Raw genomic sequence first — 57,671 nt, forward strand, 5'->3', positions numbered from 1 at the left:
GCAATATTAGAGGCCTCATCGAAACGCGCACGCAGCTCGATAACAGCGGTGACTTCTTTACCATTACGAGCAGCAGCGGCAAGTGCTTTGACGATTTCTGAATTGGTGCCTGAACGATATAGCGTTTGCTTAATTGCTAGCACTTTTGGATCGCTGGCTGCTTGCCACAATAAATTGATAATTGGCGAAAACGCATGAAAAGGGTGATGTACGAGCACATCCTTTTTGCGCATAGCGGCAAACATACTGGTCGCTTTGTCCAGTTTGTCCATCTCACGGCGGAATTCTTTTGGTATCACATGGGTGAACGGCTCATAGCGCAGCGCTGGAATATTAAAATCAAACAGCAACCGTGTTAAGTTAACCGGACCATTGACACGGTATAGCTGATTGTCATGCAGCTCAAACTCATTGAGTAGATAGTCACTGATATGCGTCGGACAATCCATGGTGACTTCTAAGCGAACCTTGTCACCAAAGCGGCGGTTTTCTAACTCACCCTCTAGCGCTTTGGCAATATCTTCGACATCATCAGCCAGATCTAAATCGGCATTACGGGTCAGCCGGAACTGATGACACCCTGTCACATTCATACCAGGGAATAGCTCACCGATATGCTCATGAATGATGGCAGATAGCATGACGTGATGCTCTTTGCCACCTGTCAATTCATCAGGTAGACGAATCACACGTGGCAGACTGCGCGGCGCTGGCACAATCGCAAGATTGATATCACGACCAAATGCATCTTTGCCTTCTAAGGTAGCGATGAAGTTCAAGCTTTTATTGACCAAACGCGGGAACGGATGCGCAGGATCAATACTAATCGGCGTCAACACTGGCGATACTTGCTCAGTGAAATAGCGCTTCATCCAAGCCGACTGCTCAGCATTCAACTCATCGCGTTTTAGATAACGGATGTCTTCCTTAGCAAGCGCTGGCAAGACATCTTCGTTCAGAATACGATACTGCTCATCGATAGCATCATGCATGACCGTGGATATCTCATTCAACACCTCACTAGGGCGCATACCGTGGACACTGGTCGAGACATCACCGATATTAAGCTTTTGCATCAGGCCTGCGACCCGAATCTCAAAAAACTCATCGATGTTTGATGAGAAGATAATCAAGAAAAACAGGCGCTCAAGTAGCGGATGGCGAGGACTGGCCGCCTGCGCTAGCACACGTAAATGAAACTGCAATAAAGACAGGTCACGATTGATATAGCTGCTCGGTGAATAGCTGCCGTCTTCTGAGCGCTGCCATGCCACTGTAGTCAAATTCTCATGGTTGCCCTCTGTATGAGCTTTATGGTCAACAGCCACAACGTCATTCACATTACTATCACTACTTTGCTCTTTATTCACATCTAACACGTCATTAGTCCTTTTACTGTATCGATACGCCATCATCTGTTATAGGTTCATTAAACTAGGGTGACTATGGCAACACTGCGTTTTTCATACGCTTTTTAACGATGCTCTGTTTGTTACGTAATCGTCTATCGCCCTGATTGTCTTCGTAATATTTTGGGTTGGTCAACATAGAAATAAGCAAAGCTGACTCATCACGGTTGAGGTTTGCAGCCGACTTATCAAAATAATGATGCGCCGCCGCGTCGATACCATAAATACCATTGCCAAACTCTGCCACATTGAGATACGCAGCCAAGATACGCTGCTTGTCCCATAGCGTCTCAATCATCACGGTAATTATGGCTTCTTCGCCTTTACGCGCGTACGATCGATGTGAGGTCAAAAATAAGTTTTTTGCGAGCTGCTGAGTAATCGTTGAGCCGCCAGCAGACGCCTTACCTGTCTCTTCGTTTTTCTTACGTGCGGCTTTAATACCTTTAAAGTCAAAACCACTATGTTGGCTGAATGTCGAATCCTCACTCACTATCGCCGCTTGTTTGGCAGATTTTGCAATGGCATCATAATCGGCCCACGTCTGCGTGACCGTTCCACCCGTTAGGCGATGCGACAACATAAACATGCTGTTATTAATCGGCTGCGTTTTCCAAATTAACAGCAGTCCAGCGACTAGCACGTGAAATGCCACGACTAACAGTATCAATACCAATAATAGTCGTTTGAGAAATTTGCCAAAACTTGCCATGCGCGATATCCAAATGTTAAAAAAGGTAATAAGATGAAGTAATAAGTCAGTAATGAAAAGCAGCAGGTCATCTTACCTAATCTCACAATCGCTGTCATTATTTACCCTACTTCTTTATCATGTCATAACGGTGAAATAGGGTGTTAATTTTTTATTAAAATTCTAAGACAAGCTTTTTGCGACAAGTATCAAAACAAGAGAACAACTATGTACGATGATAATAATATAAAAGAGCTACGAGCACGGATCATTGAAAAATCCCCTAGCCTTAATGCCTATCAGGATAAATGGTGGTTGCTAGGCACGTCTGGCTGTCATCTATGTGATATCGCCGCGCAACTGCTGACACAGTTTCAAGCAGTACAGCCCGTTACCTATCACGATGTCGATATCGCTGATTTTGATGAATCTCTGATGATGGAATTTGCCACCACGATTCCTGTTATCTTGACACCGTCAAAGCGATTAAATTATCCGTTTTCGGTACTGGACTTACAGCAACTGCTCAGTCAATAATATTAAAACAGTCATAAAAACCAGATAGTGGGAACGCCATGAAAGATCTAAAGCCTATTTTAAAAAAGATTACTGAAATCGAAGACTTGCGCCGAATCGCCGAACGCAAAGTACCACGTATGTTTTATGATTATGTCGATTCAGGCTCATGGACTGAAACCACCTATCGCAGTAATGAAACTGACTTTGACCGTATCAAGTTGCGTCAACGGGTCTTGGTCGATATGGACAACCGCAGCCTGGCCACACAAATGATTGGCGAGTCCGTCAAGATGCCAGTCGCCATCGCTCCGACAGGGTTTACCGGTATGATGTGGGCGGATGGCGAAATTAAAGCTGCTCAGGCGGCTGAAAAATTCGGTGTGCCCTTCTCACTCTCGACCATGAGCATCTGCTCTATCGAGGATGTCGCTGAAAACACCAGTGCGCCATTTTGGTTTCAGCTGTACGTCATGCGTGATCAGGGTTTTATGGCCAATCTGATTCAACGGGCAAAAGATGCCAATTGCTCGGCACTGATATTAACTGCCGACTTGCAAGTCATGGGACAACGCCATAAAGACATAAAAAATGGCTTATCTGCACCGCCAAAACCCACGCTCGCCAATATCATTAACCTAATGACCAAGCCGCAATGGTGCATGAACATGCTGGGCACCAAACGCCACAATTTTGGTAATATCGTTGGTCATGCAAAAGGCGTTGAGGATCTGTCCTCATTAAGCTCATGGACCGCAGAGCAGTTTGATCCGCGGCTGAGCTGGGACGATGTCGCCCGTATCAAAGATGCATGGGGTGGCAAGCTGATTATAAAAGGAATCATGGAACCTGAAGATGCCATCATGGCAGCACGTAGTGGCGCTGATGCACTGGTCGTCTCCAATCACGGTGGTCGTCAATTGGATGGTGCACTCTCTTCTATCTCTGCGCTTTCTGATATCGTGCAAGCTGTCCATGCTGAAAACAGTGATATCGAAGTCTGGTTAGACAGTGGTATTCGCTCTGGTCAAGATGTATTAAAGGCTATATCGCTGGGCGCAAAAGGCACGATGATTGGCCGAGCATTCTTATACGGGCTTGGCGCTTATGGTGAAGATGGCGTACGCCGCGCACTTGAGCTCATCTATAACGAATGTGATATTAGTATGGCGTTCTGTGGTCATACCGATATCAATAACGTCACAGATGATATCTTGGTAAAAGGTACTTATGAAAACCTCAAAATTCCTAATTATTAGAAACACCATCTTTATCACTAGAGCTGTCAGTCATTCACTTGCCAAGCTTTAAAACGCGCTGGCAGGTTGATGCATAACATTATCTGACCATACCCTTTATACTCTACTCATAACCTTTCATTAATAGTTAGCTTTTATGACCATTCAACAATTATTCAAAACAGCGCCCGTCACCACATTATTGTTAGTCAGCTTTATTGGCCTATTCATTATGCAGGTGCTGACAGGCGTCGATGCCAACAATCCATCGACGGAGGCCTTGCTCAAATGGGGCGCGAATGCGTTGCCTTACACCATGCAAGAACAACCATGGCGGCTGGTGAGCAGTGCATTTTTGCATATTGGTTTGATGCATTTGTTGTTTAATGGCTTTGCTATGTATTTCTTTGGACAAGTTGCCGAGCCGATGTTTGGCTCAGCCAAGTTTTTGGCATTGTTTTTATTGTCCGCAATCGGTGGTAACTTACTCAATAGTTATGTGACATGGCAGAGTCTTTTGGATGGTACGGGACAGCCTGGCCTGTCGGCTGGTGCCTCTGGTGGTATTATGGGTATTGGTGCAGCATTGTTAATCGCTGCCCTGTTTAAAATATCAGTAAATGGCATGGTACTTAACCTCAAAAGCTTGATATTTATCATGGGCATTAACTTGGTTTATGGTTTTGCTGTACCGGGTATAGATAACGCGGGTCATATCGGTGGTGCTATTACCGGACTAATCATCGCACTGGCTTTCGCGATTGCTTACCGTCAGCGTTTGGCTGTCGCGCTACAAAATGCAGCTGTCTATCAAAACCAAAATCTACACAGCTATCAAACGACCTACATCTATCAACCGCCTAGCGTTGATAGTTACTCAACTCATCAGGCTACTGATTTAGATATAACCGATTCACGTAGCGATGATGCTTATACTCAAAGTAATACTGGAACGGATGCAGGGTCAGATATCAACACTGTTCATGCCAACAGCATCCCACCAAAAACACCTATCAAACCCTCGTTTATCTGGCAGTTATTGCCATGGCTAGCGATGTTATTGATCAGTATTGGCTTTGTCTGGTGGTGGCAAGATATTCACTATCAGATACTACAAGTATTAAAAGCTATTGAGTAAACGTCCATACTTATCTATCATGGCTCAACGGCTTCTTAGTTTGGTTTTCCCTACTCGCTTATTGCTATCTAACTGTTTTACCTTATGACGACCACTCCTTTACGAGATTCTCTTATGTTTACACTTGCAGCGCTACCTCATATCTCTACGCGTACTATGTTCAATGCGTTAACTACTACTGCGCTACTCAGTGTGGCTAGCCTGTCTAACGCTGCGATTTTTAATGACAACTTACCGACTGACAAAGATGCCGTACTCAGCGTTGGCGTCAACGTCATGGCGGTCAAATCAGCTTATGATCTGGAAGATGATACCGAGGTAAATGTGTTACCAGGTGCATTTTATGACAATAACAGATTTTATATACGCGGCGCGCAAGCGGGTGTCTACGCGATCAATGATGGTGTCAATCAGTTGTCTGCCTATGCCAAACTCGCTGGTTCTGAATTTGATCCTGATGATGCCAATGGTGCGCTTCAAGGTCTTGACGAACGCAAATCATCAGCAGAAGCAGGTCTGAGCTATCAGCGTCGTACATCTGTTGGCGGCATCCGTGCTCAGATAGGGACTGATGTGTTAGATCGTAGTGGCGGTAACACGGCTCGCTTAACGTATCTTGCTAGAATCACTAAAGGCAAGCTGACGGTCTATCCAAGCATTGGCTTTGAATATCATGATGCTGATTACAATGAATACTACTACGGCGTCAGTGATGAAGAATCAGCAGAAACAGGCGTTGACGCTTATAAATCTAATTCGAGTGTGAACCCATATATTAATATTAGTGCCAACTATGACTTCAATGATCGTTGGGCAGGATTTGCCAATCAAAGCGTGAGCTATGTCCCAAATGAGCAATACGATAGTCCAATGGTCGACTCACGTACTGAAGCAGCGACGACGCTTGGTTTGCTTTATAAGTTCTAAGTGAGATTAGATTTTTGATTTGATGTGAAAAAGCTGAGCATTTTGCTCGGCTTTTTTTGGTTTAAGTCGAGCTGTTATAAATTCAAACGCTCTGCTGGCTTTTTTATCGTACTTTATTTAAGTTTCGCTCTAAATAGAAGCGCCAAACCGTACTTATGAATAATAATATGTATGAGCCAATCCAACACCCGAATCCCCAAACTTTCAGTTCGATTTCTGAATCATGAATTCCTTTATCGCCTGTTGCTACTATGGTTGTGATAAAAAAAGTAGATAACCCAAGCATAAAAGTAAAAGCGGCAAGGTTAATCGGGTTTTTATGGCGAAACGTCAGGTATATAGCTAGCAAAAAAGTGAGGTTACTATAAGCTTGGAATACTAAACCGACCCAACCAAATAGAATACCCATTACTAAAGTCTCATAACCAAAATAGGTTTCACCATCGTAATGTAGCGCAGGTAAACATAGAGATAGTAGCCACACGTACAGAGCTATTTTAGACAGTGTTGGAGGGTTGGGACAAGTATGATCAAGGCTCATGAGTTATCCTTACCTATTCTACTGGAGCAATGGTTGTTTGATCTAATAGCTCCTAATATACCTATCTAACACTCCTTACTTTGCGTAAAAGCTATGTTTTTGTCGCATCCTCTTCATCAAAATTCATAAGCATAAAAAAACCTTGTCGCGTAATGTGGCAAGGTCTTTTTTTTAATACTCTATTTTTAACAATCGTCATAGTATCAGTCCTTGATGGTATTGGAGGGACTCATAGTGTTGCCAAAATTACCTAAATAATTGTAGATAAAAATCTTACGTCCTATTAATAAAGGAATCTCTATATATTCTATAGGATGGCACTTGTTCTTTTCAGTCTCTAAAAAACTGTCGAAAGCCTTGTAATCTTTACCTTTCCAGTTTTTATTACGAGGAAAGCTACTCGCAAAAATATGAATATCTTTACCTTTATAGCCATCTATAGATACAGTCAAAATCTTCATATTTATTTTTTTATCAATAAATGTATTTTCATAATACATACATCCTTGTTTGAAATTACTTGAATCTTCGGCTAACTTATCAGTTATCATATTAAAGCCCCAAATTTTCATAAACAAACCCAGATAAATTAAAAAAAATATTATATAAATTCCAAATTGTTGAGTCTTGGTGAATTGCTTTATATAGTCACGCAGATTTACTATCATTTTATATTCGCTTAAAAATAAAGGGGTCTAATATAGCTCTAACTGCTATAGCATCCTACTGGTTTGGATGAATAAAAAAACCTAGCCAAATCAGAAAGCAAAAAAAAGACCTTGCCACATTCTAATATAAGAAGTGACAAGGTCTTTTTTATTTCTAACTTCTCAACGGAATCTAAGCATTACTTTTTAAATACGCTAACATAGTGTCTGCATCTGATACTTCAAATGGGTCTATTGGACAGTTGTCGCCAAAATCGGCTTCCTTAAACACTTTCTTAACTTCTTTATTGTCGACAACCATCGAATAACGCCATGAGCGCATACCAAAGCCAACATTACTCTTATCAACAAGCATGCCCATTTTACGAGTGAACTCACCATTACCATCAGGAAGTAAGAAAACGTTTTCACGGTTTTGCTTTAGACCCCATTGGTACATGACGAACGCATCATTGACAGAAATGCAAACTACTTCATCTATGCCTAATGCCTTAAACTCATTATAAAGTGCTTCGTAACGAGGGAGATGGCTGGTCGAACAAGTTGGCGTAAAGGCGCCTGGTAGAGAAAACACAACCACTTTTTTATTGGCAAATAACTCATCTGTGGTTAGGTCATACCATGTGAACGGGTTGTCTCCTCCAATAGAGTCATCACGAACACGAGTTTTAAAAGTCATATCAGGTACATGGGTAATCATTGTTTACTCCGAGTTAGGTTATTGTCTTTTTTATTTATAAATTCTCAGTGTCACAAATATGACGCTGCTACCAGAAAGACAAGTGCAAATGGTACTTAGCGTACATTAAGCAAGTCTGACGCCGTAGCAGGTCACTACTTGATCTACTGCTTGGTCTACTGCTTACTTAGGATTGACCATATCAGCAGGAATAACCCACTCATCAAACTGCGCTTCAGTTAGCAGCTCTAACTCAACCGCAACTTGCTTTAAGGTTTTGTTTTCTTTATAAGCAGTTTTAGCGATTTTCGCAGCATTTTCATAACCAACATGACGGTTCAATGCAGTCACTAGCATCAATGAGTTGTGCAAGAAGTCATCAATTTTGTCTTTTACTGGCTCGATACCAACGGCACAGTTTTCGTTGAAGCTGTTGCAGCCATCACCCAATAGTTTGATAGATTGCAACAAGTTAAACGCGATCACTGGCTTATAGACGTTTAGCTCAAAGTTACCTGATGCACCAGCCATGCTGATCGTCACATCGTTACCCATGACTTGAGCGACAACCATCGTCAATGCTTCTGACTGAGTTGGGTTCACTTTACCCGGCATGATAGAAGAGCCTGGCTCGTTCTCAGGAATCGTCAATTCGCCCAGACCACAACGAGGACCAGATGCCAACCAACGTACATCGTTAGCGATTTTGTTTAAGCTGGCTGCTAGCGTTTTCAATGCGCCTGATGCAAATACTTCAGCATCACGAGCTGCTAGTGCTTCAAATTTGTTAGGTGAGGTGACAAATGGCAAGCCAGTCAAAGTCGCTAACTGCTCAGCAGCGGTTACGGCATAATCAGGATGCGCGTTTAGACCAGTACCAACCGCAGTACCGCCTAGTGGTAATTCATATAGACCTTGTAGCGCGTTATCAATACGTACCAATGAGTGATCCAGTTGGCTAACATAGCCGCTGAACTCTTGGCCTAGCGTTAATGGAGTAGCGTCTTGTAAATGCGTACGACCGATTTTTACGATGCTATCAAATTCTTTGGCTTTAGCAGCTAGCGTATCACGCAGTGCTTTTACCGCTGGAATCAATAAGCTATTGATTTGACGAGCAGCAGCCACACGAATCGCTGTTGGGAAGCTATCGTTGGTAGACTGTGCATGATTTACATGGTCATTTGGATGAATTGGCGTGTAGCTGCCGCGCTCAGAACCAGCGATTTCGTTGGCACGGTTGGCTAGTACTTCATTCATGTTCATGTTTGACTGTGTGCCAGAACCTGTCTGCCATACGACCAATGGGAACTGATCCGTTAGACCACCGTTGATGATTTCGTCAGCGGCTTGTACGATTAGGTCGCGCTTGTCAGCGTCGATACGCTCTAGGCTAGCGTTGGTGATTGCAGCGGCTTTTTTGACCAATGCCATTGCTTCAATCATCGGACGTGGCAAAGTCTCGCCACCGATTTTGAAGTTTTCGCGGCTACGCTGAGTTTGCGCACCCCAATAAGCGTCAGCTGGGACTTCCACGTTGCCCATGGTATCTTTTTCGGTACGAGTTGCCTGATTCTGTGTCGACATAACTACCCTCTTTGATGGTTTGTTGTTGTGTGGCTGAGCCATAAAAAATGCAACACCTGCTGCACTTAAAGGAAAATACGATATAAAGTGGCGTTATGATAGCATGACTACGACCCGTTGAATATTGACAAATAGCCATTGCTAACGTCTAAAAACAGCTGTCATCATCAAACTCATAAACTAGTGGATAGTATAGATATGCATCCTGAACCAAAAAACGTAGCGTCAAAGGAATCAGCCGTTAGCAACCCACCCAGACGACACTTTACTCGCCATCGCCGTCAATTAACTGAAAGTGCGCGTAGAAATTTAGGGCAAGCAGCGAGTCTGCATCTGCCGAAGTTACAACAGCGATTGCCAACGAATGCGCGCATTGGCTTATATTACGATGGCTTTGGCGAGCTACCCACTCAGCCACTGCTAGACTGGTGTCAACGCTTAGGCTATTTTCCTTACTTACCAGTCGTTGGCTCGCTTGGTCGTGCCAGCAATGGCAGCGATGATAAACATTTACGCTTCGTACCTGTTTATCATTCAAAGCTACTTAACATACCGACACGTATCCATCGGTTAGGTATGAAGCAAAACCATCATCGTCGGCTACTTTGGGCGCGAGAATTGGACGTCATTATCTGTCCATTAGTGGCAGTCGATTTACACGGCAACCGTATGGGCATGGGCGGCGGATTCTATGATACGACGCTTGGTAACAGCTATCGGTCGGGTGCTAAAAAGCCATTAAAAATTGGCTGGTGTTATGACTTTCAGGTAGTTGAACAATTACAGCGACAACCGTGGGATGTGCCATTAGATGGCTTAATTACGCCAAGCGGCATAAGGTGGTTTTGATGAAAGACGATAAGCAAACGATGGACGCTAACTCTAGCGCTGAACATGTAGATGAGTATTTGCAAACGTTAGGCAATGAGGACGCTAGAGAGCTACGTTACTACAGTCAAGAACAGCCTTTTAGCTCTGAGGAGATGACACGGCTAATAAATGAAGATCGTCTCAATAAACTGCTAGCCCAAAGCGATGAGTTTTTGAGTAGCTTAAGCGGTGAGTTGAGAGATTTTGATGAAGATTTTTAAAAATTACATTGATTGAGTAATAAAGAAAAACGAAAAAAAGGCGGGCATAGAAAATATTATAGATAGTAATTACATTCGCCTTTTGTTATTACTAGATTATTTAAGAGGATGCTCTACTAACACTGTTTTTGCTATTTCTGTCCCGATTTTTGCAATCATAGCGTCTCTATCTTCAAACGAGGCATCAGTCTCTGTAATGTATAGAGCCGCGATAACAGGTTTGCGACCGGGAGGCCACATGACCGCCGTAATCGCACGTGATCCATAACCGCCAGCCCCTGTCCTGTCTGCTACGATCCAATCACTAGGAACGCCTTTACGAAAAAGCGCATCACCAACTTCATTACCTTTGAGCCAAGATTGCAGTTGTTGACGAGACTCTGTAGACAATGTATCTCCAAGCATTAATTTCTCAAGTGTCGTGATCATTGCCATTGGTGTGGTGGTATCTCTTTTATCTTTCGGTATTGCCTCATTCAGTTCGGTTTCCCAGCGGTCAAGTCGTGTTGTATCATCCCCAATAGAACGCAAAAACTGAGTGAGATATTTAGGTCCACCGATGGCTTGCAGAATAAAGTTAGCCGCTGAGTTATCACTGGTTGATAGTGTTGCCTGACACAACTCGCCAAGAGACATGCCTTTTTTGCCGACATGTTTTTCTGTCACAGGAGAATAGGTGACAAGGTTGCTTTTCGAGAACCTAACGACTCTATCGATTTTTTCTTGACCTACATCAACATTATGTAGCACGTTGGCACAAGCAAGGGTTTTAAAGGTACTACTTAAAGGAAAGCGTTCATCCGATCTGTATTCCCAGCGTTGTTCAGTCTCTAAATCATGCACAGCTAGACCGATTCGAGCACCCAATTCATTTTCAGCACTTTTGACAGCGTCAACCAATGAATCTTCGGCATTAGCATGTAATGGTAAAGTGAGACAAAAAACAGTAATGAGTGTGCTAAAAATCTTAGTTTTGCGTTGTAGTAAATACATGATGAATAGAGTTCCTTTTGGGCTAATGATTTGGCAACTGTGATTAACGAGAAATACTTAAACGAGCTATTGGCACATTAGCGCAAAGCGATGAGTTTTTGAATGGTTTAAACAGTGAGATAAAAGATTTTGATGAAGATGGTCTCTGATTTGAGTAGGGTGCACCAATAACTATCATCAATTTATTTTTGGTTCACTATACTTTAATTACACTCAAAATGAGATACTGACATTGTCAATATTCATGTTATACCCCTACAAATTCAAGAGTTGTGTTGTCTCTAGTCATACATTCAAGTAAAAAAACATCTGCATTTTCGACAATGTCAAATAACTGGTTAACGACTTCCTTTTTATCTTTATCGGTTGGTTCATTAATATTACCTCTAAAGTCTAATTCAAGATGATAGTAGCCAACCCCTACACCTACGATAAATTTGTCATTTAAAAACGCGAAACGATGATAAGGGTCAGGACGACCATAAGCAATCGCATAAAAGATGGCGTCATCGGTATGATATATGTAGCGTGATTTTTCAAAGGTTTCGGGTGGCGTAATGTTTTCTAAGTACTTCTCGAGGAAAATGAATAAATATCTTACTTTTTTCTCATTCAGATGCTTTCTGTCATTAATTATATTTTTCAGCTGAGTTGCACTCATGTGTTCTTTAACTTTCATAAATCCATCCTTTTTTATGCACTATTTTCTATTCCCACCTTAAAACAAAAAAGCCATCTATACGATAGCTTTTTATAGAATTGCGTTTTAGCTAAAGCAACCTACAATACCATCGCCGCAATCCAACCAAACGCCAGTAGCGGAATGTTGTAATGCAAGAATGTCGGTATCACGCTGTCTTTGATATGGTCATGCTGACCGTCGATATTTAGACCAGAGGTTGGCCCTAATGTCGAGTCTGACGCAGGCGAACCCGCATCACCCAGCGCGCCAGCCGTACCGATAATCGCTACAGTAGCCAATGGCGAAAACCCTAACGAGATACACAGCGGCACATAAATCGCGGCCAAAATAGGAATGGTCGAGAATGACGAACCGATACCCATGGTCACAATGAGACCAACCAATAGCATAATAAATGCAGCAATCGCTTTATTACCCGCAAACAATGACGCCGCACCATCGACCAATGGCTGAATCTGCTCAGTTACTTTCATGACTTCCGCAAACCCTTGCGCAGTAATCATAATAAAGCCAATCATCGCCATCAGTTTGATACCGTCATTAAAGACCGAATCGGCTTCACGCCACTTGACCACGCCGGTAGCCATAAAGACACCGAAACCAAACATCGAACCTAGTAATAGCGAATCGGTATAAAGTTGTACGACAAAGGCAGTCACAATCGCTACCAGTGCAACCAGCGTCTTTAGCTTGCTTTGGGACTGTGCATCAGCCGCCGTTTTGCTCAATGCATCACCCTCTACGACCGCATCATGTGCCTCTTTATCTATCGCAACTTGTTGATACGCGCGTGGCTTACGGTAACTGATAAAGACAGCAATCAGCAAACCAATAAACATGCCTAAGGCTGGTATCGCCATCGCTTTAGTGACAGAGATGCCACTAACATCAATGCCCGCCTCGCCCACGTTTTTGAGCATGATTTGATTGAGATAGATATCACCAAAGCCATATGGAATAAACATATAGGTAGTGACCAGACCAAAGGTAATCAAACAAGCAATCAGACGTCTATCAATGTGCATGCGATTGAATGCGAGTAACAGTGGCGGTACTAACAGAGGAATGAAGGCGATATGAATAGGAATTAGGTTTTGGCTAAAGCAGCTCATGGTAATCAAGCCTGCAAACAGCATGTATTTAATCATGCCACTGGTGCCGCCCGCATCAATACGTTTGATGACGGATCCTGCCAGTGACTGTGGCAATCCTGAATGAGCAATTGCGACCGCAAACGCCCCAAGTAACGCATACGACAGTGCAATCTCTGCACCATTGCGGATGCCTTCTTGAAACGCTTCTAAAGTCTCAGTGATACCAAGACCCGCTATCAGTCCGCCAGCCAGCGCACCAATTAATAAACTGAGCACCACGTGCACTCGCGCAAGTGACAGCCCTAACATGATGATGACTGCCAGCAGTACCGCATTGATTGCCATGTGTTGCCTCGTATTGTATTTGCTTTGGTTCAATTTAAACGTATAGATATCTCATGATTTATGGATATCACCATCGTCTCAAAAACGATTTTTTCTAATGGGTTTCTAGAGCATTCTATGCTAAAACACACCGTTTAAGACGCGCGATAGTTTACCTTATTTTGCCTATAAAACCTATGCGTAGAACCCAATAGATATTTGATGGATGCTATTTATAAGTACTCTATAAAAGTTCGTTATACCTGCTTTCTATGACTCCTGTATGGCTACTTCCGATATACTGATTATCACCAGTGACGCATTAAGCTCATAACCACATGACCCTTTATGCTCAGCCAGATATGAGTGTTTTGCACCGTTAAGCAGGTGAGTTTGAGGATAAGCCTTGCAATTTTATCTGCGAGCACCATTTATCTAAACATGAACCACGAACTTGACTTTACAAGTCTGGTGAACGAGGAAAAAAATATGAGTGAACATAAAATAGCCCAAGACAATATCGACATAGATGTCGACGTTTCATCTACTGTTGCTGATGATAACCAGCCAGACACCTTGTCTAGTCATGCGTCAGAAAGCGAGTTAGAGACAGCGTCTGACAGTATCGAAGATATTACACAAGACGAAGATACTGCCAAAGACGACGATAGCGAAGACAGTACTAGTGAAGACGACAATGCTAAAGACAGCGTTGAAGACGATACATACTTACCTTTATTGGCATTGAGAGATGTGGTCGTCTATCCACATATGCAAATTGCCTTGTTCGTAGGCCGTGCGCCATCGGTCAAAGCCGTTGAGCTGGCACAGGCTGAGTACGGTAATAAAGTACTGGTCGTGGCGCAAAAAGACTCGCTGACCGAAGACATTGATCAAGACAACTTATATCAATACGGTACGGTATGCCGCATCGTCAGCACCATGCCGCATGACAGCGATGAAAATTGCATCAAGGTATTAATCGAAGGTCAGTATCGTGCGCGCGTTGACAACATAGAAGACCACGACACGTTATTGATGGCGAGATTTGAGCGTGCTGACCTCGATGTCAGTATGGATGAGAGTCAGCAAAAGAACACCATTCAAGCGCTGACTACATTGTTTGAAAGCTATGCTGATGCACGTCTGCGTAATGCCCGTGAGCTAACGCGCGTGGCCAAACGCATCGATGACCTACTTGAGTTGGTCTACTTCATCTCAACTCGTGTGTCGATGGATCTTGATATCAAACAGTCGTTCTTAGAAAAAGACGATATCAAAACGCATATAAATACCTTAACTGAATACTTGGTCAAACAAAGTGCTGAGCAAAATATCGAGCAAGATATCCAAGAAGCTGTCCGTCAGCAAATGGAAGAGAATCAGCGCGAGTACTTCTTAAACGAAAAAATGAAAGCCATCAAAAATGAGCTGTCAGATATGAATGACGGCGCATTCGATGGTGATGATGATGTCGCTGAGCTTGAGCAGCGCTTAGAAGATGCTGACTTGCCAGAAGATGTCCGCAAAAAAGCGGAGCAAGAGTTTAAGAAGCTCAAGATGATGCCACCTGCATCGAGTGAATCGTCAGTCGTACGCAACTATATTGAATGGATTTTGGACACGCCGTGGAATGCGACGACCAAAGTATCTATCAATTTAGACAAAGCCAAAACCGTATTAGACGAAGATCATTATGGCCTGCAAGATGTAAAAGACCGCATCTTAGAATATCTCGCCGTGCAATCACGTGTGAAAAAACTTCGTGGCCCGATTCTATGTCTCGTCGGTCCTCCTGGTGTTGGTAAAACCTCATTGGGTGAGTCGATTGCACGTGCCACGGGTCGTAAGTTTGTGCGTATGGCGCTTGGCGGCGTGCGTGATGAAGCGGAAATTCGTGGTCATCGCCGTACCTATATCGGTGCGATGCCAGGTAAAATCGTTCAGTCACTGGCCAAAGTCGAAGTCAAAAACCCGCTATTCTTATTGGATGAAATCGATAAGATGGCGCAAGATTTCCGCGGTGATCCAGCATCAGCATTGCTTGAAGTGTTAGATCCCTCACAGAACGATACGTTTAACGACCATTATTTGGATATGGACTTAGACTTGTCGCAAGTGATGTTTATCTGTACGGCAAACAGCATGGATATTCCAGCGGCACTTCTTGATCGGATGGAAGTTATTCGTCTGCCAGGTTATACCGAAGAAGAAAAAGTAAATATCGCACAGAAGTATCTGGTGCCAAAAGCGATTAAGAATAATGGTCTCAAAGAGGGTGAGATTGAGATTGTCGAAGCGGCGCTGCACAGCATCGTTCGCAGTTACACGCGTGAAGCAGGTGTGCGTAACCTTGAGCGCGAAGTGAATAAAATCTGTCGCAAAGTCGTTCGCGGTTCAGTTGAGACACATGGCGCTCGTGCTCCTAAAAAAGCAGAACGTCAGCTAATCGTGGTCGATGACAAAAACATCGATGATTATCTTGGTGTCCATCAATATGACTATGGTCTGGCTGAAGAAGAGCCTGAGATTGGTCGTATTACTGGTTTGGCATGGACGCAAGTCGGTGGTGAGCTACTCACTATCGAAGCAGTCGCCATGAAAGGTAAAGGCGAGCTTAGCTTTACGGGTTCGCTCGGCGATGTCATGAAAGAGTCGATTCGCGCGGCTATGAGTGTGGTTCGTGCTCGCGGTGAAAGCTTAGGCATTGACTATGAGACATTTAAAACAACAGACGTCCATGTGCATATGCCTGAAGGCGCCACGCCGAAAGATGGCCCATCAGCTGGTGGTGCACTGACGACAGCACTAGTATCTGCCTTGACAGGCATCGCCATTCGTCCAGATATTGCAATGACAGGTGAGATTACCTTACGTGGTAAAATCCTACGTATCGGCGGTCTGAAAGAAAAACTACTTGCAGCACATCGCGGTGGTATCAAGCACGTATTGATTCCAGCGACCAATGAGCGTGATTTGGCGGATATCCCTGATAACGTGAAAGAAGGCTTAACCATTCAGCCAGTCGCAACGATTGAAGAAATCTTAAAGGTTGCTTTGGTGAGCATGCCAGTTCCAATCAAGCCTGCTAAAGTAACGGTCGATAAAACTAAAGGTAAAGCATTGCACAGTTAATAAGTGTTCTGTTATTAGCTCAATCTGACAGATTCTAAAAAGCCGCTCATCATATGATGGGCGGCTTTTTTATGTATGTTCATTATTTATTCTTGGAACATTCAATTATTATTCAATAATGTACTGCTTATATATCTAAATTCGTTTAATCTCAAAAAATATTTAGCTAAGTCTGTTTTTCAAACCCATACGATACTTACATTTATTAACTGATTGTTGCGCATTTGATGAATAACTATAGGGTTACCTTGGCTATACTAACTCCGATGTTAACGAATATTGATACGAGTCTTAATAGAACAATAACCATAGATATTCGAAATTTAATGACGACTAAAAATAATGACTAAAACAATTGGAGAAAATAATGAATAAAATGATGCTTGCAAGTACTCTATTATGTGGTTCAGCTTTAGCGATGACTGGTTGCCAAACAGTAGAGGGCCAAATGCAAACAGGTAACCCTTTGAGCCAACCTACTTTAAAATCAACCATACACACTGTAAGTGGTGATAAAAAAGAAGTTGGTCAAGTATTCTTACGCCCAGTTGATGACGGCGTACAAGTATACGGTAAGCTGATGAACCTAAAGCCAGGTCAGACAGTGGCGCTACATATCCATGAAACAGGCAGCTGTGCCGATATGGGTAAAGCGGCAGGTGGTCATTTCAATCCGGACAACAAGCCACACTCTAACCCAGACGATATGAATGGTCATGCTGGCGACCTACCTAACCTAACCGCCAATGAAAATGGCGTTGCGACCATCAACTATATAAATAAGAAAATATCTGCTAATGAAGCGGGTAAATATAGTGTTAATCGTCTAGCCTTTATCGTTCATGGTGGCACCGATGACTATACCAGTCAGCCAGCGGGTAACGCAGGTGACCGCGTCGCTTGCGGTATCATCGAAAAGAATTAATAGTGTCTGAGCTTGGCTATTATTGATATCAAAAAAACCCTCTTAGAATCTAAGAGGGTTTTTTTATTATCGATAGAAAAACATTTATTCTTCTACCCACTCGCCTTTACGCCAGTACACACCCCAACGGGTGGCTTTGCCGTTTTTCTCAGAGCCGATATACTGCTCTTTTTTCTTACGTGACCAACGTAGAATCGTTGCGTTACCCTCAGGATCTTCGTCTGGGCCTTCGAATAGATACTGGAACTTATCTTCCATCTTATCTTTGATTTCTCTTAGTTCAGCGAGCTTAGGTGCACGTGTCTCCCTTACTTTCGGGAACTTAGACGCTGCTAAGAACATTCCAGCCGCGCCTTCACGCAAGATGAAATAGTCTTCATGCTTGACCGATTTCAGCTCTGGTAAGTGAATCGGATCCATACGCGGTGGTGCTGCTTCACCTGTTTTTAGTACTTTACGCGTATTGTCACATTTCTGACAAGCGAAGTAAGGACCAAAACGTCCCGTCTTCAGCTCCATCTGTCCATCACATTTATTACAATCGATGGTAGGGGCATCTGAACCCGGTACTTCGAACTTGCCTTCTTCTAGAATATAGCCGTCGCAATCAGGGTTGTTACCGCAGATGTGCAGCTTGAGACCACCATCCACGATATAGCCGTTCATCGCTGTGCCACATTTCGGACAGCGTTTTTTCTCCATCAAATCTTTGACTTCGGCCGCTTCGTCTTCTTCACCTTCGGCATCATCGAGATTGGCGAAAGCTTCGACTGGCATTAAGTTTTTAGTGCCTTTACAGCGCTCTTTCGGTGGTAAATTATAACCAGTACAGCCTAAAAATACACCTGTAGAGCCAGTACGCAGCTGCATTGGACGGTCACAAATATCGCAATGGACGTCTGGTACGTCGGTCGGATCATTTGGACGCATGCCGTCTTTTTCTTTAGCACGATCCAGAGTCGTTTTGAACTCGCCGTAGAAATTATCAAGTACGTCTTTCCAGTCTTGCTCACCTTCTGCCACGTGATCAAGCTTGTCTTCTAATGCGGCCGTAAACGTATAATCCATCAAATCTGGAAAACTTGCTGTCAGTCTGTCAGTAACGATATCGCCCATTTTTTCGGCGAATAAACGCTTATTCTCAAGCTTCACATAACCGCGATCTTGAATGGTCGAGATGATAGAAGCATACGTCGATGGACGACCGATACCTTTTTTCTCAAGCTCTTTGACGAGACTGGCTTCGGTGAAACGAGGTGCAGGCTTGGTAAAGTGCTGACTCGGATCTAGCTTATCTAGCGTTAGCTTATCGCCTTTTTTGACATCAGGTAATAGCGTGTCATCGGTCTTGGCTGGTGGCAATACTTTGGTATAGCCGTCAAACACCATGGTACGACCACGGGCTTTTAGCTCAACATCATCAGCACCAACAAACAAGTTCACTGACAGGTATTTTGCTGGTAGCATCTGGCAAGCCACAAACTGACGCCAAATCAGCTCATATAGGCGTATTGCATCACGCTCAACCCCTTTAAGCTGAATAGACTTCATATTGACGTTAGAAGGTCGAACGGCCTCATGCGCCTCTTGTGCGCCTTGTTTATTACCATAAAAGTTTGGCTTTTCTGGCACATACTTTGCGCCATAGCTGTCTTCGATATAACCACGTACCGCCGCTAGTGCATCACCAGACAAAAAGGTCGAATCGGTACGCATATAGGTGATATGACCAGCTTCATATAAGCGCTGCGCCAAAATCATGGTTTTCTTAACTGAAAATCCTAATCGCGTACTGGCGGCTTGTTGCAATGTTGAGGTGATAAATGGTGCACTAGGACGTGACTGTGTTGGTTTTTCTTCACGTTCTTTAACGATAAAGTCATTTGCATTAAGGATAGCTAATACTTTATCAGTCTGCTCTTTATTCACCAGCTTAAGCGTCTTGCCACCTTGCTTGGTCGCTTCTAGGCGTATACCAATTTGCTCAGCGTCTTTTTTACTATTGGCAATATGCGTGTCTGCATGAATCTGCCAGTACTCTTCTGGAATAAAAGCGCGAATCTCATGCTCACGCTCAACCACCAAACGCATGGCGACTGACTGTACACGACCTGCTGACAGACCGCGCGCAATTTTTTGCCACAATAGTGGCGATACCATAAAACCAACCACACGATCCAGAAAGCGCCGTGCCTGTTGAGCATTGACGCGGTCAATATCAAGCTTGGATGGTTGTTTGAAGGCATTTTGGATAGCAGATTTGGTAATCTCGTTAAAGACCACACGCTCATACTTACTATCAGCACCGCCAATGACTTCTTTTAGATGCCAAGCGATTGCTTCCCCTTCTCTATCCATATCCGTTGCGAGATAGATTTTGTCAGCGTCTTTGGCTAGCGCTTTTAGCTCTTTGATGACTTTGGTTTTGTTTGGCAATACTTCATAGACTGCTGCCCAATCGTGCTCTGGGTCTACGCCCATGCGCCTTACTAGGGCTTGCTGGGTTTTTTCTTCTTTGCTTAGGCTCTCATCTTTTTTGGTCGTTGCTGCTTTTTTGGCGCTCTTGCTCGCACCAACTGGTAAATCACGAACGTGACCAATACTTGAGCGTACAATAAAGTCATCACCAAGGTATTTATTAATAGTTTTCGCCTTGGCTGGTGATTCTACGATCACCAAAGACTTACCCTTTGGGCTGTCAGCAGTAGTTGCTGTACTTTTTTTGGCTGCGGTTTTTGCCATATTTTACGACACCATAATATAAGTAAATTAAAAGTAAGAATAAATTCAGCGGCATGGCAATTTATAATAATTGGTTATAATAGCTCAGCGAATTATTGTATTGAGGCGCATTAAACATTCGACCATGGCGCTGATAGTTACTCATAAAAACAGTTATAAAACAAACAATAACCATAATATAAAGATATAGTTATAAAGACGTTACACTGCTAAGCGCTAAACTGTCAACTGAAAATGACTGGGAGTCTATCAAAAGCGCTTGCATATTGGTTATTAATGGAGATTAAAAAATCATTTACTACCCTGCTTAAGTTTTCTGTACTTCTATAGCCCATTTTTCCAAATTTTCTTTTAACGCTAGCAGGTCTTTTTCAATCAATGAGTGATGATAAGCAGGATTGCTTAATGGACGTACATAAGCGATATCTTCCCAATAAATAATAATGCTATTGGCTTTGGTCCATAAGCCTTTTATAAACGGCTCAATACTGACTGGCAAATCGAGTGGTACTTTATCCAAGCTAAAATTGGTTTTTTTGACCGTGGTATCCGCATGACCATAATTGGAACGAATGGCACTTGGAATAGTGAGTTTGGTCGTATCTCTCGTCGTATCGACAAAACTACTATCTGGACGCCACTGACCATCAATCACTTGATAACGTGTATGCGGCAATTGCGTGTCATCTAGCACCAAGCAATATTGACCCATCATGCCACGGCCATACTCGTTGTCTTTGCCTTTAATCCAATCAGGACAAGCAACCAGTTTTGGATTGAGCTGTAACCGACGCGCCGTCATGCGCAGTCTATCCAAGCGCTGATCGATACCGTTCGGTTTGAGCGCCATCATACTCCCTAATACAAATAGTACAATGAGAACGCCAATAAATATGCCCATGATGGTCTGACCTTTTGACTGAATTAAAGTAATACTATATAGATGCTTATAATGAGCACGAACCACGAAAAATCAAGCATGATGAGCTAGCAGCCATTCAACGGTGACTCATTTAAGCCACAGTATCACCACTATATATATTGATATATCAACTACTTAGTAGCACTGAGAGCCAGCCTAATAATAAGATAGAAAAAGTGGTCAGCCGCAAAAAGTGCTATGATAAACCATAATTTTAAATGCGCGCAGGTTTATTATGAATTATCTTATTAAGCGAAACGCATCGACTACCGATATTTCTCACAATTTGATCAATAAAGTCATGAGTAAATCCGGTATCTCTATATCACTGGTCGGTGCTGCATTACTGACCTTATCAGGTTGTGCAACCACTCAAAGCCTCACACCGCAGCAATGCCAAGCCAGTAACTGGCAAGAAGTCGGCTATACAGATGGCAGCCGTGGCCGTTCAGGCGCTTATTTCGGCCACTATGCAGGTAGCTGTGCAAGTATAGGCGGTGCGACACCCAATCGGATACAGTGGGAACAGGGGCGCCAGCAAGGGCTCAAAAATTACTGCACCGAGCTCACGGCTTACAAACTCGGCCGCGAAGGTTATGAGTGGCAAGCGGTCTGTCCACTTGAAGGTATCGAGAAGTTAGAAGAAGCCTACTCACAAGGACGCTACTACTATATCCGCCAGCAAGATTTGGACTATTTACGCTCACCTTATCCTTTCGGATATGGTCACTTTGATCGCAGATATCGCCCACTGGGGCATCGCTGGTAAAAAAGAAAACCTCACTGAGTACTTAATTTGAGGTTTAAGTACTCAGTGAGGTTGGAGAAAAGTTTATTATTTTTATTTTATTATTATACTAGCTACCTATCTTTCTACCTATCTAATGGTTGGCTATCTAACAATCGTCATATGACGATCCCACCATTTATACACTCACCTTATTCATTGACAAAGGCTATCTTGGTCAGCCCTGCTTCGCTGGCAGATGCCAGTACTTGTGCAACCGTATCATATTTGCTTTCTTTATCCGCACGCAGCTGAATAGAAGGGTTTTTGCCTTGCGCACTTTCTTGTTGCAAGCGCTTATCTAGCTCTTCTATCGTGATAGGATCACTGTCCCAAAACACGCCTGCATCCTGATCGATACTGATCTGAATCGCTTCTGGTGGTGGTTCATTGACTTGTGCACTCGTCTCCGGCAGGTTAAGCGGAACAGTCGGATTAAGAACGGTCGCAGTCAACAAAAAGATAATCATCAAAACCAGCATGACATCGATAAGCGGAATGAGGTTCATCTCATTCATGCCTTGGACGTCATCATCACCTAACTGAAATGCCATAATTACTCTCAATATATGCTTACTATGTGTGCTTAGTCAGTAATTGTCTTCACTGTTTATCTCATCGTTACTTATACGATGATAGGAAGCACTGTTACCCGCTAAAGGTAACCGTCGCTATCCCATGATACCGTCTATAACTGCGAAGTAGACACATTACGATACTGTTTAGTGGTATTGCTCGTTTGGGTGTCAGCTGAGCTTTTCAATGAAGTTACTTGCTCGGTAGGCTGCGTGCTCGCTACTGCTTTTATATTCGCAGAATCCGCCAGCAAGTCATGCGCTCTATCATTTGCATGATACATTACACGGCGATTGATACGCACAGCGAGGTTATAAAAGACCACTGCTGGAATAGCCACCGCAATACCCAAGCCTGTCATGATAAGAGCCTCACCGACTGGCCCTGCTACTTGACCCAATCCTGCTTGTCCGCTCGTACCGATATTATGCAGCGCATGAAAAATACCCCATACGGTACCAAACAAACCAATAAACGGTGCAATCGCTGCCGTCGTACCAAGGATAGGCAGACCACGCTCACTAGAAAAGCGATAGCGCCCGATATGTTTGAGCAACGCCTGCTCTATCACCAAGCGACGAGTGGGCGCATCTACTTCTCTCAACCCAGTCTGTTTGGCTTGGACTTGATGAGTTAAATCATCGGCAACCGTCGCCGCCAACTTACGGCTTTGTAGTACACGAATGATACCCGTCACCCAAGAGATAAGGGATAAAGCGAATAGTACAAAGAACAAGGTTTTGGTCACCATGTCACTATATTGCCAGTATTGCATAAAGTCCATGTCAGACTCCTTCGTCTTTTGTGTTATGGCTTAGTATTGATACGTTTTGTCGTGTTATACATCTATTAATTAAAATCATGATAAGAGTTAAAACAGATAGTTATAGATTTTGAAGCTGCTTGTCAGAAAATTACTTTTACTGAGGTTACTTTTATAAATAAATAATACTAACTATCAGGTAGTAGACTTCATATAAACCTTTATTGGACAACAACTGACATAGTAACGTTACCCACGACAGCTACCCCGCCTCTTATAAAAGGCTTTATTTTACTATTACCCATTCTCCTTTTAACTTCCCGAACTGCATCTCGATCCTTACCACTAACATTTATACTTTGAATCACACCTTGTTTTGTCACAGTAAACCGTATCGTCAAGGTTTGGGATTTACTAGAAATACCTGTAAAATCTGGCGCTACTATCCATGATGCGTCGCTACCACTAAAACTCTGTGGCGTATTGCTTGCAGCAGCTGCGGCTTCTGCATCAGCCTTTGCCCGTGCATCCGCTTTTGCCTGCGCATCGGCGGCAGCCTTAGCAGCAGCGGCATCTTTTATTGCTTGTGCAGCAGCGGCATCTTTTATTGCTTGTGCATTGGCATTGGCTCGTTCTTTCTGTTGAGCTAATAACTCATCTCTTCTCGCTTGCGCTGCTTTCGCTGCCAATATTTCAAGCTGCTTATCAGCCGCTTGCGTATCAGGGCTCTTTTTGGGTGTAGTGTCTTGTTTAGCAGGTGGCGGCGTCAATTTGGCAGGTTTAGGCTTCTCTACTGGTTGCTTTTTCTCAACAACTTTAGGCTTGGGTGCAGCAACTGGCTTCGCTTTTGGCTTAGGTTTAACCTCTCTGACTGGCTCTGGATCTTCTTTCAGATTTATCTCTTCAACCTCCACAGGTGGCGGAGGTGGTGGAGGCGTAATCAGCTCTATCTCAATAGGTGGTGTTACCTTTTCTGGTTCTACTTTCATCTCAGGCGTTTTGACCGCCGCTAATGCTACTGCCGTCAGCACATGCAATCCCACAACTACCGCAATAGTCGCAAGCGTCAACTTAGGTGATGGCGCGTCTAAATTCGTTGAACTCATAACACCCTAATATTAATTAACTGAGATAGAATGGCGTAGATAATAATGCAAACGATAATTATTATCAATAATAAATTGAGATAATTGCTCTTTTATTAATACAATTATAACAAACCGAGTCTACCTTGTTAATAAAAATCATTATCATTTATATTGATAATGAATCTCAATTGCCTTATCATTGCGGTTCTTGAGTTGTTTATCGAAGATTACTTATTGAATACTATCTCTTATTTTACACCGTAAGATAATTAAACAATTTAAGTTATAAGTGCACAACCACCTCATAAAAACTATAACAGTTAAATAAATACCGCCGAGCATTGTCTGGTATATACATCACATTGGACAAACTCATTTCATTTTTATATGGGTAATCATTTTTTTAACAATCTGCCCAAACTGCTAATATACCGAGTTATTTATGTCTATCGCTTTATTGTCTAACCGCTCTCCTAGCACCTTTTTTAAACGCCCATTACTGACTGCTATGACGACCGTACTCGTTGCTAGTATCAGTGTGGCAGGCTGTAGCTCACCAGAATCAACGGACTCTGAGCCAACAGATACCACGACTGAAAATCAAACTGCCGACAACAGCGCTGCTAGCACTATCACAGTGGATACCGTAAAAGGAGACGTCGAGTTAGCGGTAAACCCATCGCCAATCGTGGTGTATGACATGACATTGATGCAGGATTTGGCAGCGCTTGATGTGGCTATTGATGGCGCGCCAGCCACAACACCTCTAGATAACTTACAAGCCAAAAATCAACCAGCACCTGCAGGCGTCGGTACGGTATTTGAGCCAGATCTTGAGGCATTGAATGCTATGCAGCCGAAAGCTATCTTAGTTGGCTCACGTATGGCTGAAAAATATGACGAGCTCTCTAGCATTGCCCCAACGCTAGACATGTCTATCGATACGGCCAATATTTATGAATCAAGCAAACACCGCTTGGCCGATTTAGGCGCATTGTTTGGCAAAAGTGAACAAGCCGTTAAATTACAACAAGACATTGACGGTTTGATTGAAGAAACCAAAGCCGTCACCAAAGATAGCGGTACTGGCCTAGTGGTCATGGTTAATGGCAATAAAATGTCTGTCTATGGTGCTGAATCACGCTACGGCTTTATTCATAATGTCGTAAACGTACCCATCGCTGATGATCAAATCAAAGAAGGTCGTCATGGTCAGCCAATATCTTTTGAATATTTACAAAAGACAAATCCAGACTGGTTATTTGTGGTGGATCGTAGTGCGGCTATCGGCGAAGACAGTGTCGGTGCAAAAGCGGTATTAGACAATCCACTAGTGGCACAAACCACTGCATGGAAAAAAGACCAAGTGGTTTATCTAAGCCCAGATTCTTACCTTGCATTTGGTGGCTATTATCAGTGGATGCAAGATTTGACGACCATCAAAGATGCCTTTACTAACGCTAAGTAAACGCCATCATTGCTTAATTAACTGTTGTTGATGGCCGTTTTTAATGACCGTTTTTATACCTCATCTGTATGCCAGTAGCCGTTATGTCGTTATTTTCACATCGTGCACAGCCCAGCGTTAAAACCAGTACTTCTTCGCCAGCCGCATCAACGGGTTGGAAAAGAAGTACTAGTAACAGTCTAAATGCTAAACATCGCCGTGCCACCATGCCACCATGGTTAATCAACACGGGAAGCCTCATTATTATGGGGCTTTTGGTGTTATTGAGCTTATCTATTGGTGTCGCAGATTTTTCGTGGTCCGGTTTTCTACGCAGCCTTATCAATCATAGCGCCAACTCTGATAGCTCGCTATTTTTAGTCAGCCGACTACCTCGCACTATTGCGATTATCTTGACCGGTATCTCGATGGCAGTTGCAGGGATGATTATCCAAGTAGTGCTAAAAAACCGCTTTGTTGAACCCTCAATGGTTGGTGCCACTCAGAGTGCAGCGCTTGGATTATTGGTAGTCAGTCTACTGTTTCCAGCCAGCGCACTCATTATCAAAATGGGTGTGGCGACCGTCGCAGCAGTATTTGGCATGATGCTGTTTATGCTGCTTATTCATCGGATTCCACCGACAGATTTTTTGATGATTCCACTGATTGGTATTGTCTTTGGTGGCATTCTCGAAGCAGTAACGACCTTTATCGCTTATCAGACTGAGTCATTGCAGATGCTCAGTGTTTGGCAGTTTGGTGATTTTTCTGGTGTACTAGCCGGACGCTATGAGTTGCTATGGCTGACCGGAGGTCTGTGTATATTGGCCTACATCATTGCTGATAAGCTCACCATCGTAGGATTGGGCGATAATATCGCACTGAACTTGGGTATTAGTAAACGGCAGGTCACTTGGCTTGGCGTCGGCATGGTCGCGATGATGAGTGCTGTCGTCGTGGTCACGGTTGGGATGATTCCTTTTATCGGCTTAGTCGTGCCCAACATTGTCAGCCGATTGATGGGAGATAAGTTACGTCGTAGCCTGCCAGCAGTCGCATTACTCGGTGCATCCGCTGTCCTACTCTGCGATATCATTGGTCGCTCTATCCGCTATCCATTTGAAGTGCCCGTTGCGACGGTATTTGGCGTGGTTGGTACCGTGCTATTTTTGTGGCTACTATTGCGCGCTCCGGCTGATCGATAAGCTTGATATTTATGCTTGATACTACAGGATTCGCGTATGTTTTCACCGTCTACGCCTCGCTCTGAAAAAACGACCATGGCTAAAACTAATACGATAAGAGACAGCTCTATAGAAAGCAGTGCCTTGGAAGATAGCACTTTGAAAAACAGTGCTTTGGAAAACAGTACCTTAGAAAATACGGCTACTGCCACAGCTTGGCAGAGTCGTCTGGCACAACTTTGGGCATGGATCGTCAATCATCCAAAGTCGATTGCCGCCGCTATCTTGGTCATCTCGATGCTGCTATTTTTGACACTCAACGTCAACGGACATTGGGACTTTGCCCTACCGCTACGTGGCAAAAAACTGCTGGCATTAATGGTGGTCGGCTATGCTATCGGGGTGTCGACACTACTGTTTCAAACCTTAACACACAACCCTATCCTAACGCCCTCCCTGTTAGGCTTTGATTCACTATATATCTTACTGCAAAGCCTACTGGTGTTCTTTTTGGGTGCGATTAGTTTTACCAGTATCGACCCCCTCGCCAAATTCACACTTGAAATTGTCTTGATGTTTGGTGCGTCATTATTGTTATTTAAGCTGCTATTTTCAAAAAGCAGTCAGGATTTGACGCGGCTAATATTAGTCGGTGTTATCTTTGGCGTGCTATTTCGCAGTTTATCAACCTTGATTGCTAGGCTAATTAATCCTGATGATTTTGTCATCGTACAATCTAGCAGTTATGCGCAGTTCAATACGGTCAATCCACAATTGCTTGGTATCAGCCTAGTTATTTGCCTTATGAGTGCCGTGTTTATCTGGCGATGGCGCTATCAATGTGATGTATTGATGCTCGGTAAATCACAAGCCATCAATCTTGGTATCCATTATCAACGTCTCGCATTTGGCCTGTTGACCGTCATCGCCATATTGGTCGCCACTGCTACGGCTTTGGTCGGCCCTGTGACGTTCTTTGGCTTATTGGTATGTGCATTGACCAATCGTATCGCCCGTCACATGTACCACAGCGAGCGGCTGATATTGGTCAGTCTGGTTGCTATGATTTGCTTGGTACTCGGTCAGACCATCTTTGAACAAGTACTGGGTATGGCAGGTGTGTTATCAGTTGTGATTGAACTGGCGGGCGGCTTGGTATTCTTATTATTAATCTTTACGACACAACGTAGATAAAGACAAGAAGCACTATGATTAAACTAAATAATATCTCATACCACATTGGCAAACAGCAAATCCTACATGACATTACGCTGTCTCTGCCAAGCGAACAAGTCATTGCTTTGATAGGTCCTAATGGTGCTGGTAAATCCACCTTGTTTTCCGTTATGGCACGCCTGCAACCGCTGCAGTCAGGGCAAGTGTGCTTTGGTGAGCATGATATTGTCAGTTGTCATGCTCGGACGTTGTCCAAAACGGTGGCGATGCTCGGCCAAGACAATCAAGTGCAAGGTCGATTGCGTGTACATGAGCTGCTGATGTTTGGGCGCTATCCTTATCATCAAGGGCAGCCAACCGCTGACGATCAGCAGAAGGTGCTAGAAATTATTGAGCGATTTGAGCTGGAGCTGTTGGCCGACCGCTTCTTATCGACATTGTCCGGTGGTCAACGCCAGCGCGTACTGATTGCCATGATTGTTTGCCAAGATACGCCGTATCTATTGCTAGATGAGCCGCTGAATAATTTGGACATGTATCACGCTGGTCGCCTAATGCGTGAACTACGAGAACTGAGCCACAGTCAGCAGAAAACCGTCGTGATTGTCTTACATGATATCAATCAAGCCGCACAATTCGCTGATACCGTGGTCACGATGAAAGAAGGCCAAGTGATGGCTGTTGGTCAGCCAGTCGATGTGATCACACAAGAAACGATGAAACAGTTATACAACGTCGATGTGACCGTGCTAAACCATCAGGGTCGTCCAGTGATTGTTGATTCGGTTTAAGTACAGCACTTTGCAAACGAAAAAAGGAATTATCGATGCATAAAGCTCTATTGAATAATCGATGGATAAACTATAAAAATCTATCTATATTAATTTTAGTAATTAGCTTTTGCTTATTCATTTTTAATGCTTTAAATAAAGAGGTATCAAATACCTTTTTTTGGCTAGGAATCACTTTATATGCTCTAAGATTGGTGGTTATTCCTATGGATTTTACTCAAAACATCTCTTCAGTAGATTACACAAAGAACTACGATGAAAATAATACATGGCATAAATGGGTGATGCTAGGTGAGAGATTTTCTTCCTTTATTTTTACTGTCTTGATAGCATACACAATATTTTTGCAATTCAAGTGATAACTAGGACATGCCTTTAATTCAGTACGTAGCTATTTACTGAATTAAAAGCCTACCTTAGGAATCTGGCAATATTACCTACCCTTTTGCAGCGCCTTTAAACGCTGTTGACGCCCTTTCCACCACAGATAAACACCAGTAACTGACAACACTGTCACAGCCAAACCTATCAATGCTAAAAATATTTGATAAAGTATATGGCCAATACCCTGGCTAATATGCCCCATATGTAGCGTCGATAGCCATTGATCCGTTTTGCTACCGAATGACGAACTCTGATAGCCAAAGTTGACGCGCTCGATGCTACCTGTCTTTGCATCGACAGTAATAGACGAAGCGCCGCCTTTTTTACCGATATCTTTATCTGTTTTAAAACGCAGCTGCCATTGACCTTCATCCTCTACCCAGCGTATGCCCAATAGCTGCTGTACGCTCATGTCCTGACTTTTAGCTGCGATATACGCCTGCTCGCTCAGATAATCAATACTATTGGCTTTATTGACCACATCAACCGTATTCAGAGCATTGATGTCAACATCAATACTAGCACCCGTTCCTACACTAGAAGTCTGACCAACTTTCTCACGTGATTTTTTCGACTTTTCTTGTTTTTCACCTCTGCCTTCGAGTCCTACGACTGCCTGCATGACAGGTCGATAGACTTGCTGTAAATTGAAGCCAACACTTGACCAAGCGATGACAAATAACATTCCCCAAAGCCACAATCCAAAGGCATGGTGCAAGTCATAATTCAGTTTAAACAGGTTGCTCTTGGTACGAATTTTCCATGCTGGTAACCAACGCTTGAGAAAGGATGCACGTTTTTTAGAAGGTTTTTTCTGTGTGTTTTTCTTTTTAAGTGCTCTCGGAAACGTTAAATAAAAACCGATAAAACAATTAATGGTCCAAACGACAGACACGATACCTAATACCCATTTGCCGATATCACCAAGCAATAAATCGCGGTGCAACCAAAAAACTTTCCACATGGTATTGTGCAATGCCCACTGGTCTTTATCACGGGTTCCGATGATATTACCATCATAGGGGTTCACATACACTTCTTGAAACGGTGCTTTTGGTTGATTTTGGGCAGCCTTACCTCGGGCTCTATCTACCGAAAATACTGCCGACCTGTCTGCCGCTATCGACGTTGGCATGCTAGAAAAATTATGTTTTGGATAGGCACTAAGAACCCTATCATGCAGCACCGCAATAGGAAGATGCGGCGTGTCTTGGACATCTACCTGAGCCAGTTCATGATTGAACACATCGTCCAATTCCTCATGAAATGCCAACAATGTGCCAGTAATACCAGCGATAATTAAAAAAGCTGCCATGGCAAGCCCCGTATAACGGTGAATCCAAAGACAGCTGAAGCGAAGATTGAATGACATAAATAAATCTGCTGTTATATTGTGATGGTTATTGATTAAAGAGGCTTGTTTAAACAAGCTCATTTAAAGAGGCCTAATTCAAGAAAGGCATTTAAAAAAAGTTACTGACAGCACAAAAGGCCTGAACCAATAGCTCAGACCTTTTTAATCGAACAAACCCTGTGCTTACCTGTTAAAAGTCAACGCTAACGTCGAACACATAAGTACGACCAGGTTCGTTAAAAGTACGTGCACCAGCATTCGTAGCAGTACCCTCACGATAAACACCCGTATCAAATAAATTTTTGACACCAGCACCAACGGTTATATCCTTAGTCAAATCATAGCGAGTGCTCACATTAGCAATAGCATACGGCTCGCGATCAAGCAACGGGTCATCACTATCATCTCCCGTTGTAGCTGAAATCGTAGGGGCTTCAATCGTGCCATAGTAGCTCACATCAGCGTTAGCATTCCAACGCGGCGTAATGTCCCAATCGACACCCGTGTTCACAGTGAACTTAGGAATGAGTGATAGCGGCTCGCCATTGTCTTTTCGCTCTGAGCGCAAAATACCAGTTATGTTAGAAGACCATGACACCGTATCGGTAACAGGAACTTTTACAAACCCTTCTAAACCTTCGATAACAGCCTCGCCTTGGTTTTCCCATACGAAGATCGAGCGGCCTGTCGCCGTATCTAACGCTACACGGTCGACACCAGCGCCGATTCGGTTGTCATAAGCGTTATGATAGTAAGTCAAGCCAGCATTTAGCCCAGTACCATCATCATAAGTAAAGGTCAGCTCTTTATTCCAAGAGGTTTCATTTTCTAGGTCGGGATTACCCAATACATGACAACCTTGTTCTTCCTCAGGCACCCAAGATGGACAGCCATTACCACCCGTGTAGTAGATGTAATTTGGATCAAGTTGATACAACGAGGGCGCTTTAAATGCACGGCTGACACCGCCTTTCACTGACCAATCAGGACTAAAGTGCCAAGTGCTGTTGATACTAGGCGACCAGTTACTGCCAGCCTCGCTATGGTAGTCAAAGCGTAGACCTGGAGTGATATACCAGTCAGGTGTAATCTCATAATTGTCTTCTAAATAAGCACCGATGAGGTAGGCATCTGAGGTTGGGTCGCGCTTGTCAGGATCAGTCTCTACATCACCAAAATCAAAACCATCTGCAAATGCCAAATCAGATACCACTGGGTTATCCAGCTTTTCACCGCGGAACTCTGCACCAGCAGTCAAGGTATGACGGTCAAAATAAATGTCCCACTCTGATTTAGCATTTAGCGTGTCATAGGTGGCTTCTGTCCACTCAAACTCCTCGCCGTCGTCAGGTATCTGAATTTGACCTTCACCACCGCCAGCACTGCCTTCACCTAGACGCTCATTGACTGTCCGAGTGTACTCTATGAAACTGTTACTACTAGCGTCATCATACTCACCGCGATGTGTGATCGCCGCACCATAACGCTGCATTTTGCTTGTTGTTTCACCTTCTAACTCATCTAATAAATTTTGATTCACGCTTTGGAACAATGAATCACCTGCCCAGCGGTTTTCTTGACGGCTATAGTTCACTTCGAAACCGACGGTATTCATCGCATCCATCGCGTATTCAAACACTTGGCGCGCATCGATATTTTCAACACCCTCAGTACCTGCTGCTACTGAGTCATCTAGCGCTTCGGCTGCATTAATAGAGGGATCATCTGCTTCACTGTCATGATATCCAAGGGTCGTACGCGAGGACAGCTTGTCAGTTAAAGCGCCTGCCATATTGACATTGGTACGCCAGCTACTGCCTTCTAGATCGCTTTCTGGTGCCTCATAATGTCCGCTGACGGAAAACTCTGTTTCGGTTGGGCGCTTAGTAATGATGTTTACCACACCGCCCATACTGCCAGAGCCGTAACGAGCGGCTGCTGGGCCACGCAATACTTCGATGCTCTCGATAGCGCTTGGTGGCACCCATTGTGAGTCACCACGCGTGTCTTGCTCACCACCACGGCTAGGTCGTGAGGAATTACGAGAAGTGACAGGACGACCATCGATTAAGATAAGCGTGTTGTTTGGACCCATGCCACGCAAATCAATTTGACGTTGGTTACCACGCTGACCTGACGTCGATGACCCTGACAAATTCACACCTGGCATTTTACGTACAATCTCTGAGATATCATTAGAAAGTGAGGCTTTTTCGATGGCTTCTTCGCTAATGATAGACAGTCCTGCCGCCTGCTCCAACTCCTCTCTGGCCGCTCGTACCACAATCGTGTCTAGTGTGGCTGTAGGCACTGCTTCCTGCTCAGACGCTGCTTGCGTCACCATCTCATCGCTTTCTGCTGCAACAGCCGTGCTACTAAGAATAGAGGCCACAGCGATACTGAGCAGGACTTTGCCCGTCGCTAAGCGTTGAGAGTTCTTTGGAGAAGTGGGGTATGAATGATCAGAGCGACCTGATTGGTTTAACATAAATAACGTTCCTTGAAGCACTTAGGCTCATTAGTACCTTTCAATTGCACTGACAGCGAACATTTTTAGCCACTTTGTACACAGTGCTTATGATGCATCCACATCGTCAGCATATATAACTAGACACATGACTGCGAAGCGATATAAAGATATAAACATGTCATGAAGTATGCGTATGCAAAGTGTGACTAAAGCATGGCCAAGTGGCTTAAATATCGGTGTAAGACAAATCAGTAAAGGTAGGTACTGAGTAGGGTTAAAAGTTTGGTGACGCGACAACTGGCATAGACCAACTGCTTAAAATATGAATTACGATAAGTTCTCTAGAATAGGTACAGCAAAGAATCTTTAACTATTCTGTAATGAGCGGAACACACTTTAGCAATATAAATAAGATAATGCAAACATTAATGATAATTATTATCATTAATGTTTGCATTATCTTATTTATAAATGAAATTGAGCAAAATTGTGATTATTAGTATGCTACTAAAAATGCTTCAATGCGCTATGCATATAAGGTCAGCGCTTTCAAAGTATAGTAGTACTATAAAACTGGACAACTAAGCAGATTACACTAGTGAAAAGTTATACCAGCCTAAAGAAAATAATATGAGCTCCAAATACAATCCATACACTCGCCCCCCATTTTAGTCATAGAGCACAAACCATACGTATGAGATTTTGGTTGGTATTCACGTCATAGAATAAACTACGTATGAATAATGATAATCTTCTTGCAGAGGTTTTGTTTAAAATCTGCAATTATCGCAACAATATAGGTAATGGCGGAACTACCTCAATACATAAACTAAATCACGCTGCTCAATTAAATTTTATAAGTATTTATGGTGGGGATGATTACCGTTAGTTGACTAAGAGTATCACTACGATTTCTTGATCATAGTCCATATTAGGCTAAACCTATCTTAGAGCTATTTTTTAGAGAGATTACTCTATCCGCTGAATTAATAGTTTCTGGTCTATGTGCTATAAAAACTCTTGTGATATTTAAGCTTTTAATAGTGTTGTTAATTTTTCTTTCAGTCTCAACATCTAGATGACTGGTAGCTTCATCTAAAAATAGAATTTTAGGTCTTTGATAGAGAGCTCTTGCTATAAAAATTCTTTGCTTTTGCCCCCCTGAGAGTATACTTCCCATATCACCTATTAAGGTTTGATATTCCATTGGCATACTCATTATCTCATCGTGAATTGATGCTAACTTTGCACATTTAGTCGCCCAAAGCATATCTACACCTTCATCAAAAAAACTTATATTTTCTAGTAAAGAGCCTGCAAATAATACGTCGTCTTGTGCAACACACGCTATTAGCTTTCTTGAGTTTAATTCCGCTATATTTTTAAAATTTTTCCCTGCAATAAGGATTTCGCCAGAACTGGGTTTTAATTCACCTATCATTAAACTCATCAGAGTACTCTTACCGCAACCAGTCTCTCCAACTATCGCTACAGATTCTTTATCTTTAACGTACAAAGATATATCCTTTAGAATATACTCTTCGTCTTCTGAGTATTTAAAACTAATATTTTTCACTTTGATATCTGAAATATTATCTTCAGATTCTATTGGGTTTAACTTCGGTAGGTATTGTGAACGCTCTTGATCCTGTAGGACGATATCAGCTAACCTTTCTCCATGAATATTTAACATTTTTAATTCAACATATTTATCGATTAGAGAGCTAACACGACTACCAAACTGGGATTTATAGGCTAAAAAAGCAATCAACACACCGACAGTAAACTCTCCTTCAATAACAAAGCTTGCTCCCAAATAAACAACAATTAAGTTTTCTAAGCCAAAAATTATTCCATTTGTGAATTGGAACATCAAATTCAGCTTTTGAGTTTTCAACCTAGCATTTACTTGATTGACAAATAATGCCAACCAACTTGATTGTCTATACTCTTGCTTATCATAACGCTTGATGGCTTTAATACCTCTCATGCTTTCCATGAAGTGTGTGGATTGCTGAGCAGCATGTACAATTTGTTCTTCTGTAGCTCTCCGTAGAGGTATATACCAAATCCACCTCAAAGCTGCATAAATTATCAAAGATAAAATGACTACGATTGATAGCGATGGACTATACATGAACATTAGAGTAAGCGTAAAAATCGTCATTAAACCATCTAAGATAGCAGTCAAAAATGTTGTGGTTAATGTTGATTGAATAGCATCTATGGAACTAAATCGAGAAACAACATCTCCTAAATGACGTTTTTGAAAATATGTAGTCGGTAGGTGTAATAAATGATTGAATATATTTGATTTCCATTGCACTTTTAAAGTCGTAGATAAATACATTCCAATCCACGACTGGAGTAAGCTAATGCTATTATTGAGTAACATTAATAAACCAAAGCCGATAACTAAAGTTGTTAATAAATTAATATCAGCAGACAAAATCACATGATCTATAACCCACTGCATAAAAAGTGGTGTCACTAAAGAAAATAGTTCTAAGACCAATGCTAAAATAAAAACCTGACTTAGTGAACGCCATATTCCTTTGATTCCTCCGAAGAGCCGAAATATATCAATAGTTGTTTTTTCTGTTTTCTGTTCAAAATTTGCATTCGTCCATAACTCTAAAGCGACGCCTGTAAAACTTTTTGAAGCATCTTGCATACTTATAGATCTTTCACCTAGCGCAGGATCTAGAATGGTTATCTTCCTCATTGAAACAGAAGTTAAAACAACAAAATGGTTCATATCCCAATGTAAAATACAAGGCAGTCTTAGCTTGTTCAACTCTTTTAAGTCAAGTCTTATAGGTCTAGTTTGTAAATCAATACTATTCGCAATAGCAATTATTCTCGCAAGTGTTGCACCTTTTTGGGAGATTGAATGTTTTTGTCTTAGAGTAAACAGGTCAGTATAGTAACCATGATAACTGGCTATCATAGCTAAACAGGCAAGACCACATTCCGAGGATTCAGTTTGTAGAATAATCTTAGTGCGTCTGGTAAGACCGAGAGAAAGCGATTTTAGATAACTATTATTTGTCACGATTCTATATTTTTCCAGTTATACTGTATATTGGTTCTAATACCCACTCATATAGTTTACGACGTTCTTGCAATACATCTGCTTCTAAAGTCATACCTACTTGTAAAGGTAGTCTTTCACCATATGCTTGAATATCTTGGCGATCTAGTACAGCTTTTACTAAATATACAGGTTTATTATTCATTTGCTCCTCTAGAGATACTGTGCCAATACTAGGAATATTTTGGGCAGCTATAGCTGTTTTGGCAATTGAACTAATCCTAGCTTTCGCATGCCCAAATTTTTGATAAGGGTATGCCTGATACCGTAACAGAACTATATCGCCAACATCCATAAACCCAATAGCAATATCTGGTACGTATAATTGTGCAACCAATACGTTGCTCTGAGGTAAAATTGTCATTAACGGTTTAGAAAGGTCTATGTATTGCCCCGTTTGAGCATATATACTACTTACTACACCAGGCTGTGAAGCTTGTATAACTGAGCTCTCACTTGCTTTTACTTCTACTGACTGCTGTTGATTATCGTATAGAAGTCTATCAAGTTGAGATAATTGGTTTTTATGCTCATGCTGAAGTTTTTCTACTGTATATGACTGTTCATTGATTTGCTTTTTTAGTGAAGATTTATTTGTTTCCAAACTATCTTTCTTCTCAAGTGCTAGAAGGTATTCCATATTTTTTGAATCAAAATCTTCCCTAGATACGGCACCAATATCTATAATCGATCGGTAATTATCAAGAACCTTTTTTGTCGTTTCTATTTCTTCTTCTTGAAGTCTTATTGACGCTACTACTTGATTTAGATCATCCTCTAATCTCGATTTTTGCATAAGATAAATCTGGACCTGAAGTTCATGAGCTTTGTTAATTTGATATTTTTCTATATCAAGAGCAGCAGCCTTATTTTCTAACTCTTTATCTATTGCCGCTGAAGTACTTCCTTCATTGTTATATTTTGTTGTTGCAATACTATATAACACATCATCTTTTTTGACTGTTTGACCTTCAGCGACTAACTTTTTGCTGATAAAACCTTGTACATTACTATAGACTTGTATTAAACCGTCCTTTGGAACTAGCTGACCTTGAACTGTGCTACGTTTAGTGTAACTACCAAAAAATAGAAAAAAAACAATCATCAAGCCTATAATTAATGAGCATATAGTCAGTAGAGTAAAACTAAAAGGACGAGTAAGAATAACATTACCTGCCCATCCCTGATTTTTAGCTTCTAAAACCTCTTTTCTAAAAATATTTTTTTTCTCGGACATAGCTTGTTCTTAAAATAATTTAAATTTTGTAGATGTAATAATTTAAATAATTGGCAAGCACATTATTTCTCTACAGAAATAATGTCGTTTAGCGCTAAATTAAACAATAAAACATTCAACACTTCCTTGTCATAATTATTAAACTCGCACAGTATATCTTTGATAGATGCGACTGACTCATTAAACAAAAATCTTAACAATTTCCCACTAATATCATCTATAGTTATTTTATTACCATTTATTACTACGTAATTATCTTCAAAAAAATGTAGTAAGTTAGCATTTACAACTAGTTTCGTATCTACAGTAAATATGTTTACGTTACCATTACCTAAGACATCTAAAGACAGTTGTGTTGGTAGTCTCTGATTACCAATATAATTAGTCAAAAAACTATCATAATAGGATTTATCGTTCAAAATTTTTGAATAGTCTTCAGAAATTTCTTGTAACGTGCTCTCATCATTTTCAAATGATTTAAGATTGCGACGACAACCTAATATATCTGGAGTCTGATTAAGCAGCCAACTCATGTACTCAAATCCAGTAGGAGCAAAAGTTCCGATTGCCAAATGGAAGGTTTCTTCTCCTATAGGTAAAGGGTTATGCCACCAACCACGAGGAACATAAAGTATATCTCCAGCCTCCAAGATGACATCCATATAGACTTCTTCTGGTTCTTTGATATCCTGAAAATTTTTGGTTTGCTGCATATATAGTGGTAGTTCAAAATTTGGTGCTTTTAGTATCCAGCGCTTTCTTCCTATCAATTGTACCGCAAACACATCTCTTGTATCCCAATGAGATTTATAAGATGATTTACTACTAAAAGCAGCATAACCACTAGTTATAACATTGGCTCTAGAAAAATTTGCGATTTTCTTGCTGATTTTATCAATTTTAGGTTCATTGGTAATACGGTTATAGACCAATGTCGCACCATTTCTTAGATATTCATATAATATAGGACGAATCATACGAAATTCAGTTTTGCCAAGATTATGATAGCTTTCAATATATTGATCTTTTGAAACCACATAACCATTCATTAACTTGAAGCTTTCGTCAGACACATCTGCACGACTATATACTTCATTCACATAATCCCAGCTGAAATCAGTATCTTTTGCTGCAGCTTTGAATAAAAAAGGTTTTTTGTAGAGGTATTCTGAATCAAAATCAGTTTGACTAATGTAGAAATCAATATTCATTATATTATCACTAAAAAAAATATAACCTTGAGCACCTGCTCAAGGTTATGAAGTATGAGATTTTACAGATTGGTTAAAATTTCCTAGTGCGAAGCACTATTAGCAGTAAGCAGAACCATCTGAATAATCATCTCCAGCCATACTCGTTACTTTATCAATTCCTGTTGATATCCAACTCTGAATAGGAGTGTTCTCATTAAGCCATTCACCACCTGCATAACCTATTACCGCAGCTCCGCCGTACCCTGTACCAAGTGCAGTCCCAACAACAATAGATCCTCCTGTCGCAGCAGCGGCAAAAGCTCCGGCTCCTGCACCGAATGCAGCTCCATCTTTAACATCCTGTCTAGTTACAGCCCCGCCTGAAACAATATTCATTTCGACTATAGTTAATTCTCTCATTTTTCCATCCCTATTATGAAATATAAAAAACTCTAATATCTTTGTTAATTCCTTATCTTTAAAGAAATAACAACTGCAAGACAAACAATAAAACCTATAAAACCTGCAATATAAAACGAATCAAGTAATATTCTTCCTGTTAATTTATAGTTTAAGTAATGCATCCCCATAAAAAACAACCAAAGCAATACTAAAAGAAATATTGTCTTTATAAAAATTTTCATATGAACCTTGTATTTTATAAAACACCCTTGATAACCATGTAACAACATAAATGTCTATAAGCAAAAAACCATTATGAATTTTTTATACAATATATCTTCCCTATAAATCATTACAATTTATTACATCCATGATCATATACGAAAAAAATTTAATTAGTAGGCGTAAATTGCTTAAGGAAACTAATACCCCACCCTTAAACAGAACAATTGTTCTAAAAAAATGCAGATAATAATCTTAATGATATTCATTGTCAATAAATATGTCCTATTTATTTTAAATCAGTCTAAAACCTAAAACTTTCATTATTTTTTCTTATTTTCAAGCGTATCTGTGGTTCTATCTTCTTCTTCTTTTTCTTCAAGTTTCAGTTCACAGTTAGGTTTAGCTCCCCAAAATCTAGCCTTATTACCTGCATAAAATTCTGAATACTACCACCGACTTTTTACAGTAGCTTGTTTGACTCGGCTATCTGTTGCTCATGATTCTCTGTATCCTGATAATAAATAACCGTTATTTTATAAATAAACACACTAATGTTAAAAAAATGTTGCAATAACTAACCATTTCCCTATACCCTTGGATAGTTGACCAATTAGTCAGGTTTGTAATAATGGCTATTTGCTAGACTCATAAATAACTAATAGCTACCTACTTTTATGTATTCACATAAGAATAAGTGCGACTCTTTGTGAGATGGCTAAACAATACGACTGCTTCTCTAAACTAGAATCAATTCAGTTGGAAAGTATGACAGGGCAACCGAGTGTAGAGGTATATTGAATACTTCAAGTGAGGCTGACGCTGTGACGCATTTCTAGTGCATTGACACTATGTATCATCGCATTGCTTAATAATCTCCATAGAGCTGGGACTGAAAGTCACCTTAGGAGGAAGCCAAGATGAGTGAGCACACTCAAGGGAACCCCGATTTATTGTATGGACTGCATGACCGTCCTGCTCCTGCAAAAGCATTTTTAGGGGCAGTACAACACGTACTTGCCAGCTTCGTTGGTATTATTACTCCATCATTAATCATAGGCGGTGTCTTGGGTTTAGGGGAACATATCCCCTATCTCATCAGCATGTCATTGATGGTTTCAGGTATTGCAACCTTTATCCAAACACGTAAAGTTGGGCCAGTGGGTTCAGGTTTAATGGCGTTACAAGGCACCAGTTTTGGCTTCTTAGCCGCCGTACTAGCAGCAGGCTTTGTGGTAAAAAACAGGGGCGGTAGTCCAGAGGAAATTCTCTCTGTCATCTTTGGGGTGTCATTTCTTGGTGCCTTTGTCGAAATTTTCTTAAGTCAGTTCATCACCAAACTTAAATCATTGATGAGTCCAATCGTGACAGGTTGTGTGATCGTGACTATCGGTCTGTCGCTAACTAAAGTTGGATTGACAGATTTGGCAGGCGGTGTTGGTGCTGAAGACTTTGGTAGTATGCAAAACTTATTACTAGGCGGCGGTGTGTTGGTCAGTGTGGTGCTGATTAGTATCGTCAATAATAAAGTCATTCGCTCAAGTGCGATATTTATCGGATTGATGCTCGGTTTGATAGCTGCTGTCTTTATGGGGCGTATTGATTTTTCTCTAGTTTCTGAAGCCCCTCTATTTACGATGCCCGTACCTTTCAAGTTCGGTTTTGGTTTTGACTGGCAGGCTTTTATCCCTATTGCCTTTATGTATGTCATTACCAGTATTGAGACATCAGGTGATTTGACGGCGACTTCGATGATCTCAGGCGAGCCAATCAAAGGCCCAGTATACGAAAAACGTATCAAAGGCGGTGTACTAGGTGATGGTGTCAACTCATTGATTGCAGCGGTATTCAACACGTTCCCAGTGACGACTTTTAGCCAGAACAATGGTGTTATTCAGATGACGGGTATTGCCAGCCGCTATATTGGCTTCTATGTTGGCGCTATCTTATTCACTATGGGTATGTTTCCTATCCTTGGTGCCATCTTTACCCAGTTACCAAAGCCAGTCATTGGCGGTGTAACATTGCTGATGTTTGCAACGGTAGCGACCGCTGGTATTCGCATACTATCAACCGTCAACTTTACCCATCGTAATATCTTAATCATTGCGACCTCTCTAGGTCTATCAATGGGTGTGGCTTTTGTTCCTGATGTCTTCGCACAAGCACCGCAGCTTTTCCGTAATATCTTTGGTTCAGCAGTGACCATGTCAGGTATCGTCGCCATTTTACTTGATATGATTTTACCCAAAAACTATGGTGTCGAGTTCGATACAGCAGAGCAGCATTTGGATGATGGCCTAAAGCCGCTTAGACAAAAAATCTAACCTGCCATAATAAAAATAACGCTAGCGCATCATCAGTGCACTAGCGTTATTTTTTATAATTCGTCCGTAAAAAATGGCAAGATATAATCGTTATTCAAGACCACAGCCACGTAAGATAAATGGCACTAAAAAGTCAGCGGCACGTGTTTCATCCTGCTGGTCATAATCGCTTTTTTCCATCAAGCCAACGATTTCTGTTTCAAATTCAGCATAACGTTGCGTCGTTGCCCAAATCAAAATCAATAATTGCAATGGGTCAGCAATGCCAATTTTTCCTTGCTCATACCAAACTTTCATGACCTTCGCTTTATCAATCGCCCACTCTTTCATCGTCGTCGACATAAAATTGTTCAAATGTGGTGCGCCGCCGATGACTTCAAGCGCAAATAGTTTATGTCGATTTGGATTGGCAAAGGCTTGATGCAGTTTGGTACGAACAAATTTTTCGATGACCACTTTAGGATCACTATCAACCGTCATGGTCACCAATCCATCATTCCACTCTTGAATAATAGAGTGCAACACCATCTGATACAGATTTTTTTTATTCTTAAAATAATAATGAATATTGGCCTTTGGCAACTTTGCTCTATCAGCAATACTTTGCATCGTCGCACCACCAAAACCTTGCAACACAAACTCTTCTTCAGCTGCCGCCAGAATGACAGCCTGATTGTGCGCACGAATGCCTTGTTGATTTTGCGGTGTCGCTGCTTCAAACGTCTCTTGTATATTTATATCGGTCTCTTGGGCCATGTGAGTTATACCTGTCGTTAATATGATAAATAGATGGCAGGATTCAAGTAAACAGCTCTATTTAATTTCTAATTTTTATGAAATATAAACCACTTGAATAAAATATCCTGATAAACTAGTTGACCAAATGGTCAGGTTTGAGCAGAATAGTAATATTAAACCAATTATTATTCTATAAATACTATATTCAGTATGTGATTTTGTATCTAGCAGCATTAGCGTGTCACCATAACTCCAATGCCAGCCCATTCTAATCCATCACTATTAAATGAAAAGGAGATTACTGTGAGATTATCTTTACAGCAATTTAATGAACTCTCGCCAGCTGATGCAACTTCACATCTATTGACCTGTTGTACCAGCACTCACTGGGCGCAGACTTTAGTAAATAAACGTCCTTTCATCGACATGCCTGCCATGCTCTCTCATAGTGATGATGCTTGGATGCAAGCGCAAAAAGATGAGCAGAACCTCCTAGAAGCGTTTGATGGACATCCACAAATCGGCAATGTCGATTCGCTAAAAGAAAAATATCGCAACACGCAAGACAGTGCAGCACATGAGCAATCAGGTGCCAATGACGCTGAAGACGATGTCATTGAAGCCTTGGCGCAAGGCAATCAGGATTATCTCGATAAATTTAGTTTTATCTTTATTGTATTTGCCACAGGTAAAAGTGCTCAGCAAATGCTGGATCTACTGTTAGCACGACTACCAAATGATCGCGAGACTGAGCTGCTCAATGCCGCTACCGAGCAAAATAAAATCACGCGTTTACGGTTACAGAAACTGCTGAGCGACGCGTAAACCTTATCTGCCCCACATATATAAACGGAGTTATTATGTCAGCCACTCTCTCATCACATATCTTAGACACTCATCTTGGCAAACCAGCGGCTGATGTCGCGGTGACCTTACATCGTATTACCGATAGCGGCGAGGCTGTTCTATTGGCAAACGGTAGCACCAATGCGGATGGCCGCGTGTCTCCTGACAGCTGGCAGTTTGGCTCAACACTTAATAGTAGCGAATCTGATTTGAGTCATGGCCGTTATACGCTGACTTTTGATACGCAGTCTTACTTTGATACACAGCAGATCACCGCGTTTTATCCGCAAGTCATTATCGACTTTATGGTGCGTGATGCCCATCATTACCACATACCGTTACTACTGAGCGCACATGGCTATAGCACCTATCGCGGCTCGTGACTGTATTTGATGGCATTTGATTTGATGTCATAACGACGACATGACAGTGCAAGAGCACATCGCAGTACAACGGTATATTAAATAACAAAGCACATTGAACAAAAAACGCTGACGACAGAATATTGTAAAAAAGGACACTTGCCGCATGGGCGCTTATTATCTCGACTGGTTAAATTTATTTTTCCGCTGGTTCCACGTCATCGCCGGCGTAGCATGGATTGGAGCTTCATTTTATTTCGTTTGGTTAGATCTCAGTCTACGTAAGCCTCCACAGTGGAAAACGGACAAAGGCATTTCAGGTGACCTATGGGCGGTACATGGTGGCGGTTTTTATGAAATCGCCAAATATAAGCTTGAGCCTGAACAGATGCCCAAGACGCTGCATTGGTTTAAATGGGAAGCCTATACCACTTGGCTGACAGGTATGGCGATGCTGTCTATCGTCTACTATGCCAATGCAACTGCGTATCTGATTGATCCAAGCAAGGTTGCTTTTGGTAGTAGCGTAGGTGCTATCTCGACCAGTTTATTGTTTTTATTCGGTAGCTACTTTATTTATGAAGTGATTGTCCGTAGCCATTTGGGCAAAAACTCACTCATCTTTAGTAGCATTATTTTTATCCTGTTGATTATCGCTTGTTGGGGTTCGTACCAGTTATTTAGTGACCGTGCCTCATTCATCCATATCGGTGCCATTTTAGGTACGATCATGGCAGGTAACGTCTTTTTTGGCATCATGCCTGCTCAACGCGCGCTAGTAGATTGCGTGAGGCGCGGAGAGAAACCGGGCAAGGAAGTAGCCGATTTGGCACTACAAGCCAAAAACCGCTCGTTGATGAATAACTATTTCACGTTACCGCTGATTTTTATCATGATTAGCAATCACTATCCAATGATGTACGCTCATGCTCACGGTTGGTTGGTGTTAGTCTTTGTCTGTATCATCACTGCGATTGTACGTCATTACTTTAATCAAAAGCATTTGGACAATCATAAGCCACGCTATTTGGTTATCCCTGCGGTATTAACGGTTTTGCTAATTATTTGGATGCGCCCTGAGCCAATTGAACCACTGCCTGTCGCCACTGCTGCAGTCGCTGTGGAAACAATAGATAGCGTGCCACCCACTACTGAGAGCGCAGTTGCCAGTTCTGCTGTGAGCACTGATGCCGTTTCTGATGAAGCTGTCTCTAATGAAAGTGTTACTGCCGATATCGTACCAGTCGCTGCTTCTGCTGACGATGCCATGATGAATGTCGTGCACACGCGCTGTAGCACTTGCCATGCCGCACAACCAACCCAGCAAGGGTTTGCTGCACCGCCCGCAGGCATCATTTTACAAACGCCAGCAGATATGAAAATGTATAAAGCCAAAATCATCACGGCAGTACAAACAGGCTATATGCCACTGGCGAACCTCACTCAGTTGACAGATGAAGAACGTCAGCAGATGGTTGCCTATGCGTCAGGGTTATAGATCACAGTCGATAGATAAAGATCGTATAAATCCAAAGTTACGCCTTATAAAGCTACGCCTTACTTTGCTGCAGTTGCTCTAGTTTATTTAAGGCATTTAAGATATTGAGGATACATTTACAATGAGTAAAAAAATAACCAGTGATTTCAATCAAGATGCCTACCCTCGTGACCTAAAAGGCTATGGTGATAATCCACCAAAAGCCAATTGGCCAGGTGGTGCCAAAATCGCTGTTCAATTCGTACTTAATATCGAAGAAGGCGCAGAAAACAGTGTCATTCATGGTGATGGTCAGTCAGAGCGATTTTTATCGGATGTTTTGGGCACGCCAGAGTTTAACAATCGCCACCAATCGATTGAATCAGCATTTGAGTATGGTAGCCGTGTTGGTGTGTGGCGAGTATTGGATACGTTTAAAGAGTATGGTTTACCTATTACCACTTTTACTTGTGCTGCCGCTGCCGAAAAAACACCGCATATCATCGAACGCGTATTAGAAGATGGACACGAAATTGCCAGTCATGGTCTACGTTGGATTACTTATCAAAATATGTACCGCGAAACCGAGCGTGAGCACGTGCGCCGCGCGACTGAGATATTTGAGAGCATGATTGGTGGTCAGCCGCTTGGTTGGTACACTGGTCGTGATAGCCCCAACACTCGTGAGCTGGTCGCCGAACAAGGTGGCTATATCTATGACTCTGACTCTTATGCGGACGAGCTTCCTTACTGGCTCAATGTCAAAGTAGAAGACGGTAACAAAATCGCGCGCAAACCGCATTTGGTCATTCCTTATACGCTAGAAACCAACGACATGCGTTTCGCTTCTAGTCCCGGGTTTACCAATGCTGAACCTTTTTATCAGTATCTAAAAGACAGTTTCGACACCTTATACGAGGAAGGCGAACATACACCTAAAATGCTGACTATCGGTTTGCATTGTCGCATCATTGGCCGTGCAGGTCGCATCACCGCCCTCAAAAAGTTTTTGCAATACATCACTAGCAAACCTGACGTGTGGGTATGTCGCCGCGATGACATTGCCAAACATTGGTATAAAAACCATCCAGCCACTGCGGACAACACGGCAAACTGGCTGTAACCCTACGTTTAGATACCCATTTATCGCAGCACACCATTATTATCGCGGCACAACACCATTAAGGAATATTAATAATGTCAAAAAAAAGCACCTATTACGCACCAACTGGCGGATTACCTCCACAAACACAACTACTATCCGATCGCGCTATCTTCACCGAAGCCTATGCAATTATTCCCAAACGTGTCTTAACCGACATTGTTATTAGCTACCTACCATTTTGGGAAGGCATGCGGATGTGGGTAATTGCACGTCCTTTAACTGGCTTTTCAGAGACCTTCTCACAATACATCGTTGAAGTAGCGCCAAACGGAGGCTCTCAGAAGCCTGAGCTAGACATGAAAGCCGAAGCCGTATTGTTTGTCGTTGAAGGTGAAATGGATATTACCATTGAAGGCGAAGCGCATCATATGGAAGCAGGTGGCTATGCTTTCTTACCGCCGGAATGTAAGTGGACGGTGAAAAACAACAGTGACAAGCACGTTAAATTTCATTGGATCCGCAAAGCCTATCAGTTTGTAGACGGTATTGAGGCGCCCGAGCCTTTTGTCACAAGCGATCACGAAGTTGACGCTATTGAGATGCCGGGCACAGATGGCGTATGGGCAACCACTCGATTTACAGAGCAGTCTGATATGCGTCATGACATGCATGTGAATATCGTTACTTTCCAGCCGGGTGGCGTGATTCCATTTGATGAAACGCATGTGATGGAACATGGGTTGTATGTATTAGAAGGTAAAGCCGTCTATCACTTAAACGGTGAATGGGTCGAAGTGGAGGCAGGTGATTTTATGTGGCTGCGCGCATTTTGCCCGCAGTCTTGTTATGCCGGTGGACCTGGTCCATTTAGATACTTACTCTATAAAGATGTGAATAGACATATGCCATTTATTCGTCCAGAACGATAAGTCTTCTCTTTTTTGTATTAACCTGACTATAAATAAACAATATAGACGCATCATCGTTTATTTGAGTATGTCATTTATTCTCAAGTGGTGATTTAGGTCGCGTACTGGTTTATGATAAATTAGCTCATAATAATTATAAACAGTGATTATAAATAGCAATCACCAAAAGTAAGGCAAATCATGAGTACTCTTATGAAGAATACGATCGTTGCAAAACCTTTAACCAAAGCTGATTTTGCACCCTACGGCACCGTTATCGAACCCTATGATAAGGATGAGCAAACGCCTGAAAACAGCTACCATATCAATAAAGGCTACGCATGTCGCCATCATGCCATCGCCGAAGCTAAGCTCGATGGTGGTAATGTAGGCATGAGCATCTTCCGTGCCAAAAAACGTGATTTTCCTATCCGCCTATCGGTGATGGAATACCATCCGTTTGGCACGCAGGCGTTTTTTTCAATGAATGCTCAGGACTATGTCGTTGTTGTTGCTCCTGCAGGCACACCACCTCAATCTGCTGATGATTTGACCGTGTTTTATGCCAAATCTCATCAAGGGGTGCAGTATGATGCCAATGTTTGGCATCACCCCCTACTCGCACTGGGTCATGACTCTGACTTTTTAGTGATTGACCGTATTAATAGTGAAGGCAAAAACTGCTATGAGCTTGATATAGACGGTTGGCAGGTACAAATTGAGCTTGCCCCAGAGTAGGTTTAAGCGGTATTAATAAGAAATGGTAAACAGGCCAGTTAATCGCTATTAACTGGTTTTTTACTTTGGACAAGTTCAGTTTTATGGAAAGGTTTAGTGAAAAGAAGGAAGCGTTTTATGACTTTACTTGTCTTTTACGTACTACTGTACTAGAATACTGAAACAAGGCTAAAACACGTAAACAAGATAGCTATCTATTCTTTTATTAAGATTGAACATTATGAGTACCGACCCTTATCGCAGTTTATTAAAGCATCTAGCGGATTGTCATGACAGCGCTGACATCGAAGTGCTGTTTAGTGCGCTATTGACCGACAAAGAACAACGCGAAATTGCCAACCGTATCCGTATTTTTGACTTGTTAGAACACAATATCACCCAACGTGAAATATCTGAAAAGCTAGGCGTCGGTATCGCTACTGTCTCGCGCGGTGCCAAAGTCATGCAAAGTCATGATGTCAGCGCCCTATTAGCGACACACAGACAAGACGCTTGATATAGTCAACCCACTATACCTAACACCATATTATTTGAATTCCTTCTATTTTTAACTGACACATATTTGAACTATTTCGGACTTTGTTATGACCTCTCCTACACTACAGCATAGCCAACCTGCAGCGATTGATATTCCTAGCAAACCGCAGCGCATCAAGCTCACGCAAGATATTGATTTTTTTGCGCTATTTAAACGCATCGAAAGCACTTTTGATACCTGCTATTTACTCGAATCCTTGGGCGAAGATAGCCATATCTCACGTCATCATGCCATTGGTTTTGATCCAGTTATGACCATTGCAGCATTAGACCGTACTACCCTTGCGATTACCGATAATAAAACCGCTGAAACCAGCCATTACCAAACCGAAAACCCGTATCAGCTACTACGTGAGATTACCCCTCAGCATGTCATCGCTCGTGATCAAAGCGGTGGTCTGGTCGGCTATCTAGGCTATGACAGTGTGAATTTCTTTGAGCCTAGCCTAAATGCCAAGTCTAGCGACGACTTTGAACCATTTAAGTTTGGTGTGTATTTGGATGGCTTGACGCTCGATAAGATGACGGGTGAAATTTTTTACTTCTACTACCCAACCGCGCAGCAAGAAAATCGTATCGAACAGATCAAAGCCTTATTTAATATAGATATTCCAAGCTATGAAAATCCTACGGTTGAGTTTTTGGGCGATGGTATGAGCCAAGAAGAGCATGCCAAAGTAGTGATGCAAGTCAAAGAAGACATCATCTCTGGGCGTATCTTTCAGTGTGAAGTAGGGTTTAAGTCTAAGTATCGTATCGCTGGTGATAAGATGCCAATTTATGAAAAACTGCGCGCTGTTAATCCTTCGCCGCACATGTATTTTATGAAATTTGCTCAGCAGTGCATCATCGGTGCCTCACCTGAGTTGCTATTTCGCTTACGTCAAGGTGAGATGGAAACTTATCCACTGGCAGGGACAGCCAAGCGCGGCGTCGATGTGATCGAAGACCGTAAGCTGGCCCGTGCATTGCTCAACGATGACAAAGAGATTGCCGAACACAATATGTTGGTCGACTTACATCGTAACGATATTGGCCGTGTGGCACGATTTGGTACCGTAAAAGTCCGTAGCTTGATGGATATCAAACGCTTCTCACACGTGCAGCATATCTCCTCTGAAATCGTCGGCATCTTACATCCCAATGAAGACATGTTTAGCGCGCTTGCCAGCAACTTCCCCGCCGGCACATTGTCTGGGGCACCAAAAGTTGAAGCCATCAAAGTCATCAATGAGCTAGAGCTTGATGGTCGCGGTGCCTATGGTGGTGCGCTTGGGTCATTCAATTTCAATGGCGACTGTATCTTTGCTATTCCTATTCGCAGTCTCTTTATCAGTGGCGAATCTGCCTATGCACAGACCTGTGGCGGCAACGTTTACGACTCCAATCCTGCCGATGAATACTTGGAAATTCAGCGCAAACTGTCTGCGATGAAAGTGGTACTAGATAGCTTTATGTAGCGGTCATCTGTACCAGCCGTCATTCGTACACTGACCACATTTTACCTAGCTATATTTTTACAAAAGAGTTTATGACCCATGAATGTTTTAATTATCGACAACTACGACTCGTTTACTTTCAATCTTTACCAATATATTGGTGAGATTTTACAAACCATGGATGGTGATGAAGAAGCAAACGTCATCGTTAAACGCAACAATGAAATTACGCTGGCTGATGTGCAAGCGATGAATCTTGATCGAATCATTATCTCACCAGGCCCTGGTGCACCTGATGACCCTGCCTACTTCGGTATTTGTGCTGAGGTCATCGAAGTGATGGGAAAAACGACGCCGTTACTGGGTGTTTGCTTAGGTATGCAAGGCATTGCTCATGTGTTTGGTGGTGATGTGATACGTGCCAATGTACCGATGCATGGCAAGGTGTCATCAATTAGCCATGATGGTTCAGGTGTCTATCAAGGCCTGCCGCAAGAGATCGAAATCATGCGCTATCACTCATTAATGGTGAAAGCAGATACGTTACCAGATTGCTTGACTGTCACCGCCGTCGTGACTAACGATGCCCATGTTGAGCATAGCTTAGCGGAATCGGCGTTAGCAGGTGATGAGATTATGGGACTGGCGCACAAAGTCTATCCCATTCAAGGCGTACAATTTCATCCGGAATCTTTTGCTACCGAAGGTGCCAAGCGCTTGCTCAGTAACTTTTTGATGCAGGTATAAACCGGTCATATTAGGGTGATTATATTTATATCGATAACATTTCTAAGCGACCCCATAATATTTTCGTGATAGACTAAAATAACGAACAAACAAAAGACAGCCCTCAATCGGGTTGTCTTTTCTTATTTCAGTATTGTATTGCGTCAGACCATTCACAAAATTTGAGCAGTGAAGAAAGCGAGTTCAAACGCTACTTTTGGTAGGCTAAACGAATTGGCACAGCTGACTGTATTTTTTGAGTTTGGTATATCGTCAGCACGCAATATCGATATAAGAAAACCTTATTAGCCATACGTTGGTATGGTTAACGAAGTTGCTACCCTAGCAGTTTTATAGTGATTAGATTGTAGTTACCCAAGAGGCTTGGACAGCCTATAACTTGTAAATCTTGCGACACTCAAATAAAAAAGAGAACGATATGGCGAACATGGATACAGCAGTGCCATCACCAAAATCATGGATAGGCATCATTCAAATTATCACGGCAGCTATTTGCTGGGGAACACTGGGTATATTTTCTACCTACCTTAATCAAATCGGCTTTAGTGGCTGGCAAGTGACCATACTACGGATTGTCACGGCCGCTTTTATTATATTGGCCATGCTCCCAAAATTATGGCCTGATCTGATTAAGCTGCGCCCAAAACACTGGTTAGGACTGGCACTTCAGTCACTAATAGGTGTGCTTAGCATGTCCATCTGCTATTTTTTTGCCGTCAGCTATGTTGGCGCAGGTCCTGCTGTCGCGCTGCTGTACACTGCGCCCGTGTTTAGTTTACTGTTTTCAGCCTTTTTGCTCAATGAGTCTATTACGCGAAAATCAGCACTGCTGTCACTAATGGCTGTGTTTGGTGTGGGCTTAACCATGCTAGGCGAGCAGGCGCAAGTCAACTGGGGTATCGTGCTGGGATTATTAGCAGGCATGTCCTACTCCCTATACGGTGTGCTTGGTAAACGCGCGATGCATTATGCTCACCCTGCTCCGTTGGTATTTTTCACGTCTATCATCATCAGTGCAGGTGTGCTGCTGCTATTGCCAGAGACTTACAATACTTATGAGCAACTATTTAGCCTGCCTCTGCTGACTTGGGGTTATGTCTTAGGGCTGTCTTTACTCGGAACCGTGGTGCCTTTTGGGTTGTACATGAAAGCGTTAGAGAAGCTCCCTGCCAGTCGCGCTTCAGTGTTTACGATTTTTGAGCCTCTGACAGCCATTGCCCTTGCCATACTCTTACTACATCAATCACTGTCTTTGATTCAGTATGTAGGTGTGGTGCTTATTTTACTGGCAGCTTTGTTTAATGCTGTGCTAAATGGTACTGCCACTCGCGTACCACGTTGGTTAAGGTTAAAGAAACGACAAAAAGTTTAAGTGCTCTGTCTCATTATTTAACATCGCCTGCTATCTGCTGTTATAAAAAAAGCCCCAACCATGACATCATGATTGGGGCTTTTTTCGCTTAGAACGTCAGTTGATTGTCATAACGCTATGACTTCTCGATACGCTGTAAAAACGCCTGCGTACGAGGATGCACTGACAACTCAAACATCTGCTCAGGGCTGCCTTCTTCGACCACGTGACCATCTTCGATTAGTACCACATGATCTGCGACATCACGAGCAAAATTAATTTCGTGGGTCACAACAACCATCGTCCAACCTTCAGAGGCCAGTTGCTTCATAGTGCCTAAGACATCTTGAACCAGTTCTGGATCAAGCGCAGAGGTCGGCTCATCGAACAATAGCAACGATGGTTCGATAGCGAGCGCACGAGCAATACCAATACGCTGCTGCTGACCACCAGATAGCTGAAACGGATACAGATCCGCTTTATCTGACAGACCAACCTTCTCCAGCAGTGCCAATGCCTGCGTACGAGCTTGTGCTTTGGTCTGACCCTGTACTACTGTAGGCCCAAGCATTAGGTTCTCAATAGCTGTCTTATGTGGAAACAAGTTATAAGACTGAAACACCATGCCAGACTTACGCTGTAGTGCTAGCAATGTTTTCTTTTTAGGCTTAGTAGCAAAGTCTACTGTCAAGCTACCATCATCAAAAGCAATGACACCTTGATCGGGAATTTCTAGCGCATTGAGACAACGCAAAAACGTCGTCTTACCTGACCCTGATGGCCCTAATATCACCACCACTTTGCCTTTATTGATGGTCAAGTCGATGCCTTTGAGCACCTGATTGCCGCCAAAGGCTTTATGAATATTAGTGACTTTGATCATAAAAATTCCTGTTGTACTGGTCTCTATTTGCGACTGTTTATTCTTAAGTACTTGTTCTAAAGCGCTTGTATGACTAATGGCTATCTAGCGAATAGCTGTGTAGCTAAGAATTATTCAACCATCACTTATTTTGCCACGTAACGATCTAGCCTCGTTTCAAGCTTGCCTTGAATAAAGGTCAAGAACAGACAAATACCCCAATAAATAATCGCGGCTTCAGTATAAACCAGCATAAACTCATAGTTACGTGCTGTGATAATCTGAGCTTGTTTGAATAGCTCAGTCACCAATACAAGTGAGGCCAAAGAGGTGTCTTTTACCAAACTAATAAAAGTATTGGATAACGGTGGTACTGACACCCGAAGCGCTTGCGGCAAAATGACATGGCGGAAGGTCTGTAGATACGTCAAGCCTACCGTCGAGCCTGCTTCCCACTGCCCTTTTGGAATCGACAAAATAGAAGCACGCACCGTCTCCGATGCATAAGCGCCAATATTGAGCGAAAACGCAATAATCGCTGAAGGAAAAGGATCAAGCTTTATACCAATACTTGGCAAACCATAGAAAATAATAAATAGCTGCACCAGCATCGGCGTACCACGAATCGCCGACACATACACGCGCGCAAGCCGATAGATTACCTCATGGAACCAACTGGCACGCGGTACGATACGAATCAATGCTACTGTCAACGCAATGGCCATACCAATCGCAAATGAGATCAATGCTAGCGGTATCGAATAATAGATACCGCCTTTGAGCATCGGCCAAAATGATGAGATGACAATCTGCGCTCGATCAGGACTCATGAATGGCAATACTGCCAATAAGTCTGCGAACCATGATGCTGACATTACAGAAGCTGGCATGATAAAACCTGACATTATTTTTGTTGACTTATATCAGCACCAAAGAACTCTTCGCTAAGCTTGGTGAGCGTGCCATCTGCGGTCAATTCTGCCATCGCGTCATTTAGTTTTGCTACGACTGCATCATCACCTTTAATCAATACTAAACCTGAACCACGCATCTCGCTAGCAGGAGCCGTCAGTTTGATCTCAAGATCTGCATCTGGGAATTTTTTGAGATAGTCCAATACGGCCAAGTTGTCATTCATCGTAAAGTCAGCACGGTCTTGCTTAACCAATTGAATTGCTTGCGCCATACCATCGACAGGAACGATTTCTGCCTCATAACGTTCTGCTAGCTCACCATAGTTACTGCTGAGTGATTGTGCGGTACGCAAACCCTTTAAGTTATCCCATGAGCTATAACGAGTTTCGTTAGTCGGTGCCAATACTACTGCACCTGACCAGCTATAAGGACTGGCTTTGTCATACTTAGCAAGACGTTCAGGCGTGGTCAAACTGACTTGGTTGGCCACCATATCGAAACGTCCTGAATCCAAACCTGCCAACATCGCGTCCCATTGGGTTTCTTTGAATTCAACGTCTACGCCTAGTTTATCCGCAACGGCACGTGTCACTTCGACATCATAACCTGTCAGTTTGCCACTCTCATCATGATACGTGAACGGAGGATAAGTGCCCTCTGTACCGACGTTGATGGTGCCGCCATTATTGATACGCTGTAGCAAATCAGATCCACCAGTCGCAGCGCTGTCAGTCGCAGTAGTATCGGCATCATTAGTAGTAGACTGACCACAAGCGGCAAGGAACATAGTGCTGGCGGCAAGGGCTAAAAGAGTACGACGTTTCATAAGACGTCCTTATAAGAGTGAATGAATAAAGTGAAAACACATACAACCAATAAATAGGGAAAAGCCGATATAAGAGACCAGTACAATGACTGCCCTGCAATATTCGGCTTTGGCTGCTCGATTTGAGGTTATTTCGCCTATTTTTCAATACTGTTTCTGGTTTATTTTTGAATTTTTAACGACTGTTCAATTATTATAGCGCATTCAGTCAATGAAAATTGCTGCTCATTAAATAGCAGCTTACAAACATAGTATCTCAATTTAGACATAAAAAACGTACAAAATCCGTGAGCATGCGAAAGGTAACACCTACAAATCACCCGAAAACTGGTAGCGATCGCCAGCATGCCACATTTTAACAAAGGTGACGACTTGACCAGCCGAATAGGTTTGGCGACACAATACAAGCGTTGGTGACTGCGGTAAGACTTGTAGAAAGTTAGCAATCTCATCAGGTGCGGCCAGCGCTCGGATGGTATAACTACCACGCTCCAGTGGGCTTTTAGCGATTAAATAATCACTGGTGTTGACCACACTAAAATCTTGCTCAATGAACGCTGGTACTTTGTTCGCATCCACCCAACGCTCTTCAAACTGAATAGGCTGACCATCCGCAAAGTGAATGATTTTTACTTCATATAGAACGGATGCTTCGCTACTACCATCCTTGCCAAGACCGCCATCAACCTTATCAATACCAAAATCACGCCGTAGTTCATCATCGAGCATGTCGGCCGTAATAGCACGCTTACTCACAACCTCTGCTCGGTAGTCACGATTGGCCGACTTCAAGTCCTGTGCGATATTGCGCACTTCAACAAACGTATGGTTGAACTGCTGCTGCGCGACAAACGTTCCCGACCCTTGTCGACGCTCTAATACCCGCTCCTCGCTCAACTCTTTTAGGGCGCGATTCACCGTCATTCGTGACACACCGAACTCTTCAGCAAGTGCCATTTCTGTCGAAATCGCGTTACCTGCTTGCCATTTACCAGAGTGAATATTGTCCAATATGGCATTTTTTATTCGTTGATACGCCGGAACTGTCTTTGTCATATCCGTTTTTAACCGTCAGCTTTACTAAAAATAATAGCCTCATAATATCACGAGACCGCCATGCAGGCCTTAGTCAATATGTCTAAGCGTTTAGTCTTGATCGAGTTAATAACAAAAATAATGCGGCTATCCATAAAAAATCCTTGCATGAAAAAAATATCTTTGATAATTTGTATATACAACTTTACGGCAGTATCGATAATCTAGCCAATTTAGCAAGCAGTTAAGTGCACTCTTAGACTGATCGTAAACCACTCACTTTAATTGCCCAATCGACTTAAAAGATCTCATAAGGATTTGACCATGACTACTGATAGCAATAGCAATAAACCTACTCGACGCGATGAGAGCCGTAATATTGCTGCGCCTACTGGCTCCACGCTACATTGCAAAAGCTGGCTAACCGAAGCCCCTTATCGCATGCTGCAAAACAACCTGCATCCTGATGTGGCGGAAAATCCAAAAAGCCTAGTCGTCTATGGTGGTATCGGACGCGCAGCCCGTAACTGGGAAAGCTATGACCAAATTTTAGAGTCGCTAAAAGAATTAGAAGATGATGAGACGTTATTGGTGCAATCTGGTAAACCAGTAGGCGTGTTTCAAACGCATGAAAATGCCCCGCGTGTTTTGATTGCCAATTCCAACCTTGTGCCGCGCTGGGCAACGTGGGAGCACTTCAACGAGCTCGATCGCAAAGACTTAATGATGTATGGCCAAATGACTGCTGGTAGCTGGATTTATATCGGCACGCAAGGCATCGTCCAAGGGACCTATGAGACTTTCGTTGAAGCGGGTCGTCAGCACTATGATGGCAGCTGGGCGGGTCGTTGGATTTTGACCGCTGGTCTTGGCGGTATGGGCGGTGCGCAGCCATTAGCTGCGACCTTTGCTGGTGCAACTTCATTAAACATCGAGTGTCAACAGTCTAGTATTGATTTCCGTTTGCGCACTGGTTATGTCGACAAGCAAGCAGATGATCTTGACCACGCTTACGAGTTAATCAAACAACATACCGATGCGGGTGAAGCCGTCTCTATCGCCCTACTTGGCAATGCCGCAGATATCCTGCCTGAGATGGTCAAGCGTGCTAATGCTGGTGGCATGAAGCCTGATTTGGTCACCGATCAAACCTCGGCACATGACTTGATTAATGGCTATCTACCAAGCGGCTGGACCGTAGAGGAATGGAAAGCCGCACAAGAAGATTCAGAGCAGCATGCAGCACTGACCAAAGCGGCCGCTGAATCTTGCGCCGTACACGTACAGGCGATGCTAGATCTACAAGCGATGGACATTCCAACGACCGATTACGGTAATAACATCCGTCAGGTCGCTTTTGATGAAGGCGTTAAAAATGCCTTTAATTTCCCAGGTTTTGTCCCTGCTTATATTCGCCCGCTATTTTGCCAGGGTAAAGGCCCATTCCGCTGGGTAGCACTATCAGGCGATCCAGAAGATATCTATAAAACTGATCAAAAAATTAAAGAGCTATTCCCTGAAAACCAACATATCCATCGCTGGCTAGATATGGCAAAAGAGCGTATTCAGTTCCAAGGCTTGCCTGCCCGTATCTGCTGGTTAGGGCTTGGTGAGCGTGATAAAGCAGGCTTAGCATTCAATGAGATGGTCAAGAGCGGTGAGCTAAAAGGCCCTATCGTCATTGGTCGTGACCACTTAGACACAGGTTCTGTTGCAAGTCCAAACCGCGAAACAGAAAGCATGAAAGATGGCTCAGATGCGGTATCTGATTGGGCATTATTGAATGGCATGCTCAATGTCGCAGGCGGCGCGACTTGGGTATCACTACATCATGGCGGCGGCGTTGGCATGGGCTACTCGCAGCACTCCGGCATGGTCATCGTCGCAGACGGTACTGATGCAGCAGCCAAACGCTTGTCACGAGTACTTGTCAATGACTGCGGCTCAGGGGTTATGCGTCACGCCGA

50 protein-coding genes (2 of these 50 cut by a window edge) are annotated in these 57,671 nt (G+C 42.7%); 25 read left to right on the forward strand and 25 right to left on the reverse strand.

Annotated features, from left to right (window positions below; translation table 11 throughout):
• Positions 1 to 1,340 carry the 5' portion of a polyphosphate kinase 1 gene (gene ppk1, locus DFP82_RS07680; protein ID WP_425450600.1) on the reverse strand. Its footprint begins 835 nt before the window's first position, so the window shows 1,340 of its 2,175 coding nt (coding positions 1–1,340); its start codon is at positions 1,338 to 1,340; its stop codon lies beyond the left edge, outside the window.
• 103 nt (positions 1,341 to 1,443) lie between these two features.
• Complete coding sequence (gene mtgA / locus DFP82_RS07685; RefSeq protein ID WP_110923155.1) at positions 1,444 to 2,121, reverse strand: monofunctional biosynthetic peptidoglycan transglycosylase; 678 nt, start codon at positions 2,119 to 2,121, stop codon at positions 1,444 to 1,446.
• 207 nt (positions 2,122 to 2,328) lie between these two features.
• Between mtgA and DFP82_RS07690 the strand changes: the two genes are divergently transcribed.
• From DFP82_RS07690 to DFP82_RS07705, 4 genes are all read left to right on the forward strand, one after another.
• The gene (locus DFP82_RS07690) at positions 2,329 to 2,637 is read left to right on the forward strand and encodes a glutaredoxin family protein (protein ID WP_110923156.1); all 309 of its coding nucleotides are present in this window, start codon (positions 2,329 to 2,331) and stop codon (positions 2,635 to 2,637) included.
• Between the two features lie 38 nt (positions 2,638 to 2,675).
• Positions 2,676 to 3,875 carry an alpha-hydroxy acid oxidase gene (locus DFP82_RS07695; RefSeq protein ID WP_110923157.1) on the forward strand — a complete coding sequence of 400 codons (1,200 nt, stop codon included), beginning with the start codon at positions 2,676 to 2,678 and terminating at the stop codon, positions 3,873 to 3,875.
• Positions 3,876 to 4,011: 136 nt separating this feature from the next.
• Positions 4,012 to 4,992, forward strand: coding sequence for a rhomboid family intramembrane serine protease (locus DFP82_RS07700; RefSeq protein ID WP_110923158.1), 981 nt, complete (start codon positions 4,012 to 4,014; stop codon positions 4,990 to 4,992).
• 114 nt (positions 4,993 to 5,106) lie between these two features.
• Complete coding sequence (locus DFP82_RS07705) at positions 5,107 to 5,919, forward strand: MipA/OmpV family protein (RefSeq protein ID WP_110923159.1); 813 nt, start codon at positions 5,107 to 5,109, stop codon at positions 5,917 to 5,919.
• Positions 5,920 to 6,022: 103 nt separating this feature from the next.
• Here the strand turns inward: DFP82_RS07705 and DFP82_RS07710 are convergent, their stop codons facing one another.
• The 4 genes from DFP82_RS07710 to fumC all read right to left on the reverse strand — a co-directional run bounded on the left by DFP82_RS07710 (position 6,023) and on the right by fumC (position 9,394).
• Complete coding sequence (locus DFP82_RS07710) at positions 6,023 to 6,460, reverse strand: hypothetical protein (protein ID WP_110923160.1); 438 nt, start codon at positions 6,458 to 6,460, stop codon at positions 6,023 to 6,025.
• A gap of 203 nt (positions 6,461 to 6,663) precedes the next feature.
• Complete coding sequence (locus tag DFP82_RS07715; RefSeq protein WP_245905675.1) at positions 6,664 to 7,032, reverse strand: hypothetical protein; 369 nt, start codon at positions 7,030 to 7,032, stop codon at positions 6,664 to 6,666.
• A 268-nt stretch (positions 7,033 to 7,300) separates the two neighbouring features.
• Positions 7,301 to 7,828 (reverse strand): peroxiredoxin, encoded by a 528-nt coding sequence (locus DFP82_RS07720; protein WP_110923162.1) that lies wholly within the window; start codon positions 7,826 to 7,828, stop codon positions 7,301 to 7,303.
• 162 nt (positions 7,829 to 7,990) lie between these two features.
• A complete protein-coding gene (gene fumC, locus DFP82_RS07725; protein WP_010196317.1) occupies positions 7,991 to 9,394 on the reverse strand; it encodes a class II fumarate hydratase in 1,404 nt (467 codons plus the stop codon).
• A gap of 198 nt (positions 9,395 to 9,592) precedes the next feature.
• Here fumC and DFP82_RS07730 point away from each other — a divergent pair, with 198 nt between their 5' ends.
• Positions 9,593 to 10,243, forward strand: a complete 651-nt coding sequence (locus tag DFP82_RS07730; protein ID WP_110923163.1) for a 5-formyltetrahydrofolate cyclo-ligase — start codon at positions 9,593 to 9,595, stop codon at positions 10,241 to 10,243.
• Entirely contained in the window at positions 10,243 to 10,485 is a 243-nt protein-coding gene (locus DFP82_RS07735) for a hypothetical protein (protein WP_110923164.1), read from the forward strand. Before DFP82_RS07730 ends, DFP82_RS07735 begins: the two co-directional genes overlap by 1 nt.
• A gap of 96 nt (positions 10,486 to 10,581) precedes the next feature.
• Here the strand turns inward: DFP82_RS07735 and blaCARB are convergent, their stop codons facing one another.
• From blaCARB to DFP82_RS07750, 3 genes are all read right to left on the reverse strand, one after another.
• The gene (gene blaCARB, locus DFP82_RS07740; RefSeq protein WP_110923165.1) at positions 10,582 to 11,478 is read right to left on the reverse strand and encodes a CARB/PSE/RTG family carbenicillin-hydrolyzing class A beta-lactamase; all 897 of its coding nucleotides are present in this window, start codon (positions 11,476 to 11,478) and stop codon (positions 10,582 to 10,584) included.
• 247 nt (positions 11,479 to 11,725) lie between these two features.
• Positions 11,726 to 12,157 (reverse strand): hypothetical protein, encoded by a 432-nt coding sequence (locus DFP82_RS07745; protein ID WP_110923166.1) that lies wholly within the window; start codon positions 12,155 to 12,157, stop codon positions 11,726 to 11,728.
• Between the two features lie 101 nt (positions 12,158 to 12,258).
• Complete coding sequence (locus DFP82_RS07750; RefSeq protein WP_110923167.1) at positions 12,259 to 13,620, reverse strand: Na+/H+ antiporter family protein; 1,362 nt, start codon at positions 13,618 to 13,620, stop codon at positions 12,259 to 12,261.
• 468 nt (positions 13,621 to 14,088) lie between these two features.
• Here DFP82_RS07750 and lon point away from each other — a divergent pair, with 468 nt between their 5' ends.
• Both lon and DFP82_RS07760 read left to right on the forward strand, forming a co-directional pair.
• A complete protein-coding gene (lon, locus tag DFP82_RS07755; RefSeq protein ID WP_245905676.1) occupies positions 14,089 to 16,734 on the forward strand; it encodes an endopeptidase La in 2,646 nt (881 codons plus the stop codon).
• 367 nt (positions 16,735 to 17,101) lie between these two features.
• Positions 17,102 to 17,659 carry a superoxide dismutase family protein gene (locus DFP82_RS07760; RefSeq protein WP_110923168.1) on the forward strand — a complete coding sequence of 186 codons (558 nt, stop codon included), beginning with the start codon at positions 17,102 to 17,104 and terminating at the stop codon, positions 17,657 to 17,659.
• Between the two features lie 84 nt (positions 17,660 to 17,743).
• On the opposite strand, the gene topA is transcribed toward DFP82_RS07760, so the two are convergent.
• Together topA and DFP82_RS07770 are read right to left on the reverse strand one after the other, a co-directional pair.
• Positions 17,744 to 20,401, reverse strand: coding sequence for a type I DNA topoisomerase (gene topA, locus DFP82_RS07765; RefSeq protein WP_110923169.1), 2,658 nt, complete (start codon positions 20,399 to 20,401; stop codon positions 17,744 to 17,746).
• A gap of 307 nt (positions 20,402 to 20,708) precedes the next feature.
• Entirely contained in the window at positions 20,709 to 21,302 is a 594-nt protein-coding gene (locus tag DFP82_RS07770; protein ID WP_110923170.1) for a hypothetical protein, read from the reverse strand.
• A gap of 256 nt (positions 21,303 to 21,558) precedes the next feature.
• On the opposite strand from DFP82_RS07770, the gene DFP82_RS07775 reads away from it, so the two are divergent.
• The gene (locus DFP82_RS07775; protein WP_227680910.1) at positions 21,559 to 22,092 is read left to right on the forward strand and encodes a DUF2799 domain-containing protein; all 534 of its coding nucleotides are present in this window, start codon (positions 21,559 to 21,561) and stop codon (positions 22,090 to 22,092) included.
• Positions 22,093 to 22,262: 170 nt separating this feature from the next.
• Here the strand turns inward: DFP82_RS07775 and DFP82_RS07780 are convergent, their stop codons facing one another.
• From DFP82_RS07780 to DFP82_RS07790, 3 genes are all read right to left on the reverse strand, one after another.
• A complete protein-coding gene (locus DFP82_RS07780; protein ID WP_110923171.1) occupies positions 22,263 to 22,664 on the reverse strand; it encodes an ExbD/TolR family protein in 402 nt (133 codons plus the stop codon).
• Positions 22,665 to 22,798: 134 nt separating this feature from the next.
• Positions 22,799 to 23,470: a MotA/TolQ/ExbB proton channel family protein gene (locus tag DFP82_RS07785; RefSeq protein WP_110923172.1), complete on the reverse strand. Its 672-nt coding sequence runs from the start codon at positions 23,468 to 23,470 to the stop codon at positions 22,799 to 22,801.
• 200 nt (positions 23,471 to 23,670) lie between these two features.
• Positions 23,671 to 24,555 (reverse strand): hypothetical protein, encoded by an 885-nt coding sequence (locus tag DFP82_RS07790; protein ID WP_110923173.1) that lies wholly within the window; start codon positions 24,553 to 24,555, stop codon positions 23,671 to 23,673.
• Between the two features lie 424 nt (positions 24,556 to 24,979).
• On the opposite strand from DFP82_RS07790, the gene DFP82_RS07795 reads away from it, so the two are divergent.
• From DFP82_RS07795 to DFP82_RS07810, 4 genes are all read left to right on the forward strand, one after another.
• Entirely contained in the window at positions 24,980 to 26,005 is a 1,026-nt protein-coding gene (locus DFP82_RS07795; protein WP_110923174.1) for a siderophore ABC transporter substrate-binding protein, read from the forward strand.
• Positions 26,006 to 26,211: 206 nt separating this feature from the next.
• Positions 26,212 to 27,189, forward strand: a complete 978-nt coding sequence (locus DFP82_RS07800; RefSeq protein ID WP_227680921.1) for an ABC transporter permease — start codon at positions 26,212 to 26,214, stop codon at positions 27,187 to 27,189.
• Between the two features lie 36 nt (positions 27,190 to 27,225).
• A complete protein-coding gene (locus tag DFP82_RS07805) occupies positions 27,226 to 28,362 on the forward strand; it encodes an iron chelate uptake ABC transporter family permease subunit (RefSeq protein ID WP_110923175.1) in 1,137 nt (378 codons plus the stop codon).
• Positions 28,363 to 28,376: 14 nt separating this feature from the next.
• Positions 28,377 to 29,135: an ATP-binding cassette domain-containing protein gene (locus DFP82_RS07810; protein ID WP_110923176.1), complete on the forward strand. Its 759-nt coding sequence runs from the start codon at positions 28,377 to 28,379 to the stop codon at positions 29,133 to 29,135.
• A gap of 433 nt (positions 29,136 to 29,568) precedes the next feature.
• On the opposite strand, the gene DFP82_RS07820 is transcribed toward DFP82_RS07810, so the two are convergent.
• From DFP82_RS07820 to DFP82_RS07845, 6 genes are all read right to left on the reverse strand, one after another.
• On the reverse strand, positions 29,569 to 30,891 hold the full coding sequence (locus DFP82_RS07820; RefSeq protein WP_110923333.1) for a PepSY-associated TM helix domain-containing protein: 1,323 nt from the start codon (positions 30,889 to 30,891) through the stop codon (positions 29,569 to 29,571).
• 172 nt (positions 30,892 to 31,063) lie between these two features.
• Entirely contained in the window at positions 31,064 to 33,361 is a 2,298-nt protein-coding gene (locus DFP82_RS07825; protein WP_110923178.1) for a FepA family TonB-dependent siderophore receptor, read from the reverse strand.
• Positions 33,362 to 34,274: 913 nt separating this feature from the next.
• The gene (locus tag DFP82_RS07830) at positions 34,275 to 36,398 is read right to left on the reverse strand and encodes a peptidase domain-containing ABC transporter (protein WP_110923179.1); all 2,124 of its coding nucleotides are present in this window, start codon (positions 36,396 to 36,398) and stop codon (positions 34,275 to 34,277) included.
• 4 nt (positions 36,399 to 36,402) lie between these two features.
• The gene (locus tag DFP82_RS07835; protein WP_110923180.1) at positions 36,403 to 37,674 is read right to left on the reverse strand and encodes an HlyD family secretion protein; all 1,272 of its coding nucleotides are present in this window, start codon (positions 37,672 to 37,674) and stop codon (positions 36,403 to 36,405) included.
• A 62-nt stretch (positions 37,675 to 37,736) separates the two neighbouring features.
• On the reverse strand, positions 37,737 to 38,885 hold the full coding sequence (locus DFP82_RS07840) for a JmjC domain-containing protein (protein WP_110923181.1): 1,149 nt from the start codon (positions 38,883 to 38,885) through the stop codon (positions 37,737 to 37,739).
• 99 nt (positions 38,886 to 38,984) lie between these two features.
• Positions 38,985 to 39,371 carry a hypothetical protein gene (locus tag DFP82_RS07845; RefSeq protein WP_146221331.1) on the reverse strand — a complete coding sequence of 129 codons (387 nt, stop codon included), beginning with the start codon at positions 39,369 to 39,371 and terminating at the stop codon, positions 38,985 to 38,987.
• A gap of 1,040 nt (positions 39,372 to 40,411) precedes the next feature.
• On the opposite strand from DFP82_RS07845, the gene DFP82_RS07850 reads away from it, so the two are divergent.
• Positions 40,412 to 41,818, forward strand: a complete 1,407-nt coding sequence (locus DFP82_RS07850; RefSeq protein WP_110923183.1) for a uracil-xanthine permease family protein — start codon at positions 40,412 to 40,414, stop codon at positions 41,816 to 41,818.
• A 90-nt stretch (positions 41,819 to 41,908) separates the two neighbouring features.
• On the opposite strand, the gene DFP82_RS07855 is transcribed toward DFP82_RS07850, so the two are convergent.
• Entirely contained in the window at positions 41,909 to 42,574 is a 666-nt protein-coding gene (locus DFP82_RS07855) for a TetR/AcrR family transcriptional regulator (RefSeq protein WP_110923184.1), read from the reverse strand.
• 285 nt (positions 42,575 to 42,859) lie between these two features.
• Between DFP82_RS07855 and uraD the strand changes: the two genes are divergently transcribed.
• The 10 genes from uraD (at position 42,860) to DFP82_RS07905 (ending at position 52,087) form a co-directional block, all read left to right on the forward strand.
• Positions 42,860 to 43,381, forward strand: coding sequence for a 2-oxo-4-hydroxy-4-carboxy-5-ureidoimidazoline decarboxylase (gene uraD, locus DFP82_RS07860; RefSeq protein WP_110923185.1), 522 nt, complete (start codon positions 42,860 to 42,862; stop codon positions 43,379 to 43,381).
• A 35-nt stretch (positions 43,382 to 43,416) separates the two neighbouring features.
• Entirely contained in the window at positions 43,417 to 43,785 is a 369-nt protein-coding gene (gene uraH, locus DFP82_RS07865; protein WP_110923186.1) for a hydroxyisourate hydrolase, read from the forward strand.
• A 145-nt stretch (positions 43,786 to 43,930) separates the two neighbouring features.
• Complete coding sequence (locus DFP82_RS07870) at positions 43,931 to 45,262, forward strand: urate hydroxylase PuuD (RefSeq protein ID WP_110923187.1); 1,332 nt, start codon at positions 43,931 to 43,933, stop codon at positions 45,260 to 45,262.
• 121 nt (positions 45,263 to 45,383) lie between these two features.
• Positions 45,384 to 46,364, forward strand: coding sequence for an allantoinase PuuE (puuE, locus tag DFP82_RS07875; RefSeq protein ID WP_110923188.1), 981 nt, complete (start codon positions 45,384 to 45,386; stop codon positions 46,362 to 46,364).
• Positions 46,365 to 46,438: 74 nt separating this feature from the next.
• The gene (locus tag DFP82_RS07880) at positions 46,439 to 47,275 is read left to right on the forward strand and encodes a bifunctional allantoicase/(S)-ureidoglycine aminohydrolase (RefSeq protein WP_110923189.1); all 837 of its coding nucleotides are present in this window, start codon (positions 46,439 to 46,441) and stop codon (positions 47,273 to 47,275) included.
• A 180-nt stretch (positions 47,276 to 47,455) separates the two neighbouring features.
• Positions 47,456 to 47,992, forward strand: a complete 537-nt coding sequence (locus DFP82_RS07885; RefSeq protein WP_245905678.1) for an ureidoglycolate lyase — start codon at positions 47,456 to 47,458, stop codon at positions 47,990 to 47,992.
• 220 nt (positions 47,993 to 48,212) lie between these two features.
• Positions 48,213 to 48,488, forward strand: coding sequence for a Trp family transcriptional regulator (locus DFP82_RS07890; RefSeq protein WP_110923190.1), 276 nt, complete (start codon positions 48,213 to 48,215; stop codon positions 48,486 to 48,488).
• An 88-nt stretch (positions 48,489 to 48,576) separates the two neighbouring features.
• Positions 48,577 to 49,989 (forward strand): anthranilate synthase component I family protein, encoded by a 1,413-nt coding sequence (locus DFP82_RS07895; protein ID WP_110923191.1) that lies wholly within the window; start codon positions 48,577 to 48,579, stop codon positions 49,987 to 49,989.
• 78 nt (positions 49,990 to 50,067) lie between these two features.
• Positions 50,068 to 50,715 (forward strand): anthranilate synthase component II, encoded by a 648-nt coding sequence (locus DFP82_RS07900; RefSeq protein ID WP_110923192.1) that lies wholly within the window; start codon positions 50,068 to 50,070, stop codon positions 50,713 to 50,715.
• Between the two features lie 418 nt (positions 50,716 to 51,133).
• Positions 51,134 to 52,087, forward strand: a complete 954-nt coding sequence (locus DFP82_RS07905) for a DMT family transporter (RefSeq protein WP_110923193.1) — start codon at positions 51,134 to 51,136, stop codon at positions 52,085 to 52,087.
• Positions 52,088 to 52,202: 115 nt separating this feature from the next.
• Here the strand turns inward: DFP82_RS07905 and DFP82_RS07910 are convergent, their stop codons facing one another.
• From DFP82_RS07910 to DFP82_RS07925, 4 genes are all read right to left on the reverse strand, one after another.
• Positions 52,203 to 52,949, reverse strand: a complete 747-nt coding sequence (locus DFP82_RS07910) for an amino acid ABC transporter ATP-binding protein (RefSeq protein ID WP_110923194.1) — start codon at positions 52,947 to 52,949, stop codon at positions 52,203 to 52,205.
• 125 nt (positions 52,950 to 53,074) lie between these two features.
• On the reverse strand, positions 53,075 to 53,818 hold the full coding sequence (locus tag DFP82_RS07915) for an amino acid ABC transporter permease (protein ID WP_110923335.1): 744 nt from the start codon (positions 53,816 to 53,818) through the stop codon (positions 53,075 to 53,077).
• A 14-nt stretch (positions 53,819 to 53,832) separates the two neighbouring features.
• The gene (locus tag DFP82_RS07920) at positions 53,833 to 54,669 is read right to left on the reverse strand and encodes an amino acid ABC transporter substrate-binding protein (RefSeq protein ID WP_110923195.1); all 837 of its coding nucleotides are present in this window, start codon (positions 54,667 to 54,669) and stop codon (positions 53,833 to 53,835) included.
• A gap of 309 nt (positions 54,670 to 54,978) precedes the next feature.
• The gene (locus DFP82_RS07925) at positions 54,979 to 55,725 is read right to left on the reverse strand and encodes a histidine utilization transcriptional repressor HutC (protein WP_110923196.1); all 747 of its coding nucleotides are present in this window, start codon (positions 55,723 to 55,725) and stop codon (positions 54,979 to 54,981) included.
• Between the two features lie 303 nt (positions 55,726 to 56,028).
• Here DFP82_RS07925 and hutU point away from each other — a divergent pair, with 303 nt between their 5' ends.
• A protein-coding gene (gene hutU, locus DFP82_RS07930; RefSeq protein ID WP_110923197.1) for a urocanate hydratase crosses the window boundary here: on the forward strand, positions 56,029 to 57,671 show its 5' portion. Its footprint extends 67 nt past the window's final position; the window shows 1,643 of its 1,710 coding nt (coding positions 1–1,643); the start codon lies at positions 56,029 to 56,031; its stop codon lies beyond the right edge, outside the window.

Origin of the sequence: Psychrobacter fozii (genome assembly GCF_003217155.1) — a bacterium.
Classification (GTDB): Bacteria; Pseudomonadota; Gammaproteobacteria; order Pseudomonadales; family Moraxellaceae; genus Psychrobacter; species Psychrobacter fozii.

Coding starts and splice junctions, on each gene's coding strand:
- DFP82_RS07810 (WP_110923176.1), top strand. CDS start 28,377: ATGATTAAACTAAATAATATCTCATACCACATTGGCAAACAGCAAATC.
- mtgA (WP_110923155.1), bottom strand. CDS start 2,121: ATGGCAAGTTTTGGCAAATTTCTCAAACGACTATTATTGGTATTGATA.
- DFP82_RS07850 (WP_110923183.1), top strand. CDS start 40,412: ATGAGTGAGCACACTCAAGGGAACCCCGATTTATTGTATGGACTGCAT.
- DFP82_RS07890 (WP_110923190.1), top strand. CDS start 48,213: ATGAGTACCGACCCTTATCGCAGTTTATTAAAGCATCTAGCGGATTGT.
- DFP82_RS07695 (WP_110923157.1), top strand. CDS start 2,676: ATGAAAGATCTAAAGCCTATTTTAAAAAAGATTACTGAAATCGAAGAC.
- DFP82_RS07885 (WP_245905678.1), top strand. CDS start 47,456: ATGAGTACTCTTATGAAGAATACGATCGTTGCAAAACCTTTAACCAAA.
- DFP82_RS07790 (WP_110923173.1), bottom strand. CDS start 24,555: ATGAGTTCAACGAATTTAGACGCGCCATCACCTAAGTTGACGCTTGCG.
- DFP82_RS07870 (WP_110923187.1), top strand. CDS start 43,931: ATGGGCGCTTATTATCTCGACTGGTTAAATTTATTTTTCCGCTGGTTC.
- lon (WP_245905676.1), top strand. CDS start 14,089: ATGAGTGAACATAAAATAGCCCAAGACAATATCGACATAGATGTCGAC.
- blaCARB (WP_110923165.1), bottom strand. CDS start 11,478: ATGTATTTACTACAACGCAAAACTAAGATTTTTAGCACACTCATTACT.
- topA (WP_110923169.1), bottom strand. CDS start 20,401: ATGGCAAAAACCGCAGCCAAAAAAAGTACAGCAACTACTGCTGACAGC.
- DFP82_RS07855 (WP_110923184.1), bottom strand. CDS start 42,574: ATGGCCCAAGAGACCGATATAAATATACAAGAGACGTTTGAAGCAGCG.
- DFP82_RS07785 (WP_110923172.1), bottom strand. CDS start 23,470: ATGGACTTTATGCAATACTGGCAATATAGTGACATGGTGACCAAAACC.
- DFP82_RS07795 (WP_110923174.1), top strand. CDS start 24,980: ATGTCTATCGCTTTATTGTCTAACCGCTCTCCTAGCACCTTTTTTAAA.
- puuE (WP_110923188.1), top strand. CDS start 45,384: ATGAGTAAAAAAATAACCAGTGATTTCAATCAAGATGCCTACCCTCGT.
- DFP82_RS07770 (WP_110923170.1), bottom strand. CDS start 21,302: ATGGGCATATTTATTGGCGTTCTCATTGTACTATTTGTATTAGGGAGT.
- DFP82_RS07910 (WP_110923194.1), bottom strand. CDS start 52,949: ATGATCAAAGTCACTAATATTCATAAAGCCTTTGGCGGCAATCAGGTG.
- DFP82_RS07775 (WP_227680910.1), top strand. CDS start 21,559: ATGAATTATCTTATTAAGCGAAACGCATCGACTACCGATATTTCTCAC.
- DFP82_RS07700 (WP_110923158.1), top strand. CDS start 4,012: ATGACCATTCAACAATTATTCAAAACAGCGCCCGTCACCACATTATTG.
- DFP82_RS07820 (WP_110923333.1), bottom strand. CDS start 30,891: ATGTCATTCAATCTTCGCTTCAGCTGTCTTTGGATTCACCGTTATACG.
- DFP82_RS07780 (WP_110923171.1), bottom strand. CDS start 22,664: ATGGCATTTCAGTTAGGTGATGATGACGTCCAAGGCATGAATGAGATG.
- DFP82_RS07905 (WP_110923193.1), top strand. CDS start 51,134: ATGGCGAACATGGATACAGCAGTGCCATCACCAAAATCATGGATAGGC.
- DFP82_RS07900 (WP_110923192.1), top strand. CDS start 50,068: ATGAATGTTTTAATTATCGACAACTACGACTCGTTTACTTTCAATCTT.
- DFP82_RS07915 (WP_110923335.1), bottom strand. CDS start 53,818: ATGCCAGCTTCTGTAATGTCAGCATCATGGTTCGCAGACTTATTGGCA.
- DFP82_RS07705 (WP_110923159.1), top strand. CDS start 5,107: ATGTTTACACTTGCAGCGCTACCTCATATCTCTACGCGTACTATGTTC.
- DFP82_RS07835 (WP_110923180.1), bottom strand. CDS start 37,674: ATGTCCGAGAAAAAAAATATTTTTAGAAAAGAGGTTTTAGAAGCTAAA.
- DFP82_RS07735 (WP_110923164.1), top strand. CDS start 10,243: ATGAAAGACGATAAGCAAACGATGGACGCTAACTCTAGCGCTGAACAT.
- DFP82_RS07800 (WP_227680921.1), top strand. CDS start 26,212: ATGCCACCATGGTTAATCAACACGGGAAGCCTCATTATTATGGGGCTT.
- DFP82_RS07920 (WP_110923195.1), bottom strand. CDS start 54,669: ATGAAACGTCGTACTCTTTTAGCCCTTGCCGCCAGCACTATGTTCCTT.
- DFP82_RS07760 (WP_110923168.1), top strand. CDS start 17,102: ATGAATAAAATGATGCTTGCAAGTACTCTATTATGTGGTTCAGCTTTA.
- DFP82_RS07715 (WP_245905675.1), bottom strand. CDS start 7,032: ATGAAAATTTGGGGCTTTAATATGATAACTGATAAGTTAGCCGAAGAT.
- DFP82_RS07720 (WP_110923162.1), bottom strand. CDS start 7,828: ATGATTACCCATGTACCTGATATGACTTTTAAAACTCGTGTTCGTGAT.
- DFP82_RS07730 (WP_110923163.1), top strand. CDS start 9,593: ATGCATCCTGAACCAAAAAACGTAGCGTCAAAGGAATCAGCCGTTAGC.
- DFP82_RS07925 (WP_110923196.1), bottom strand. CDS start 55,725: ATGACAAAGACAGTTCCGGCGTATCAACGAATAAAAAATGCCATATTG.
- DFP82_RS07880 (WP_110923189.1), top strand. CDS start 46,439: ATGTCAAAAAAAAGCACCTATTACGCACCAACTGGCGGATTACCTCCA.
- DFP82_RS07825 (WP_110923178.1), bottom strand. CDS start 33,361: ATGTTAAACCAATCAGGTCGCTCTGATCATTCATACCCCACTTCTCCA.
- DFP82_RS07750 (WP_110923167.1), bottom strand. CDS start 13,620: ATGGCAATCAATGCGGTACTGCTGGCAGTCATCATCATGTTAGGGCTG.
- DFP82_RS07690 (WP_110923156.1), top strand. CDS start 2,329: ATGTACGATGATAATAATATAAAAGAGCTACGAGCACGGATCATTGAA.
- DFP82_RS07840 (WP_110923181.1), bottom strand. CDS start 38,885: ATGAATATTGATTTCTACATTAGTCAAACTGATTTTGATTCAGAATAC.
- DFP82_RS07805 (WP_110923175.1), top strand. CDS start 27,226: ATGTTTTCACCGTCTACGCCTCGCTCTGAAAAAACGACCATGGCTAAA.
- uraH (WP_110923186.1), top strand. CDS start 43,417: ATGTCAGCCACTCTCTCATCACATATCTTAGACACTCATCTTGGCAAA.
- DFP82_RS07895 (WP_110923191.1), top strand. CDS start 48,577: ATGACCTCTCCTACACTACAGCATAGCCAACCTGCAGCGATTGATATT.
- DFP82_RS07745 (WP_110923166.1), bottom strand. CDS start 12,157: ATGAAAGTTAAAGAACACATGAGTGCAACTCAGCTGAAAAATATAATT.
- DFP82_RS07710 (WP_110923160.1), bottom strand. CDS start 6,460: ATGAGCCTTGATCATACTTGTCCCAACCCTCCAACACTGTCTAAAATA.
- fumC (WP_010196317.1), bottom strand. CDS start 9,394: ATGTCGACACAGAATCAGGCAACTCGTACCGAAAAAGATACCATGGGC.